Source organism: Neorhizobium sp. R1-B, assembly GCF_004368875.1.
Lineage (GTDB): Bacteria > Pseudomonadota > Alphaproteobacteria > Rhizobiales > Rhizobiaceae > Neorhizobium > Neorhizobium huautlense.
The window spans coordinates 1-45,203 of record NZ_SOEM01000030.1 but is presented as its reverse complement, the minus strand read 5'-3'; the positions used below and the strand labels follow the sequence as shown (position 1 = coordinate 45,203).

At 60.4% G+C, this 45,203-nt stretch carries 49 protein-coding genes and 1 other RNA gene; 20 read left to right on the top strand and 30 right to left on the bottom strand.

Annotated features, from left to right (window positions below; genetic code table 11):
* Positions 1 to 144 precede the first annotated feature (144 nt).
* From ftsH to ybgC, 9 genes are all read right to left on the bottom strand, one after another.
* Positions 145 to 2,079: an ATP-dependent zinc metalloprotease FtsH gene (gene ftsH / locus EDE05_RS24585; RefSeq protein WP_105374789.1), complete on the bottom strand. Its 1,935-nt coding sequence runs from the start codon at positions 2,077 to 2,079 to the stop codon at positions 145 to 147.
* A 104-nt stretch (positions 2,080 to 2,183) separates the two neighbouring features.
* On the bottom strand, positions 2,184 to 3,569 hold the full coding sequence (gene tilS / locus EDE05_RS24580) for a tRNA lysidine(34) synthetase TilS (RefSeq protein ID WP_165924118.1): 1,386 nt from the start codon (positions 3,567 to 3,569) through the stop codon (positions 2,184 to 2,186).
* Between the two features lie 11 nt (positions 3,570 to 3,580).
* Positions 3,581 to 4,618, bottom strand: coding sequence for a tol-pal system protein YbgF (ybgF, locus tag EDE05_RS24575; protein ID WP_105374787.1), 1,038 nt, complete (start codon positions 4,616 to 4,618; stop codon positions 3,581 to 3,583).
* A gap of 174 nt (positions 4,619 to 4,792) precedes the next feature.
* Positions 4,793 to 5,326, bottom strand: a complete 534-nt coding sequence (gene pal, locus EDE05_RS24570; protein ID WP_105374786.1) for a peptidoglycan-associated lipoprotein Pal — start codon at positions 5,324 to 5,326, stop codon at positions 4,793 to 4,795.
* Between the two features lie 175 nt (positions 5,327 to 5,501).
* Positions 5,502 to 6,809 (bottom strand): Tol-Pal system beta propeller repeat protein TolB, encoded by a 1,308-nt coding sequence (gene tolB / locus EDE05_RS24565; RefSeq protein WP_105374785.1) that lies wholly within the window; start codon positions 6,807 to 6,809, stop codon positions 5,502 to 5,504.
* A 14-nt stretch (positions 6,810 to 6,823) separates the two neighbouring features.
* The gene (locus EDE05_RS24560) at positions 6,824 to 7,993 is read right to left on the bottom strand and encodes a hypothetical protein (RefSeq protein WP_132409305.1); all 1,170 of its coding nucleotides are present in this window, start codon (positions 7,991 to 7,993) and stop codon (positions 6,824 to 6,826) included.
* Positions 7,994 to 8,003: 10 nt separating this feature from the next.
* Complete coding sequence (gene tolR, locus EDE05_RS24555) at positions 8,004 to 8,459, bottom strand: protein TolR (RefSeq protein ID WP_105374783.1); 456 nt, start codon at positions 8,457 to 8,459, stop codon at positions 8,004 to 8,006.
* A gap of 26 nt (positions 8,460 to 8,485) precedes the next feature.
* Positions 8,486 to 9,205: a protein TolQ gene (tolQ, locus tag EDE05_RS24550; RefSeq protein WP_105374782.1), complete on the bottom strand. Its 720-nt coding sequence runs from the start codon at positions 9,203 to 9,205 to the stop codon at positions 8,486 to 8,488.
* Between the two features lie 251 nt (positions 9,206 to 9,456).
* Positions 9,457 to 9,906 (bottom strand): tol-pal system-associated acyl-CoA thioesterase, encoded by a 450-nt coding sequence (ybgC, locus tag EDE05_RS24545; RefSeq protein ID WP_105374781.1) that lies wholly within the window; start codon positions 9,904 to 9,906, stop codon positions 9,457 to 9,459.
* 135 nt (positions 9,907 to 10,041) lie between these two features.
* On the opposite strand from ybgC, the gene EDE05_RS24540 reads away from it, so the two are divergent.
* The 3 genes from EDE05_RS24540 to EDE05_RS24530 all read left to right on the top strand — a co-directional run bounded on the left by EDE05_RS24540 (position 10,042) and on the right by EDE05_RS24530 (position 13,074).
* The gene (locus EDE05_RS24540) at positions 10,042 to 11,262 is read left to right on the top strand and encodes an NAD-dependent epimerase/dehydratase family protein (RefSeq protein ID WP_105374780.1); all 1,221 of its coding nucleotides are present in this window, start codon (positions 10,042 to 10,044) and stop codon (positions 11,260 to 11,262) included.
* A 76-nt stretch (positions 11,263 to 11,338) separates the two neighbouring features.
* Complete coding sequence (locus EDE05_RS24535) at positions 11,339 to 12,190, top strand: glycosyltransferase (RefSeq protein ID WP_245423021.1); 852 nt, start codon at positions 11,339 to 11,341, stop codon at positions 12,188 to 12,190.
* Positions 12,187 to 13,074, top strand: coding sequence for an NAD(P)-dependent oxidoreductase (locus EDE05_RS24530; protein WP_105374778.1), 888 nt, complete (start codon positions 12,187 to 12,189; stop codon positions 13,072 to 13,074). Before EDE05_RS24535 ends, EDE05_RS24530 begins: the two co-directional genes overlap by 4 nt.
* On the opposite strand, the gene EDE05_RS24525 is transcribed toward EDE05_RS24530, so the two are convergent.
* From EDE05_RS24525 to ruvC, 11 genes are all read right to left on the bottom strand, one after another.
* Positions 13,037 to 13,423: a hypothetical protein gene (locus EDE05_RS24525; protein WP_105374777.1), complete on the bottom strand. Its 387-nt coding sequence runs from the start codon at positions 13,421 to 13,423 to the stop codon at positions 13,037 to 13,039. The genes EDE05_RS24530 and EDE05_RS24525 overlap by 38 nt on opposite strands.
* The gene (locus EDE05_RS24520) at positions 13,416 to 13,637 is read right to left on the bottom strand and encodes a DUF2945 domain-containing protein (RefSeq protein ID WP_105374776.1); all 222 of its coding nucleotides are present in this window, start codon (positions 13,635 to 13,637) and stop codon (positions 13,416 to 13,418) included. Before EDE05_RS24520 ends, EDE05_RS24525 begins: the two co-directional genes overlap by 8 nt.
* 55 nt (positions 13,638 to 13,692) lie before the next feature.
* On the bottom strand, positions 13,693 to 14,151 hold the full coding sequence (locus tag EDE05_RS24515; protein ID WP_105374790.1) for an NUDIX hydrolase: 459 nt from the start codon (positions 14,149 to 14,151) through the stop codon (positions 13,693 to 13,695).
* Positions 14,152 to 14,209: 58 nt separating this feature from the next.
* Positions 14,210 to 15,106, bottom strand: a complete 897-nt coding sequence (locus EDE05_RS24510; RefSeq protein WP_105374775.1) for a metallophosphoesterase — start codon at positions 15,104 to 15,106, stop codon at positions 14,210 to 14,212.
* Positions 15,107 to 16,147 carry a Holliday junction branch migration DNA helicase RuvB gene (ruvB, locus tag EDE05_RS24505; RefSeq protein ID WP_105374774.1) on the bottom strand — a complete coding sequence of 347 codons (1,041 nt, stop codon included), beginning with the start codon at positions 16,145 to 16,147 and terminating at the stop codon, positions 15,107 to 15,109.
* Positions 16,144 to 16,542 (bottom strand): PIN domain-containing protein, encoded by a 399-nt coding sequence (locus EDE05_RS24500; RefSeq protein WP_105374773.1) that lies wholly within the window; start codon positions 16,540 to 16,542, stop codon positions 16,144 to 16,146. Before EDE05_RS24500 ends, ruvB begins: the two co-directional genes overlap by 4 nt.
* Positions 16,539 to 16,823: an AbrB/MazE/SpoVT family DNA-binding domain-containing protein gene (locus tag EDE05_RS24495; protein WP_105374772.1), complete on the bottom strand. Its 285-nt coding sequence runs from the start codon at positions 16,821 to 16,823 to the stop codon at positions 16,539 to 16,541. The genes EDE05_RS24500 and EDE05_RS24495 overlap by 4 nt, the downstream gene beginning before the upstream one ends.
* A gap of 62 nt (positions 16,824 to 16,885) precedes the next feature.
* Positions 16,886 to 17,503, bottom strand: a complete 618-nt coding sequence (gene ruvA, locus EDE05_RS24490) for a Holliday junction branch migration protein RuvA (protein WP_105374771.1) — start codon at positions 17,501 to 17,503, stop codon at positions 16,886 to 16,888.
* Positions 17,504 to 17,528: 25 nt separating this feature from the next.
* Entirely contained in the window at positions 17,529 to 17,945 is a 417-nt protein-coding gene (locus tag EDE05_RS24485; RefSeq protein WP_112798877.1) for a type II toxin-antitoxin system VapC family toxin, read from the bottom strand.
* 4 nt (positions 17,946 to 17,949) lie between these two features.
* On the bottom strand, positions 17,950 to 18,198 hold the full coding sequence (locus EDE05_RS24480) for an AbrB/MazE/SpoVT family DNA-binding domain-containing protein (protein ID WP_105374769.1): 249 nt from the start codon (positions 18,196 to 18,198) through the stop codon (positions 17,950 to 17,952).
* A 56-nt stretch (positions 18,199 to 18,254) separates the two neighbouring features.
* Positions 18,255 to 18,764 carry a crossover junction endodeoxyribonuclease RuvC gene (gene ruvC, locus EDE05_RS24475; protein ID WP_105374768.1) on the bottom strand — a complete coding sequence of 170 codons (510 nt, stop codon included), beginning with the start codon at positions 18,762 to 18,764 and terminating at the stop codon, positions 18,255 to 18,257.
* Positions 18,765 to 18,960: 196 nt separating this feature from the next.
* Here ruvC and EDE05_RS24470 point away from each other — a divergent pair, with 196 nt between their 5' ends.
* Both EDE05_RS24470 and EDE05_RS24465 read left to right on the top strand, forming a co-directional pair.
* The gene (locus EDE05_RS24470; protein WP_105374767.1) at positions 18,961 to 19,821 is read left to right on the top strand and encodes a methyl-accepting chemotaxis protein; all 861 of its coding nucleotides are present in this window, start codon (positions 18,961 to 18,963) and stop codon (positions 19,819 to 19,821) included.
* A 129-nt stretch (positions 19,822 to 19,950) separates the two neighbouring features.
* Positions 19,951 to 20,952, top strand: a complete 1,002-nt coding sequence (locus EDE05_RS24465; RefSeq protein ID WP_105374766.1) for an LLM class flavin-dependent oxidoreductase — start codon at positions 19,951 to 19,953, stop codon at positions 20,950 to 20,952.
* 44 nt (positions 20,953 to 20,996) lie between these two features.
* Here EDE05_RS24465 and EDE05_RS24460 read toward each other — a convergent pair whose 3' ends face one another.
* Positions 20,997 to 21,743 carry a YebC/PmpR family DNA-binding transcriptional regulator gene (locus EDE05_RS24460; protein ID WP_105374765.1) on the bottom strand — a complete coding sequence of 249 codons (747 nt, stop codon included), beginning with the start codon at positions 21,741 to 21,743 and terminating at the stop codon, positions 20,997 to 20,999.
* 168 nt (positions 21,744 to 21,911) lie between these two features.
* On the opposite strand from EDE05_RS24460, the gene EDE05_RS24455 reads away from it, so the two are divergent.
* Positions 21,912 to 22,424: a pyridoxamine 5'-phosphate oxidase family protein gene (locus EDE05_RS24455; protein WP_105374764.1), complete on the top strand. Its 513-nt coding sequence runs from the start codon at positions 21,912 to 21,914 to the stop codon at positions 22,422 to 22,424.
* 24 nt (positions 22,425 to 22,448) lie between these two features.
* Here the strand turns inward: EDE05_RS24455 and EDE05_RS24450 are convergent, their stop codons facing one another.
* Positions 22,449 to 23,297 carry an MBL fold metallo-hydrolase gene (locus EDE05_RS24450; protein WP_105374763.1) on the bottom strand — a complete coding sequence of 283 codons (849 nt, stop codon included), beginning with the start codon at positions 23,295 to 23,297 and terminating at the stop codon, positions 22,449 to 22,451.
* 201 nt (positions 23,298 to 23,498) lie between these two features.
* On the opposite strand from EDE05_RS24450, the gene EDE05_RS24445 reads away from it, so the two are divergent.
* The 3 genes from EDE05_RS24445 to EDE05_RS24435 all read left to right on the top strand — a co-directional run bounded on the left by EDE05_RS24445 (position 23,499) and on the right by EDE05_RS24435 (position 25,828).
* Positions 23,499 to 24,230, top strand: a complete 732-nt coding sequence (locus EDE05_RS24445; RefSeq protein ID WP_105374762.1) for a dienelactone hydrolase family protein — start codon at positions 23,499 to 23,501, stop codon at positions 24,228 to 24,230.
* Between the two features lie 49 nt (positions 24,231 to 24,279).
* A complete protein-coding gene (locus EDE05_RS24440; protein ID WP_105374761.1) occupies positions 24,280 to 24,663 on the top strand; it encodes a YciI family protein in 384 nt (127 codons plus the stop codon).
* A gap of 307 nt (positions 24,664 to 24,970) precedes the next feature.
* On the top strand, positions 24,971 to 25,828 hold the full coding sequence (locus tag EDE05_RS24435; RefSeq protein WP_105374760.1) for a transglutaminase-like domain-containing protein: 858 nt from the start codon (positions 24,971 to 24,973) through the stop codon (positions 25,826 to 25,828).
* A gap of 139 nt (positions 25,829 to 25,967) precedes the next feature.
* Here the strand turns inward: EDE05_RS24435 and EDE05_RS24430 are convergent, their stop codons facing one another.
* The 6 genes from EDE05_RS24430 to EDE05_RS24405 all read right to left on the bottom strand — a co-directional run bounded on the left by EDE05_RS24430 (position 25,968) and on the right by EDE05_RS24405 (position 29,868).
* Positions 25,968 to 26,792, bottom strand: coding sequence for a YmdB family metallophosphoesterase (locus tag EDE05_RS24430; protein WP_105374759.1), 825 nt, complete (start codon positions 26,790 to 26,792; stop codon positions 25,968 to 25,970).
* A gap of 26 nt (positions 26,793 to 26,818) precedes the next feature.
* Complete coding sequence (locus EDE05_RS24425; RefSeq protein ID WP_105374758.1) at positions 26,819 to 27,394, bottom strand: 5-formyltetrahydrofolate cyclo-ligase; 576 nt, start codon at positions 27,392 to 27,394, stop codon at positions 26,819 to 26,821.
* Positions 27,394 to 28,680 (bottom strand): hemolysin family protein, encoded by a 1,287-nt coding sequence (locus EDE05_RS24420; protein WP_105374757.1) that lies wholly within the window; start codon positions 28,678 to 28,680, stop codon positions 27,394 to 27,396. Before EDE05_RS24420 ends, EDE05_RS24425 begins: the two co-directional genes overlap by 1 nt.
* 293 nt (positions 28,681 to 28,973) lie before the next feature.
* A non-coding RNA gene (gene ssrS / locus EDE05_RS24415) (6S RNA) lies at positions 28,974 to 29,132 on the bottom strand.
* A gap of 62 nt (positions 29,133 to 29,194) precedes the next feature.
* Complete coding sequence (locus tag EDE05_RS24410) at positions 29,195 to 29,572, bottom strand: cell division protein ZapA (RefSeq protein WP_132409307.1); 378 nt, start codon at positions 29,570 to 29,572, stop codon at positions 29,195 to 29,197.
* Positions 29,573 to 29,595: 23 nt separating this feature from the next.
* Positions 29,596 to 29,868, bottom strand: coding sequence for a DUF4164 domain-containing protein (locus EDE05_RS24405; protein ID WP_112741533.1), 273 nt, complete (start codon positions 29,866 to 29,868; stop codon positions 29,596 to 29,598).
* Positions 29,869 to 30,189: 321 nt separating this feature from the next.
* On the opposite strand from EDE05_RS24405, the gene tkt reads away from it, so the two are divergent.
* From tkt to EDE05_RS24365, 8 genes are all read left to right on the top strand, one after another.
* Entirely contained in the window at positions 30,190 to 32,172 is a 1,983-nt protein-coding gene (tkt, locus tag EDE05_RS24400) for a transketolase (protein WP_105374754.1), read from the top strand.
* A 46-nt stretch (positions 32,173 to 32,218) separates the two neighbouring features.
* Complete coding sequence (gene gap / locus EDE05_RS24395) at positions 32,219 to 33,229, top strand: type I glyceraldehyde-3-phosphate dehydrogenase (protein WP_105374753.1); 1,011 nt, start codon at positions 32,219 to 32,221, stop codon at positions 33,227 to 33,229.
* A 289-nt stretch (positions 33,230 to 33,518) separates the two neighbouring features.
* Positions 33,519 to 35,006: a hypothetical protein gene (locus EDE05_RS24390; protein ID WP_132409311.1), complete on the top strand. Its 1,488-nt coding sequence runs from the start codon at positions 33,519 to 33,521 to the stop codon at positions 35,004 to 35,006.
* A gap of 774 nt (positions 35,007 to 35,780) precedes the next feature.
* Positions 35,781 to 37,604, top strand: a complete 1,824-nt coding sequence (locus EDE05_RS24385; RefSeq protein ID WP_105375038.1) for a potassium/proton antiporter — start codon at positions 35,781 to 35,783, stop codon at positions 37,602 to 37,604.
* Between the two features lie 120 nt (positions 37,605 to 37,724).
* Positions 37,725 to 38,927: a phosphoglycerate kinase gene (locus EDE05_RS24380; RefSeq protein WP_105375046.1), complete on the top strand. Its 1,203-nt coding sequence runs from the start codon at positions 37,725 to 37,727 to the stop codon at positions 38,925 to 38,927.
* 220 nt (positions 38,928 to 39,147) lie between these two features.
* The gene (locus EDE05_RS24375; protein WP_105375039.1) at positions 39,148 to 40,044 is read left to right on the top strand and encodes a fructose bisphosphate aldolase; all 897 of its coding nucleotides are present in this window, start codon (positions 39,148 to 39,150) and stop codon (positions 40,042 to 40,044) included.
* A gap of 204 nt (positions 40,045 to 40,248) precedes the next feature.
* Positions 40,249 to 40,695: a hypothetical protein gene (locus EDE05_RS24370; RefSeq protein WP_105375040.1), complete on the top strand. Its 447-nt coding sequence runs from the start codon at positions 40,249 to 40,251 to the stop codon at positions 40,693 to 40,695.
* A 102-nt stretch (positions 40,696 to 40,797) separates the two neighbouring features.
* On the top strand, positions 40,798 to 41,715 hold the full coding sequence (locus tag EDE05_RS24365) for a PhzF family phenazine biosynthesis protein (RefSeq protein WP_105375041.1): 918 nt from the start codon (positions 40,798 to 40,800) through the stop codon (positions 41,713 to 41,715).
* Here the strand turns inward: EDE05_RS24365 and EDE05_RS24360 are convergent, their stop codons facing one another.
* Positions 41,716 to 41,928, bottom strand: a complete 213-nt coding sequence (locus tag EDE05_RS24360; RefSeq protein WP_132409313.1) for a hypothetical protein — start codon at positions 41,926 to 41,928, stop codon at positions 41,716 to 41,718.
* A 145-nt stretch (positions 41,929 to 42,073) separates the two neighbouring features.
* Here EDE05_RS24360 and EDE05_RS24355 point away from each other — a divergent pair, with 145 nt between their 5' ends.
* The 3 genes from EDE05_RS24355 to EDE05_RS24345 all read left to right on the top strand — a co-directional run bounded on the left by EDE05_RS24355 (position 42,074) and on the right by EDE05_RS24345 (position 44,509).
* The gene (locus EDE05_RS24355; protein WP_105375043.1) at positions 42,074 to 43,354 is read left to right on the top strand and encodes an MFS transporter; all 1,281 of its coding nucleotides are present in this window, start codon (positions 42,074 to 42,076) and stop codon (positions 43,352 to 43,354) included.
* On the top strand, positions 43,351 to 43,542 hold the full coding sequence (locus EDE05_RS24350; protein ID WP_105375044.1) for a DUF1192 domain-containing protein: 192 nt from the start codon (positions 43,351 to 43,353) through the stop codon (positions 43,540 to 43,542). The genes EDE05_RS24355 and EDE05_RS24350 overlap by 4 nt, the downstream gene beginning before the upstream one ends.
* A 454-nt stretch (positions 43,543 to 43,996) precedes the next feature.
* Positions 43,997 to 44,509, top strand: coding sequence for a DUF1465 family protein (locus EDE05_RS24345; RefSeq protein WP_105375045.1), 513 nt, complete (start codon positions 43,997 to 43,999; stop codon positions 44,507 to 44,509).
* A 49-nt stretch (positions 44,510 to 44,558) separates the two neighbouring features.
* On the opposite strand, the gene EDE05_RS24340 is transcribed toward EDE05_RS24345, so the two are convergent.
* Positions 44,559 to 45,086 (bottom strand): AAA family ATPase, encoded by a 528-nt coding sequence (locus EDE05_RS24340; RefSeq protein ID WP_348631309.1) that lies wholly within the window; start codon positions 45,084 to 45,086, stop codon positions 44,559 to 44,561.
* Positions 45,087 to 45,203: the final 117 nt, after the last annotated feature.

Here is a 45,203-nt window from a genome sequence, read left to right as displayed (position 1 = left end):
CCCTTCCGCAGTTGCGCTTCACTTCGCTCGCCATGACCAGCTTACGGTGGGACTTCCACCCACAAGAATGCGCCCATGCTGGGCGCACAACAAAAGCCGCCGCGGAGCTACCCGCAGCGGCTTCTTCTATCCCTGTCCTTGCCTTCAATGGGGCTGAGGCTCAAGCCCGCTTTCCGGCTCCCCGCCCTTCGGCTCATCCTTCTTGGAGCCGGTAGCAGGAACTGCCGAGCCACGAGCAGGCGGCGCATCGTCGCCAAGATCACGCGACGGTTTGTGTCCCTTGAGCAGCGCCTTGATCTCCTCGCCGGACATGGTTTCGTATTCGAGAAGGCCTTCTGCCAGCGTTACGAACTCGTCGTGTTTCTCCGTCAGGATGCGCCGGGCCTCGGTATAGGCCTCGTCGATCAGGCGGCGAACTTCCGTATCGATCTTCTGGGCAGTCGATTCGGATACGTTTCTCGTCTGCGAGACGGAATGGCCGAGGAAGACTTCCTGCTGGTTTTCGCCATAGGCGACCTGGCCCAGCACATCGGAAAAGCCCCACTGCGTGACCATCGCACGGGCGAGCTTGGTGGCCTGCTCGATGTCGGAGGACGCGCCGGAAGTGATGTTCTCCTTGCCGAAGGTCAGCTCCTCGGCAACGCGGCCACCCATCATGATGACCAGGCGCGACACCATCCACTTGTAGCTCATCGAATAGCGGTCGCCTTCCGGAAGCTGCATGACCATGCCAAGCGCACGGCCGCGCGGAATGATCGTCGCCTTGTGCAGCGGATCCGCGACCGGCACGTTGAGTGCGGTTATCGCGTGGCCGGCCTCGTGATAGGCGGTGAGCTTCTTCTCCGCCTCGGTCATGGCCGAAGAGCGGCGCTCGGCGCCCATCATGATCTTGTCCTTGGCGTCTTCGAACTCGCTCATGGTGACGAGGCGCTTGTTGCGGCGCGCTGCCATCAGGGCTGCTTCGTTGACGAGGTTCATGAGGTCGGCGCCGGAGAAACCGGGCGTACCGCGGGCAAGAACCTTGAGGTCGACATTCGGCGCCAGCGGCACGTTGCGGGCATGCACCTTGAGAATGCGCTCGCGGCCGATGATGTCCGGGTTCGGCACGACGACCTGACGGTCGAAGCGGCCGGGACGCAGCAGTGCCGGGTCGAGAACGTCCGGACGGTTGGTCGCAGCGATCAGGATAATGCCTTCATTGGCTTCGAAGCCGTCCATTTCGACGAGCAACTGGTTGAGCGTCTGCTCGCGTTCGTCATTGCCCCCGCCGAGGCCGGCGCCGCGATGACGACCGACCGCGTCGATTTCGTCGATGAAGATGATGCAGGGCGCATTCTTCTTGGCCTGTTCGAACATGTCGCGGACACGGCTTGCACCGACGCCGACGAACATTTCGACGAAATCCGAACCGGAAATGGTGAAGAAGGGCACGTTCGCCTCGCCGGCAATGGCGCGGGCGAGCAGCGTTTTGCCGGTGCCGGGCGGGCCGACCAGCAGCACGCCGCGCGGGATTCGTCCGCCAAGCCGCTGGAACTTCTGCGGGTCGCGCAGGAATTCGACGATTTCCTCGAGATCCTGCTTGGCTTCGTCGACGCCTGCGACGTCCTCGAAAGTCACGCGGCCATGCGCCTCGGTCAGAAGCTTGGCCTTGGACTTGCCGAAGCCCATCGCCCCGCGCGAGCCGCCTTGCATCTGCCGCATGAAGAAGAGCCAGACGCCGAGGATCAGAAGCATCGGCAGAAGCGTGCCGATATAGCTCAGGAAACCGGAAGACCCGTCCGTTTCCGGGCGGGCCACGATGGTGACGTTCTTGGCCTGCAGCTTCTCCATCAGCGAATCATCGATGACGGGCGAATAGGTCTGAAACCCAGAGCCGCTTTCCGTGTAGGTGCCCATCACCCGGTTTCCGGTAACGACGACATCCCGCACCCGCCCCGAATCCACATCGCGCAGAAACTGCGAATAAGGAACCTCACGCGAGTTGGACTGTGTCGGTGCCGTCTGGAACATGCTGAACAATGCGACCAGCAAGAGGGCTATGATGACCCAGAGGGCGATATTGCGAATGTTTGGGTTCATTGAACTCCCCGGACTGTGACGACCAACTCTAAAGGCGGCCGCCTTGCTTGCCGCATAACATAGGGTTGCGGGAAGTCCTTGCCAAGGCGAACCGGAGCCGCCACCTAGCTTTTCCGCGCAGAATCCTTAATTGGCAGCGGGGGAAAAACGTCGCATCCGAGCAAAACCGCAATTTCGCTGCCGAGCCTAAGATCAAACTGCGGCAAAAAACGGTCGAACGGCGCCAGCACCGGCTCGACATCTATGCCGGCTGCAGATGTCTTTTCGGACAAACTGGCTGCGATCTCCCCGTTTCTTTCGTCGGGCGGAAATGACAGGGCCGCTTCGATATGCGGCATGGCCGAGGCGGCCCGCATGGCGATGGCAGGCGGTACATCGGGAAACAAGGTGGATGCCTCCTCCCGATCCGGCGCCGTCGGGCCGACAACGATCTCTTGAGGGCATCCGTTGTCGATCCGGTAGCGGCCGTCCCATATATCGGCCTCACTCGGCCGAATATGAAGCGGCAGCATGCCGCGGTTTTCGCGAACGAAATAAAGGCCGTCCCGACGAAGATCGAAGATCACCCGCCCGGCCGTCACGCGCCCCGACTGCCCGCTCTCGACAAAGGCCATGACCCGCTCCAAGCTGTCGGCGCCGAGTGCGTGTGTTCTGCCTCCTAAAACCGCGGCGAGCAGGGAGAGCGCGTGTCGGCGCAAAGCCGCTTCCGTCTTCAACCCTTCCGGTGAGAGCCGGGCCAGCACCCCATGCCGGATCGTCACATGATCGCGCAAGAACATGGCGGCGGCATCCGACAAGCTGGTTCGCCGCTCCACCGCCCGCAACCACTGGCCCGGATCAAACGATCCCTGCCCCGTCAGCTTTCCGCGCACCCTCACCCGCTCGTAATGGGAATCGAGATTGCTGGGATCTTCGATCCACCCCTGACCCTGCGACGCCAGCCATGCACGAATGTCGGCGCGGCGGGTCCTGAGGAAGGGACGAACGAGCCAGCGCCGTCGATCGAGAAGCACCGCTTCCGCCATGCCCGCGAGGCCCCGCCCGTCCTCTGCCTCGCTGCGGGCAGCCCGCATCGTCACCGTTTCGGCTTGGTCGTCAAGCGTGTGACCGGTAAGGATGGCAGTGGCGTCTACCTCGTCCGCGACCTCCAACAGGAGGCGGTAACGCGCCTCACGCGCGGCGGCGGAAACTCCGGTGGCGGGTTTGGCACCCTCCCAGCGCCGCGTCACATGGGGAATGCCAAGATCCACACAAAGGGCCAACACCGCCTTTGCCTCATCGGCCGACTCCGGTCGGAGGGCATGGTCCACAGTCGCGGCAAAAAGGGTAATGCCGGCATCTTCCCGAGCCGCTTTCGAAAGGCTGACGAGGAGGCCGGTCGAATCGCTGCCGCCGGAAACGGCGACGAGAAGACGGGCCGGTCTGACAAGATCGCGACAAAGGCGTTGGATCGCCTCGTCCGGCGACAGGATGAAGGCTGCGGCAGCCACGGAGGGCGCCGTCAGCTGCAGCGCAGCCGCTTCTGTTCGCTGCCGACCTTGGCGAGCACCGCCTTGGATGCGCTCGGATAGCGCTTCGGCACTTCGCGGAGCGTCGCACAGGCGGTTTCGGTGTTGTCGAGGGCTGCCAGCGACATGCCGAGCTTCAGCAGCATTTCAGGCGCCTTGGCCGACTTGCCGTAGTTCTGGTGGGCGTTCAGAAACGTCTTTGCCGCTTCGTTGTATTTTTCCTGCGAATACTGCGCCTCGCCGAGCCAGAAATTCGCGTCGGCAATGCGTCCACCCTTCGGATAAGCCTGGATGTAGGCCAAAAATTCCTTTTCCGCGAGCGTATAGTCGCCGGACAGCACGTGATTGTAGGCAATCTGATAGGCGTCGTTCTCGTTGCCCAGCGATGCGGTCTGCTGCGGATCGGTCCGGCCTGGGGTGGCAGTTTTGCCGGGCAGTGCGGGGCCGGTATCGACGCCCGGAAGCGCCGCCGAATTGCTGCGGTCGTTACGGGTGGCGGCGCGGGGATTACCGTTCTGGTCAAAATCGATGGAGCCGAGCGTCGTGGGCGGCGGCGCCGTCCGGCTGTCGCCCCCCTGCTGCTGGCCGATATCGCTGTCGGCAGGCGATCCGATGATGCGGGCAACGTCATCCGAGGATTGAGCCGGAGGAGCAGCTTGCGCAGGCGGAGCGCGGTTGGACGCCACGGCCGGTCCCCCGGCCGTGGTGTCAGCTTCGCTTCTCTTCTTTTTTTCCAGGTCCTGGAAACGGAACTCGTTGTCTTCCTGCGTCTTGCGCAGTTGCTCCTGCATCTGCAGCAGCTGAAAACTCATTTCCTCGATGCGGCCATTCAACTGCCGGATCTCTTCCTGGAGTTGCTGGACACGGACTGCCTCGTTGGCCTGTGCGAGAACAACCGGCGGATTATCGGCCCGCGGCTGTTCTACAGCAGACTGACTGCCGCCCTGAAAAAGTTTCGGCAGCGAGAAGGCTCCAGCCGGGCCGCCCGTTGCCATGAGCCCCAGCATCACTGCCAAGACAAGTTTCTTCATGAGTGTTCGTCCTGCTCTCTAGTGTGCACCGATTTGGCGCGAGGGGAGATTTTTCCAACTGCCGCCAAAAAGCAACCAAGTCACCAATGAAAAATCCCCGAAAACAGGGCTAAACTATGGAAAAAAGAAAAAGGCGGCTCGAAGACCGCCTTTTGTTGGGGCGAGTGGCCCGCATTACATGCCGGCGCCGCCGAGAACCGTCACTGCACGACGGTTCTGCGACCAGCAGGAAATGTCGTCGCACACGGCGACCGGGCGTTCCTTGCCGTAGGAGATCGTCTTCATGCGATTCGCCGGTACGCCGCGGGAAGCGAGATATTCCTTGGTGGCAGCAGCACGACGTGCGCCGAGGGCAAGGTTATATTCGCGCGTGCCGCGTTCGTCGGCATGGCCTTCGACGGTGATCGCGTAGTTCGGATAGCGCTGCAGCCACTGGGCCTGGCGGTCGAGCGTCTGCTGGGCGTCGGCGCGGATCGAGGTCGAGTCGGTATCGAAGAAGATGCGGTCGCCGACATTGACGGTGAAGTCCTGGCTCGAGCCGGGCGTCGCGGCACCAGCCCCGCCAAGGCCGAGTTCCCCGGCACTGTTCGGCAGGTTCTTCTTGTTGGCGCAGCCCGCGAGCGCAAGCGCGAGCGTCAGAGCGATGACGGCGGGGTTGCGAGCGAGGGTCTGCATGCGGCTCATCGCCGAAATTTCAATGCGGCTCATGGCCGGTCTCTCCTTGATCACTAATTATCAGAGTTGCCAGACTCTAACCGGGCTCGGTTAACCACGATCAAACACTTATGGTTAACGAATTATTCCGATGTCCCTTTATTGGCCCTTTCTCAACAGAATAAGGCCGGAAAGAGGCGGAAAGCCGCCTCTTTCCCGTTAACTGCCGCTATTCCAGAAGCGGCGACCAGGCGGGGTCGGATGCGTAGGACGGGGTCTTGACCTGTTGCTCGTTGTAACCGGTCAGGTCGATCGAATAGAGCTGCGGCCCACCGGCGCCGGCATTCTGACGGAAGAACATCAGCACGCGACCGTTCGGTGCCCATGTCGGACCCTCGTTGTGGAAGCCGCTCGTCAGGATACGCTCGCCCGAACCGTCCGGCTTCATCACGCCGATCGAGAACTTGCCGCCCGACTGCTTCGTAAAGGCGATCAGGTCCCCGCGCGGCGACCAAACCGGCGTCGAATAGGAACCGTCACCGAAGGAAATGCGGGTCTGGCCGGAACCGTCGGCATTCATGACATAGATCTGTGGCCTTCCGCCGCGGTCGCTCTCGAAGGCGATCCGCGCACCATCAGGCGCATAGGAAGGCGACGTGTCGATCGCCTGGGTGGAGGTCAGCCGCGTCGTGGTGCGGGAGCGCAGGTCCATCGTATAGATGTTGGAATTGCCTTCCTGCTGAAGGCTCATGATCACCTTCTGGCCATCCGGCGAGAAGCGCGGCGAGAAGGTCATGCCGGGGAAATTGCCCACGACCTCGCGCTGCCCGGTCTCCAGTTGCAGCAGATAGACGCGCGGCTGGTTGCCTTCGAAGGACATGTAGGTGATTTCCTGACGGCTCGGCGAGAAGCGCGGAGTCAGCACGATGTCCTTCGAATTGGTGAGCATGCGGACGTTGAAGCCGTCCTGGTCCATGATCGCAAGCTGGCGCTGGCGGGCATTCTTCGGCCCGCTTTCGGAAACGAAGACGACGCGGGTGTCGAAATAACCATTTTCGCCGGTGATCTGCTTGTAGATCGCGTCGGCGATGATGTGGGCCACCCGGCGCCAGTTTTCCGGCTGGGTGAAGAACTGCTGGCCGGTCATCTGCTGGCCAGAAAACGTGTCCCAGAGACGAAATTCCGCCCGAAGCCGCCCATCGCCTTCACGGGTGATGCGGCCGGTCACCAGCGCCTGCGCGTTGATGACTTTCCAGTCCTCGAAACGCGGCGCCCGGTTCGGGTCGGAGATCTTCTCGATAAAGGCGCTCTTGTTGATCGGCGCAAAAAGGCCGGAACGCTGAAGGTCCGCAGCAATGACGTGGGAGATCTGCGGCCCCAGCTCGTTGTTCGACAGGAAGTCCGTCACCGCGATCGGCAGCGGCTCGACATTGCCTTTGTTGATGTTGATTTCTACGCGAGCCTGTGCGGGCGCGGCAAACATCACGGCCATGCCGGCAAGCGCAAGCACGAGGCGGATGAAAGAACGTTTCATCATGTTACTAAAGCCTTTCAAAGCAATTCGCTCGGATCGAAGTTGACGACAACTTCACTCCAGGCGTCGTATTTGTCGGCAGGCAGGTTCTTGAACGGCGCGGACCTGCGAACCGCGCGGAGAGCGCTCGCCTCGAGCGTACGGCGGGCGTTGTCTGAGCCACCAGAGGCTTCCACTTCCGGCTCACCGACGATTTCACCAGTCTGATCGAGCCTCATCGTCACGCGGATCAGCACGCCGTCAGCACCCTCGATGCCGGCAATCACCGACCAGTTCTTCTGGATCTGGCCGCGCAGCGCGTCCATCTCGCTCTGGCTGAGCTTGGCACCGGTCGAGGGCTTGGTGCTGCCCGTTGACGCCGGCGACGACGAGCGCTTGGCCCCGCCCCCGGACGCTTCCTGCTTGTTGAGCAGCGAGGCAATCTCGTCGGCGTTGAAGTCGCTCGCTTTCGAAGACGAGGACTTGGCGGTCTCCTGCTTCTTGCCTTCCTTCTTGTCCGTCGGCTTCTCGGCAGCCTTGGCGGTTTCCGTCGGCTTTGCCGTTTCCGGTTTTTTCTCGGCGGGCTTTTCAGCCGGCTTCTCGACGGGCTTCGCCTCTTCCTTCGGCGGTTCCGGCTTCGGCTTGGCGGCCGGCAGCGGCACCGCATCCGGAAGCGGGATGTCTTCGGACTTCGCTTCGGCGGGCGCAGGCGTCGGCTCGGGTTTCGGCGGCGGAGTCGGCTCGGGCTTTGGAGGTGTCGGCGCGATCTCCGGCTTCGGCTGCGGCAGCGCGGCCATCTCGGTCGGCTTCGGCGCAGTCTCTTCCGGAACGATGTCCTTCACATCGTTCTGTTCGGGCGTCGGCGTCGGCATCGGCCGTTCGACGGGCTTCGGCGCCGCGGCAGCCTCCGTCGGCGTCGGCTTTTTGGCCGGCGTCGGTGGTGTCTTCAGATCGAGATCGTTCTCGCCGGCATTCTCGGCGTTTTCCACGACCTTCTGATTCTTGGTCTCCTTGGGAGAAGGTTTTTCAGACATGGGCGCCTTCTTGTCGCCCTGCTGCATCTGGGTAATGGATTCGACCGGTATGATATCGACCGGCAAGGCTTCGACATCGGCCACCTCGAAAGAAGCGGGCGCGCTCAGCGACACCAGTGCAGCACCGAGCACCAGCGTATGCAGGATCAGCGATGTGCCGAGACTACCTTTCATGGCGCCGCGATCACTTCTCCTGTTCCTGCAGAGTTACAAGACCGAGGTTCTTGTAACCTGCTGCAGAAATGCGGGCCATCACCTTCATGACGACGCCGTAGGCGGCTGTGGTATCGCCGCGCACATAGATGCGCTCGTTATAGCCGGTGGTGGCGATTGCCTGCAGCTTCGGCACGATCTCGTCGATGGCGATCGGCGTTTCCTGCAGATAGATTTCGCCCTGCGGATTGACCGATACGGTGATCGGCTGCGTATCCGCATTCATGGCCTTTGCCTGCGTTTCAGGCAGGTCGATCGGCACCCCGACCGTCATCATCGGCGCCGCCACCATGAAGATGATAAGCAGCACGAGCATGACGTCGACAAGCGGCGTCACGTTGATTTCGCTGATTGCTCCGCCGCGACGGCCGCCGCGCCTGCGACGCCCGCCACCCGATGCCTTTGCTCCTCCGGCCGACATACCCATGAGAGATTACTCCTTGGCCCGAACCGTTATTGCGCCGCCTGTCGCGGCTGCAGCTTCTCGTCGATCTGACGCGACAGTATGGCCGAGAATTCGTCGGCGAAACCTTCCATGCGGGCAGAAAGCTTGCCGGCATCGGCAGTGAATTTGTTGTAGGCGATGACCGCGGGGATAGCGGCGACGAGGCCGATCGCGGTGGCGAGCAGCGCTTCGGCGATACCGGGCGCCACGACCGCAAGATTGGTGGATTTCGAACCGGCGATCGCCTGGAACGAGGTCATGATGCCGACGACGGTACCGAAGAGTCCGATGAACGGACCGGCCGAGCCGATCGTTGCAAGCGAACCGAGGCGGGCTTCATAGGTTTCCGCCTCGCGAGCCATGGTGACGTCCATTGCCCGGTCGATACGCATCTGAAGGCCGATCGGCGAGCGCGCGCCGCGTTCGAAGCTCTTTTTCCACTCGCGCATGGCGGCGACGAAGATGGCGGCAAGCCCGTTGTTCGTCCGCTCCGATAGCGTGCGGTAGAGCTCCTCGAGCGACTGGCCGGACCAGAACACCTGCTCGAACTGGTCGAACTGGCGCTTGGCCTTGCCGAAGCTCACATACTTGTCGATGACGATCGCCCAGGTCCATACCGACGCGCCGATCAGACCGATCATGACCAGCTTGACGACCAGCCCGGCCTGCATGAACAGCGACCAGAGGCTGACGTCGCTCGCCGCTGCCGCCAAAACTTCGTGTTCCATCTACTATCCCCGAATCCAAACGCCCGGCTTTTAAGGACCGGGCGGGTTCAAAAGCGCGCTCTCGCGAGAATGTCGTTGATCGCCGGGTGCGCCCGCCTTAACCCCAAGATACCCTGAGTTTCCAGCTTGGCTTCTCGCTTTCAATTTTGGTCAAAGGAAGGCGTGCGTTGCACAAATTCCTCACAAGCCAGTAAGACATCATTATCGTTAAGAATGCGTTACAGGCGGGAGGTCTGCTATACTTTCACAGGCTAAACCGGATGCCCCAGAAACTTCTCCGCGATCGCTTCCGGCAAACGGCGCGGACGACCGTGCTTGTTGATGACGGCGATCACGACCTTGGCGGCAATCAGCAGCGTTTCGCCGCGTCTGATTTCCTGGTTGAGCACCATCTTGGCGCCGCCTGCCTTTTCCGTCACCGTCTGGATCGTCAGGATATCATCCATGCGGGCAGGCTGCTTGAAGTCGATCTCCATCCGGTGGACGACGAAGACGAGGCCCTCTTCATCGGCGGAAAGAAGCGCGCTCTGCTCGCAGCCGAGGCAGCGCAGATAGTCGGTGCGGCCGCGTTCCAGGAAGTGCAGATAACGGGCATGATAGACGAGGCCGGAAAAATCGGTGTCTTCGTAATAGACGCGCTGGAGAAGCCGATGGCCGCCTTCAATCAATTCGCCCGATAGCAAAAAATTGTGTTCCTGCATAAGCTTGCCTTGAAAAATTCCTGTTCACCCACTGGATGAACGTCAAGCACTGTTCCAGTTTCTGTGGACCGAACTAAGTCCTGTCATACTTCCTCCCTATCAGGAAATGTTCCAAAAACCAGCGGAGACTCCATCATGAAGATAGCAGTCCTGGGCGGCGACGGTTTTGTCGGCTGGCCGACATCGCTCCACCTGTCCGAGTGCGGCCACGAGGTCCATATCCTCGACAACCTCTCGCGCCGCTGGATCGATACCGAGCTCGGTGTCCAGTCGCTGACCCCGATGGACTCCATCCAGGAGCGCACCCGGATCTGGCATGCCGAGACCGGCCGGCGCATCCACTTCCATCTGATCGACCTTGCCAGGGACTACGAGCTCCTCAAGGGCTGGCTCGCTAAACATCGTCCGGATGCAATCGTCCATTTCGCCGAGCAACGTGCGGCGCCCTATTCCATGAAAAGCGACCGCCACAAGAACTACACGGTCAACAACAACGTCAACGCCACCCATAATCTTCTGAATGCGCTGGTCGAACTCGACCTCGATGCGCATCTGGTCCATCTCGGAACCATGGGCGTCTACGGCTATTCGACGGTCGGTGCGGCAATCCCGGAAGGCTATCTGCCGGTCGGCATCGAGACGGCGGACGGACGTGAAGTCTCCCAGGAAATCCTCTACCCCGCCAATCCCGGCTCGATCTACCACATGACCAAATGCCTGGATCAGTTGCTCTTCCAGTTCTACGCAAAGAACGACGGTCTCAGGATCACCGATTTGCACCAGGGCATCGTCTGGGGCACCCACACCGAACAGACCCGACGCCATACGCAATTGATCAATAGATTCGATTATGACGGGGATTACGGGACGGTCTTGAATCGTTTTCTCATCCAGGCGGCGATCGGTTATCCCCTCACCGTCCACGGCACCGGCGGTCAGACGCGCGCCTTCATCCACATTCAGGATTCGGTCCGCTGCATCGAGATTGCGCTGAAGAACCCGCCTGCCCGCGGCAGCCGCGTCGAGATCTTCAACCAGATGACGGAGACCCACCGGGTCCGCGACCTGGCCGAAATGATCGCGAAAATGACCGGTTCGAAGATCGCCTGGCTGCCGAACCCACGCAAGGAAGCGCCGGAAAACGAGTTGATCGTCAAGAACGAAAAGTTTCTGGGCCTCGGCCTCGAGCCCACCACGCTTGGCGAAGGACTATTGGGCGAGATCGTCGATGTTGCGAAGAAATACGCCTATCGTGTTGACAGGACTCGCGTTCCGGCCGTTTCCGCCTGGACCAGGGATATCGCGACCAAGGTCGAGCACGATCCCGAAGGCAAGCGGCTGAAATCGGTTTCGTAAAATTCGACCAGGGAGCGCCGATAGGTCTCCTCATCTATCACATCAGCTTTCGTCATTCCTCGGGCTTGTCCCGAGCATGACGAAGGAGAGGGATCGCAACGGGGCACTACCCTTCATGACCAACGCTTTCGTCACCCTCGTCACCAATGCCGACTATGCCATGGGCGCCACTGCGCTGGCCCGCTCCATCCGCCGCACCGGCACGGGCGCCGATATCGTCATCCTCCATACCGGCGGCGTCGAGCGCCCCTCTCTCTCCCCGCTCGAAGCTCTGGGCTGCCGCCTTGTCGAAACCGACCACCTGCCGCTCTCGGACGCCTTCAACGAACGCCACGGCAAAGACAGGCTGCACGGATCAGCCCCCTTCACCAAGGGGCGCAAGCCGGACTTCCACACGCCGCTCGACAATTTCTGCAAGCTCCGGCTCTGGCAGCTCGTCGAGTATGACAAGGTGGTCTTCATCGACGCCGACGCGCTGGTGCTGAAACCCATCGACAAACTGTTCGCCTACCCGGAATTTTCCGCCGCTCCGAATGTCTACGAAAGCCTCGCCGACTTTCACCGGCTGAATTCCGGCGTCTTCGTCGCAAAACCTTCGGCGGACACATTTGCCGAAATGCTGGCGGCACTCGACCAGCCGGACGCCTTCTGGCGGCGCACCGACCAGACCTTTTTGGAAACGTTCTTTCCCGACTGGCACGGCCTGCCGGTCTTCATGAACATGCTGCAATATGTGTGGTTTAACATGCCGGCCCTCTGGGATTGGCAGAGCATTGCCGTCCTCCACTACCAATATGAAAAGCCCTGGGAAAAGCACCATCCGAAAGCCGACCGGCTGGGCCCCCTGATCGACCTCTGGCATGCCTTTTACGAAGACCGCGACTTGCCAGATCTCGGCTCGCTGCCGAAACCGGGAGGGGCGGCATGAAGGTCTTGGTCTCGGGAGGAACAGGCCTGGTTGGTCGCCATGTCGTCGAGGGATTGCTTGGCGCCGGATATAAGGTGATCGTCGGTGGCCGCGTACCGCCCGATCCGGAAGCCTTTTCGAAACCGGTCGGCTTCGTGCCGCTTTTCCTTGAACCGGACCTCGACCAGACCGAAGCCTTCGATGACGCCTATTTTTTCGTTCACGCGGCGTTTGATCATGTCCCGGGAAAATACCGCGGCGGCGAAGGAGGCGATCCCGTCCAATTCCGCCGGCTGAACCTCGACGGCAGCGTCAAGCTCTTCGAAACGGCACGCCGGGCCGGTACGCGGCGCGCCGTCTTTCTCTCCAGCCGCGCCGTCTATGACGGCCTGCCCTCCGGCACGGAACTCACCGAAAACCTCCTGCTGCAGCCGGACAGTCTTTACGGTGAAATAAAGCTTGACGGCGAACGGGCGCTGTCGGCTCTTTCCCAACCGGGCTTTACGACCGCAAGCCTGAGGCTGACCGGCGTTTACGGCAATCGGCAACCGAACAAATGGGACCCGCTGATTGCGGACTATCTCGCTGGTCGACCCGTCCCGTCCCGCGCTGGAACGGAGGTTCACGGCCGCGATGTGGCCGCGGCGGTGCGCCTGATGCTGGAAACCGAAGCGGGCGTGATCGACGGGCAGGTCTTCAACGTTTCCGACATCCTCACCGATACTCGTGAAATCCTCGGCTGCCTGCCGCACCGTCCTCATCCACTCCCGCCGCCTGGCGATCGCGCGGCGGTCAACGTGATGTCCACTGCCAGGATCAATGCACTGGGCTGGGAGCCGGGCGGGCTGGCACTTCTGCGGGAGACCGTCAGGGATTTGGCGAATTCTCCTGGTGCCGCGGCCTGAAGCGCCGCATCTTCGCCTCCTCTTTGGCTTTATCCAGCGCCTTCTTGTGCTGCTCCGCCCATTTCGCTCCGGCGTCACCGCCCCAGAGCAGCCAGGCTATGTAGCCAGTCGAGGCGTTTTCCTCGTCGCCGAAATTGTCGGCTCGTTTTTCGGTCCGATGCCGGGAAAAATAGCTGACCATTTTGCGGATGGTCTGCTCCGAAACCGGTTTCCGGTTTTTCAGATCCTTGGCACGTGCGATACCGGCAGTCGTTCCGCCGCGCCGATACTGCGCCCGCAATTTCAGGCCCTTCTCGGCGGCAGCCGCGACCTCCACCGGGGGGATACGATCGGGACGTTCCTCAGCCATGGCTCTTCCCCAGCTCGGACTGGCTTTTCAGCACACGATCACCGCTTTTCCGCTCGATTAGAAAGACAGGCTCCTTTTTGTCCCCTTTTCTCTTGACCGTCTTGCCTTTGATCTTCCGCTCGACGTCCTCGGTAAACTTCTCGGTTACTTTGCCTTCGGCTTCACCGCGGCCCCATTTCCATTTCACTTCATGTCCGACGCTGATGTCTTGCATGGCCTTCTCCTTCTTGCGCAGAAGAACGGGCTGCCGTGCTCAGATGTTCCAGAGATTACGGCTTAAGATCGAGATCACTATCGCGCCAGACCAGATGGCGAGGGCTCTCCGGCAGTCGCTCTATCTCTTCCGCGACGAAATAGGGCAGGATGTCGAGTGCTCTCAACGCTGCCGTGGTCGCCGGCACCCACTTGAACTCCAACTCGTGCCCGTCAATGACCCGATGGACGATGTCGCGCGGATGGAATGGAAACGAGGGCGGTAGCTCCATCAGGTAATAAAGCCCTAATTCGTGGCAGTCCCTGATTTCGTAGTGAAAGAAATTCTCGACCGCCCAGAGAAGGCGTCCAACCGTGACAGTAACCCCGAGTTCCTCGATCATTTCCCGTTTGAGGGTCTCTTCCGAAGTCTCTCCGATTTCGGCGCGTCCGCCGGGTAAGGTCCAGAAGGTTTCATGGACAGCGCGATGCACCAGGACATGGCCATCGCGAAAGCAAAGTCCGGCAACGCGCATCTGGAAAACACGACGAGCATCCGTTTCGATGCGAATGAGGATCCTGTCCTTCACGCTATCACCCGAGCTCAATGACGACGATTTCCGGCGGGGCGCCGACGCGGATCGGCAGGCCGGAACAGCCAAGCCCACCGGAGATGATGATATTGCGGCGCCCCTCCTGCACATGGCCGTAAACATACCGATCGCCAAAACGCGACGGCACGACCGGCGCATAGCCGAACAACCGCACCTGGCCACCATGGGTGTGGCCGGAAAGGGTGAGAGCGACGCGTTCCGGCACCATCGGGAAGATATCCGGCTCGTGCGCCATGAGGATGATCGGCGCGTCGTCACTCACCTGGGCGAGCGTGCCGGCAAGATCATGTTTGCCCTGCCCCCAGCGGCCGATCTTTCGGTCCGGCAGAAGACCGATCTGATCCTCGAGGCCTGCCAGCCAGAAAGCTCTGCCGTCCTTTTCGAGCCGAACCGAACGATTGCTGTAAACGGGAATGCCCACCCCCTCCAAGGCTCGGCGGGCGAAGGGAATGCCGCCGCCATTCGCCTGGACTTCCGGATCTTCCCACCAGTCGTGGTTGCCAAGCACCGCATGCACGCCGAGCGGCGCCTGCAGGATCGATAGCGCCTTGGCCCAGAGGTCGGGGCTCACTCGGTCCAGCACGAGGCGCATGCCGGAGACATAGTCGCCGAGCAACAGGATCACGTCCGGCTGAAGCGCATTCGCCTGCCGGCAGATGGCGGCGATCCGCTCGGCAGTCATCCAGGGCTGGCACGCATGGAAATCCGCCAGGGCCACCACGCGCAGTTTCAGGCCGGGCGTCCATTCAGGCGGCGTTAGCGCATAATAGGTGGCCCGCAGGCGGACCAGCGGCTCCGCCACGGCATAACCACCAAACGCCACCATCGCCGCGAAGCTGGCGCCCAGCGTCTTGAAGAAGCCGCGGCGAGTAATCACTCAGTCATCCTCGAGATTCATCCTGAACTGCGCCGCTTCGAGATCCTTGGGCGGCTGAAGTCCCAGATGTTTCCACGCCGTTGCGGTCAAAACACGGCCGCGCGGGGTGCGCTGGATAAAACCCTGCTGGATCATATAGGGCTCGATGATATCCTCAATCGCGTCTCGGGGCTCGGAAAGCCCAGCCGCAATCGTCTCAATGCCGACAGGCCCGCCGCCGAAATTCACCGCGATCATGTTGAGGTAACGCTTGTCGAGCTGGTCGAGGCCCATATTGTCGACCAGAAGCCGCGTCAGCGCCTCGTCGGCAATCTCGCGGGTCACGGCTTCGGCCTTCGCCACTTCAGCAAAATCGCGCACCCGCCGCAACAGCCGGCCGGCGATGCGGGGCGTACCACGGGCACGGCGGGCGATTTCGCGCGCACCGTCATCGGTCATCGGCAGGTTCATCAGCCGCGCGCCGCGCCTGACGATCAGTTCCAGTTCCTCGACCGTGTAGAACGCCAGCCGTACCGGAATGCCGAAGCGGTCGCGGAGCGGTGTCGTCAGAAGACCGAGACGGGTGGTGGCTGCGACCAGCGTAAATTTCGACAGGTCGATCTTTACTGAGCGGGCGGCCGGTCCTTCGCCGATGATGAGGTCGAGCTGGAAATCCTCCATAGCGGGATAGAGGATTTCCTCGACCGCCGGATTGAGCCGGTGAATTTCGTCGATGAACAGCACGTCGCGCTCTTCGAGATTGGTCAGCAGTGCTGCAAGATCTCCCGCCTTGGCGATGACGGGGCCGGATGTGGAGCGGAAGTTCACACCAAGTTCTTTCGCCATGATCTGGGCGAGCGTTGTTTTGCCGAGGCCCGGCGGACCGACGAAGAGAACGTGGTCGAGCGCCTCGCCGCGATTCCTGGCCGCTTCGATGAAGACTTTGAGGTTGGCGCGCGCCTCCGCCTGGCCGGTAAACTCGTCCAGCGACTGCGGACGCAGTGTCGTATCCAGGTCTTCGCCCCGCTTTTCCGGCGTTATCAGGCGGGCAGGTTCGGTCATGCGAGAAGTTCCATTCCGGGTACGGCCTGAGCAGCCTTACGGTCAAAGGTGATGACTTTGCGGCAACCGACCCTGCCGGCGCTCCAAGCCACAAGATAGTCGGCGACGTCCCCAGCGGGAAATGTTGAACCGGCAAGAAGCAGTTCCAGTTCTTCCGTGTGCTCGATGACTATCTCCGAAGACGCGATGAGGAGGCGAAGCATATCGACGATCTGGGCTTTTGAATAATTCAGCCGTTGCCGCAGAAACCAGATGACTTCAGCCAGCACCACCGCGCTGACATAAGCAGGATCTTCCGCTGTGCGTTCCGTCATGAATTGACGTGCTTTTTCACCCTGCTCCGGATCATCGTGAACGAGAAATCGCAACAGGACATTCGTGTCAATTCCGATCATTTCTGACCTTCTTGCCACTCGCGACGGATGCGTTCGTCATCTTCGGCTACGGCTGCCATGATGGCCTCATCGATCTCCTCGATCGTGAAACCCTTGCCATTAGGGGGATTTCCCAAAATGCCGGCCAGATCCGCAAGCTTTTTGTTCTTCGGGATTGCTACGACCTCACCATTGCGGACAGTGACATAGAAGCGGGTACCGGGCGTGAGCTTCAACTGCTCGCGCACATCCTTCGGAATGGTCAATTGTCCCTTGGATGTCATGGTCGTAAGCGCGCCCATTTTTCTTACCTTTCTTGCCATTTCTTACCAAACTATATCAGTAAGAAATTGCTCATCCAACACTACCGTGCCAATTCCTTCAGCCCCAATCTAATGAGTTTGGCGCTGTCTGCCCCTTCGCCGCCGTTCTTGAGAGCCGCCGCCACCGCGTTCGCAGCCTGGTCGCGGGAATAACCGAGATTGGTCAGGGCCGAAACTGCGTCAGCCACGGGAGCAGAAGCCACGCCCTCGCCGATCTCCTGCTTGAGGCCGATATTGCCGGAAGCCTCGCCGGCAAAAGCCGGAGCCTTGTTCTTCAATTCGGTCACGATGCGCATTGCCACCTTCGGGCCGACCCCCGGAGCGCGCGAAACGGTTGTCCTGTCCTGCAGCGCGATCGCGTTGGCGAGTTCGGATGGCGTCAAAACGGAAAGTACGGCAAGCGCCACCTTGGCGCCGACACCCTGCACGCTCTGCAGCAGGTTGAACCATTCCCGCTCCAGCGCCGTCAGGAAACCGAAGAGCTTGAACTGGTCCTCGCGCACATAGGTCTCGATGAACAGCACCACCGCCTCGCCGACCGAACCCATCTTCGACAGCACCCGCGACGAACAGAAGACCTCGTAGCAGACGCCATGCACGTCGACGAGCACGTAGTCGTCGCCGATTTCGTCGATGGTGCCTTTAAGCTTGCCGATCATGGAAGAAGTCCGCCAACGATTAAGGTTACAAGGGATGAGTTTCGGGAGAGATGATGGAGATCAGTGGGAAATAGGTCCGGTATTTGGCAACATCCCGGCTGAGCAGCCGATAGCCTCTGACCACTGCGTGGGCACCGATATAGAAATCGGGAAGTGGCGAACGTTTGTCCCCGCCAGCGCGGCGATATTGCAGAAAGGCGTGGCCGGCTGCATACGCCGCTTCCCAAGGAAGATCCTCCCGCCGGAAGAGACTGGGCGCAAGCGCCGCTTCCAGTTCCTCGCTCGTCGCGTAGCCGGCGGCCATTTCCGCATAAATCAAAGGATTTATCAGCAAGAGCCCCTTGGCCCGGGCCGCCGCCAACTGTTCGGTCGACCATTCGGTAAAGGCAGTCCGGGTATGGAACACGTCGATGAGGATGTTCGTATCGACAAGAGTTGCCATGGGGTCAGTCTCTCAGCAGCCGATAGAATTCCTCGCCGCTCATATCGCCAAGAGACATGGAACCCTGATGCCGCCTCAGATGAGCAACAAGCTCGCGTATATCGCGCTCGACTTCCTCCCTTGACGGCTCGACGCGCCGAAGTACGGCCTCCCCCTCGCGAAGAACAAACTCCACCTCGCTGCCCGCCTCGATCCCCAGGTTGGAGCGGACATTCTTCGGGATCGTAACCTGGCCTTTTTCAGTGACGCGCATGGTAATACCTCTGCGGTATTACTTATCCGCGAAACAAGAACAAGTCAAGAACAAACTTACCCGGCAAGCGCGGCGCGCATGCGGTGGCCGCCGCGGTTGTGGGCATGGCAGATGGCGATCGCCAAGGCGTCGGCGGCGTCATTGCCCTTGAATTCGGCCTTGGGCATCAGGATCTTCAACATCATGTGGATCTGCTGCTTTTCGCCGTGGCCAACCCCGATGACGGACTTCTTGACGGCATTTGGCGCATATTCGGCGACCGGCAGGCCGGCCCGCGCCGGCACCAGCATCACGACACCCCTCGCCTGCCCCAGTTTCAGGGTCGCCACCGCATCCTTGTTGACAAAAGTCTGCTCGACCGCCGCCTCATCTGGCTTGTAGGCATGCACCACTTCGGCCAGCCCGTCATGCAGCTGGCAGAGGCGGGATGCGAGATCCATGTCTCCGTCAGACGTGACCGTGCCTGAAGCGACGAAGCGCAGGCTGTTTCCCAGCGTTTCGATAATGCCCCAACCGGTTCGGCGAAGTCCCGGATCGATGCCGATGATGCGAATCGTTTGTGTCATCCGGCTACACTACCGCCTTGCCGCAGAAGGCGCCATGTCGACCCCAGATGGTCCGGCGATGCCCTCCGTTGATGCCCTGTCGTCGTTAACCATATCGAAAAGCTTTTGGGCAGAACCGCTCCAAATTGGGCAACCGACTTTCTTTCACCGCGTTGCTTGGTCAGAAAGGGGGGCCGAAGCATAAGGAGCCGCCCGAATGATACGGGATCGAGATCGGAATGAACTGGAACTGCAGCAGATGCGCGTCGTCGTCAACGCGCTGGACGGCGGCCTGAGACGCTTTGCCGCCGGCGACCTGGGCACAACGCTGGATACTCTTTTTCCCGCTCAATGGGAGGGAATGCGCCGGGACTTCAATCGCGGTCTGAATACCTTGAACGGCACGATGGACTCGGTCGTCGGCAATGCCCGCCTTCTCCGTGAGGAATCCGATTCGCTGCGAAAAGGGGTTAAGCAGGCCGCCGAAACCGACGCGGAGCATACCCGCCAACTGTCCAGGACGCTCGCCGACGTCGGCAGCCTCACTCAGCGTCTTCGTGAACAGAAGATTCGCGCGCAACACGCAGCAGCGATCGCCCAGAACGCCCAAGTCGACATCCGCAGACCTAAGGAAGCGGTGGAAACCGCACTGAAGCTCATCGCGGAAATGGATGAAAATCAAGCCGGTCCTATGTCCGTCGAAAGCAGGGAAGCGCTGTCTTCGGCAACACAACAGATCGGCCGGGAACTGGACGCCCTTTGCCTCTACCTGGACGCCCTGACCGACCATCTCGGTACGCTGTCGGAGACGGCACAAGGCCAGGCTGATGCCGCCTCCTCCATCTACGATGACCTGAACGAGACCGCAAAATCGCGACGCAGCGTGGGCCTGAAGGCCGACATGGCGACGCTGACACTTGACCGAGTTGACCGGCAAATCGCCGAGATCGATCAGAAGGCCAGCCGTTTTGCCCGCGTCACGGTCATTGTCCAGCCGCCGCACGATCCCGATCCGCATGGTTCCGGCCCGCACGGTTCAGGTCCGCGGGGCCTTCATCTGAGGCTCGTCAAATCGTAATCCCGAGGGGCCGCTGACGCGGCCCTTTTTTCTTGCTTCCATTTTCGATCGGCGGGGTCGTATTCCCGCATCGGGCTGCCTAGATAAGTCGAGCCTATTGTCACTTATCCCGCCTCCCAGGACGTGCCGATGATTCCCTTTTCCATTCTAGATCTTTCACCGATTGGTGAAGGTTATTCCGTGCGTGACGCGCTTGAGCAGTCCCGCCGCCTGGCGATCAAAGCGGAGGAACAAGGCTACAAGCGGGTCTGGCTTGCCGAGCACCACGGCATGCCGGGCATTGCAAGTGCTGCCACCTCTCTGGTGATTTCGCATGTCGGCGCGGCGACGAAAACCATCCGTGTCGGTTCAGGCGGCATCATGCTGCCCAACCACTCGCCGCTCGTCATCGCCGAACAGTTCGGAACGCTGGAGGCCCTGCTGCCCGGCCGTGTCGACTTGGGTCTTGGTCGCGCCCCAGGTACCGATATGCGCACGGCAAGCGCCCTTCGCCGCAATCTCGACGCAGGCGCGGAAAACTTCCCGCACGACATCCTCGAACTGCAGCGGTTGCTCGGCGCGCCTGAAGATGACCAGGCGTTGCTTGCCGTTCCAGGCATGGATGCGCATGTGCCGATCTGGTTGCTGGGCTCCAGTCTTTACAGCGCGCATCTCGCCGCCGCTCTCGGCCTGCCCTATGCGTTCGCCTCGCATTTCGCGCCGGACATGCTCTTGGATGCAATTGCCATCTATCGTGAGCGCTTCCAGCCCTCGGCCCAACTCGACAAGCCCTATGTCATGGTCGGCGTCATGGGCGTCGCGGCGGAGACGGACGAGGAGGCCGAACGGCTCTTTACATCGTCACAACAGCAGTTCGTAAACCTGCGCAAGAATGTTCGCACCCGTTTCCCCAAGCCCGTCGACAGCATGGAGGGCATCTGGACGCCGATGGAGAAGATGAGCGTCGAGCATACGCTTCGTTATGCCGCAGTCGGTTCCGTGCCGACGATTACGGCGAAGCTGAAGGGTTTCCTCGAAGAGACGCAAGCCGACGAACTGATCATCTCCATGCCGATCCACGACGTCGAGGCCCGGCTCCGCTCGGTTGAACTGTTCGCGAGCCTGCCGATGATGGAAAAAGTCGGGGCCTGAACGAAAAAGGGCCGGTCAAAGCCGGCCCTGAATTCATCGGTGGATCAAGCAGACAGTTTGGCCATGACCTCGTCGGAAACCTCGAAATTCGAATAGACGCTCTGTACGTCGTCATCGTCTTCCAGGTTGTCGATCAGCTTCAGCAGCGACTGCGCCTTCTCCTCGTCCACCTCGATCGTGTTCTGCGGCCGCCAGATCACCTTGACCGTCTCGGCTTGGCCGAGTGTCGCTTCGAGTGCCTTCGACACTTCGCCGAGGCTTTCGAAAGCGCAGATGATCGTGTGGCCCTCCTCGTCAGAGGTTACGTCGTCGGCGCCTGCTTCGATCGCCGCTTCCATCACCTTGTCGGCGTCACCGACGCTCGCCTTGTAGGTGATCTCGCCCACATGGTCGAAGGAGAACGAAACCGAACCGGTTTCGCCAAGTGCACCGCCGGCCTTGGTAAAGATCGAGCGGACGTTGGAGGCGGTGCGATTGCGGTTGTCGGTCAGCGCCTCGACGATGACGGCCGTACCGCCCGGACCGTAACCCTCGTAGCGGACGGAATCGTAGTTTTCCGCGTCCGCACCGGATGCCTTCTTGATGGCGCGGTCGATATTGTCCTTCGGCATCGACTGCGCCTTGGCGTTCTGGATCGCCAGACGCAGCGCAGCATTCATCGCCGGGTCGGGCAGACCTGCCTTCGCCGCAACCGTGATTTCGCGGGCGAGCTTGGAGAACATCTTCGAGCGGATCGAGTCCTGCTTGCCCTTGCGGTGCATGATGTTTTTGAACTGTGAATGGCCAGCCATGGCACCCCTGACACTTTAGCTTGTTTGGAATGGCGCCTTATAATTTCGAAGCCTTGGCCGTTCAAGGCATTTTGCGGCGGATCAGAAGGCTTTTCGCGCTGCTGGATGCCGGAACAAAGCCAAAAGCTCGTCGTTTTGTCACCTTGGCAGACAACAAGGAGACACTCGATGGCCAGCCTTACCGAAGCCCGCGAAGCGCCGGAACGTCAGCTCTGGGACGAGATCAGCAATATCCATGCCGGCATGCTCGGCATCGAAGGTTCGCATATGCATTTCCAGCCGATGGCGCCGAATGTCGACCGCAAGACCAACACGATCTGGTTCTTCACCAAGACCGACACGCATCTGGCCCGAGCGGTCCGCGCAGGCTCCAAGGCGCATTTCTGCGTCGTCGGCAAGGATCACGACTACCACGCCTGCCTCATGGGCACCCTCGAAATCCGAAAGGACCCCGCCAAGATCGATGAATACTGGAGCGCCGTCACAGCGGCCTGGTACGAGAACGGCAAGGACGATCCGATGTTGACCATGCTCGCCCTGCGGGTCGAGGATGCGGAAATCTGGGCATCGACCGACAGTTCGCTGAAATTCGGCTGGGAGATCGCCAAGGCCAACCTCCAGGACGAGAAGATGCCCGAGGTCGGCGTCAAGCAGCACCTCGCCTTCCCGCAGTTCCACTGAGCTGCCGAATACGCCTGCAGGGGCTCAAAGCCCCTGCGGCACCATGATCGTCGGCTTCTTCGGCAGACTGCGCATCGAGACCTTGAGGGTTTTTTCTCTCGCATAGGCGATATCGAACCGACCGTCGAACATGGCGAGGAAATTGTCGAGCGGCGGCCCCCAGCGATGCATCGGCAGGATCAGCGACGAGCGCAGCCGCTGCACGACACGGCTCATGCTGTCCGCCCCCATGGTCAAGCCGCCATCGACCGGCACCATCAGGATATCCAGTCTGCCGATCTCGGTATATTGGGCCTCGGTCAGTTCGAAATGCAGATGGCCGAGATGACCGATGCAAAGACCGGCGATTTCGAAGATGAAGATCGAATTGGCGTTTTCCTCGACGCCGCCTCCCCAGGAGCGGATGTCGGAAACGACATTGCGGATATAGGCATCTCCCACCATCAGCCGATGCTCGGCCTTCTCACCCGGAACGTCGCTCCAGCCATGCAGGACATGCGGGATCTGCGGGTCCGGCTGGAGGGAATAATGAGTGGAATGGGCCTTGTTCATTGTTACCACGTCCGGCAGCCGCGTCGGCTGGTAGACGCCGCTGTAGTCCGTGGCGATGCCTATGCCTTCAGGCGTTTCGATGAAATAGGTGGAATGGCCGACGAAGGTGATCTCAACCTCCTCCCTTTCCGAAAGGGCAAGGTTCTTCTGTACTTGGGCGAGTTGCATGTTAGTGGGCTTGAAACTCGCAAACATGACGCCGGGAAGCTTTTGAGCTATCGCCTGGCACTGGCTGACGGGCAGTCCGCCGTCCTGCGCCGGCGCGGCGAAGGCCCAAAGGAAAAAACCGGCTAGGCCGAATGCGAGAGCCCGTAGCATCATGCCACTCCCAAGGACTGCGTTCCTGTTCATTCCCGCGCGAAAGATGCGGCAATGCTGAAGGCCGGTCCAGACCGAAGTATCCCGCAACGTCTCACAATTCTGTCATTGGTGCGGCACCTGGAATTGACTATTGACAAGCCGAACCACGCCGGATGTAGCTCGCCCGGCGCTTGAACCATCACGTCTTGAGTGGAGCCTCTGATGAAGCATGACATTGAGATCAGGACTGCCGATGGCGTTGCCAAGGCCACGGTCATCAGGGCCCACGGCAGCAGCCGGACGGACAAGGGCATCATCATCTACATGGACGCCTTCGGTCCGCGCCAGGCCCTTTACGATATGGGCCAGAGGATCGCCGATGCGGGCTACATCGTGCTCGTACCCGATCTCTATTATCGATCGGGCCCCTACGAACCGTTCGACGCAAAGACTGCGTTCAGCGAGGAGGGGTCCAAAACGAAGATCCGCTCCATGATGCAGGCGACCAGCCAGGAACTCACCGCCCGTGACGGCGCGGCCTTCATCGAGGCGCTCGAAGCAGAAGGCGTCACAGGCCCGATCGGCGTCGTCGGCTATTGCATGGGCGGCGCCCGCGCTCTGACCGCCGCGGCCCTATATCCCGACCGCATCAAGGCGGCAGCCAGCTTCCATGGCGGCAATCTTGCCAGCGACGCGGAAGACAGTCCGCACCGGCTGGCCGAGAAGATCAAGGCACGCGTCTATGTAGGCATGGCGGGTGTCGACAACAGCTTCCCGCCCGAACAGTCCGCCCGCCTTGCCGAGGCGCTACGCATCGGCGGCGTTGACTACGCGATCGAAAACTATGCGGGGATGGCGCATGGCTGGACCGTCCCCGACCACAATGTTTATGACAGAGCCGGCTCCGAACGGCATTTCAGGCGCCTGCTGACGCTGCTTGAGGAAGCGCTATAAATCTCAAACAGATTGCCGGACCGACGGGACACGAGGGAGGAAGAATTCCATGTATTATGCCATTCTCGCCTATCACGAAGAAGGCGTGGTCTCATCCTGGAGCAAGGAGGAGGACGACGCGCTGATGACGGAGCTGCTGCGGATCAACGATCGCCTCGTTCGCGAGAAGCATCTCGGACCCGCCGCAAGACTCGGCCCCACGCAGGGCGCCGTGACTTTAAGAGGGCCGGGCGACGGCCTGGTCATCGACGGTCCTTTCGCCGAAACCAAGGAGCAGTTGCTTGGCCTTTATGTCGTTGACTTCCCCACGCTGGACGACGCCGTCGCCGCCGCCCGCGAACTGCGACGCGCCAATCCGACAGCCGTATATGAAATACGCCCGATTATGCTCTATCTTCCAGGTGCGCCGCTGGAGACCGGGGACGAAAGTTAAGGGCGCTTTCCGAAGTCACGAAAGGAAAAGAGGCGGCGGCTCGGACCGCCCCTCACAGAAATATGGAATTCAAGCGGATGTCGATACCGAGTCCGCTTGCGGCGCGGCTGTCTCAGGTGGGGCATCTTCCGAATTATCTTCGTGACACATTCCGCTCACTGTCACGGGATATCCATCCTAGCGACGCCGCAGAACCCAATCGCGAAACAGTCGCTTTAGGCGGGATTTGCGACCAGCGCCTGATTGACAATTTTTGAAAATTTGCCCTCCTTGTCGTGTCTCAATCCTCAACTGGAAAGGGACGACAATGCGCAAAACCTTCTATGCTTCCCATAGCATCTATTCCGAACCCGGGCCCTATCGCGAAACGTTGATGCGCGGTGGTAGTGAACCGGATTTAATTGCCCGTTGGATTGGCTCATTCATGCAGCATCCTCGCGGGGCCGAATCCGAAGAACGAGGCTTCACACCTGAACAGGCCGCCGATCTGGAGCTTCGTTCCGTGGCAGAGATTCTGTCTGTTGCTGTAGAACGCGACGTCCTCGAAAGCGATTCCCGGCTCAAGGTTGGCGGTGTATGTCGGGATTTTGCTCTTCTGGCTGTCAGCAGATTTCGTGAGTGCGGCACTCCAGCTCGCCTCCGTGTCGGGTTCGCGGATTATCTGGTTCAAGACCATTGGGAGGATCATTGGCTTTGCGAGTGGCATGACGGCGAGCGTTGGAAAAGGCTTGATGTGGAGTTTGCAGCTATAGGAGGAGTTTCTTTCGATCCTCTGGATGTGCCACGCGAGCGGTTTCTGACGGCAAGCGAGGCATGGTTTCGGGTCAAAGACGAGCCGGAGATCGCCTCGCGATTTGGCGTGTCGAGCCTCGGCCTTGGCGGAGGATGGTTCGTCGTGGGAAGCCTGCTTCGAGAAATCGCAGCCCTGCGTAAACTGGAACTGAAACCGTGGGATTACTGGGGTCTATCAAAGGACCTCTCCCCCGTTTCAACCGAATTGTCGCATCAGGCAAGGACGATGCTAGATCATCTCGCTTCACGGCTCGAGACCGCCACTGTTGATGGGGAGGACGAGCCGGAAGCCATCGCGGATTGGCCTTTACCAGAGCAGGTTGTCAGCTTCCCACACGGCCAGCCTATGGCCGTCAGGTTGCGCAACTCCTAACTTCTCCGACAAAAACGGGGTGGCTGATCCTTTCGGAAAATCCTGTCGCGAAAGTCAAAGTTTCGCGACAGAGATTTTGAAAGCATTCCCACATTCAGGTCGGGGGCTGGGCCTTAGACCATCCCTCAATTACAGCCCTTTAATTCCAGAAAGACGGAACCGTCTCGGCCAGCCGCGGGCCGATCCGCAAGGGCGCGATCCTTTCGGCAAGACCGGTGGAATCGGAGATGTCGATGCCGAGGCCGCAGATCGTGGCCGGCCCGGTTGCCGCCTCGAACCGGCCTTTCGGCATCTTCGAGATGAAGCGGTTGAGCGGTTCCTCCTTGTCCATGCCAAGCGAGGAGTCGTAGTCCCCGCACATGCCGGCATCCGACATGTAGCCCGTGCCGCCGTTCAGGATCTGGCAGTCGGCCGTCGGGACATGCGTATGCGTACCCACGACAAGGCTGGCGCGGCCATCGACGAAATGGCCGAAACACTGTTTTTCGCTGGTCGCTTCCGCATGGAAATCGAAGACGATCGCGTCCGCCTGTTCCTTGAGGGGACAGGCGGCAAGAATAGCTTCGGCACTTTTGAACGGATCGTCGAGTTCCGGATGCATGAACACCCGACCCATGATGTTGGCGACGAGCACCCGAGCGCCGTTCCGGCCGTAATAAAGGCCGGAACCCCTGCCCGGCGTGCCGGCCGGATAGTTGGCGGGCCTGAGGAATTGGTCGTGACGGCCCGCAAAACCGACCGCGTCCTTCTGGTCCCAGACATGGTTGCCGGTCGTCACCACATCAGCGCCGGCATTGATCGTCTCGAGGAAGATATCTTCGGTGATGCCGAAGCCGCCGGCGGCATTCTCGCCGTTGACGATGACGAAGTCGAGCTTCAGGTCGGAGACGAGGCCGGGTAGCTTTTCCCAGACCGCCGTACGTCCGGTCTTGCCCACCATGTCACCGAGAAACAAAAGGCGCATTCTTGTCCAATCTCTGTCTGGCCTGCCTATCCGAAAGGCCGGTAGCCGCTCTCCGTCAGGATCGCGTGAAGTCTGATATCGTGAGTTTCAGCGGGAACAGATGCCACTTCCTGGCAGTCGAAGGCAACGCCGATCAGCGTCGGGTCCAGGCCTTTTTGCTGCAGCCGGTGAATGGCCCGATCGTAATAACCGCCGCCGTAGCCGATCCGGTGACCAACCACATCGAAGGCCGAGAGCGGCACCAGCATCATGTCGGGATCGAGTTCTTCCGCCTCCGGGCCCGGCCCGAAGGTTCCGAAAGTTCCAGCGACCAGCTCCGCGCCCTTGACGAGTTCGCGGAACACGATCGTCTGTTTGTCGAGGATGACCGGCACGCAAAGCCTGGCTCCCTTGTCCCTCAAAAGCGCCATGAGGGGCCGCAGGTCAACCTCGGATCGGATCGGCAGGAAACCCGATACGATGGCGCCAGGCTCCGGAGAGATGGCTGCCGCTCCGTGGGAGGCGATCGAAAGGCTTTTTTCGATGCGTTCCTCCGGCGGTACGGCATCCCGGGCCGCCAGCCGTTCGCTGCGCAGCAGCGCTTTCACTCGGCCGCTCGACATCACGCCTTTTCCAGCGCCCGGCTGACGAGCAGCTTGTCGATGCGACGGCCGTCGAGGTCTATCACCTCGAATGTCCAGCCATGGGTGGTGAAGCTCTCGCCCAGTTCCGGCAGGTGCTTCAGTTCATCGAGCACGAAACCGGCAACGGTCTCGTAACCGGGATCGTCTCCGATGGGCAGGCCCATCTGGTCGGCGAACTCGTCGACCGGCATCCAACCGGCAATAAGGAACGAGCCATCGTCGCGCGCAACGATCGCCGGCTCCTCCTTCTCGTCCTCCTGGAAGACACCCGTTATCGCCTCCAGGATGTCGCCGGAGGTGATGATACCTTCGAAATGGCCATACTCATCATAAACGAGCACCATATGCGCGGGCGCCCGCCGCAACGCCTGGATGACGTCCAGCGCTCCCGTGAGGTCGGAGACAACAGGAGCGTCCCGCATGATCGCCTTTACGTCGAACTGTTTGTCTCCAGCCATGAAGGCATAAAGGTCCTTGACGAAGAGGACGCCGAGAATCTCGTCGGAACTGCCGTTGCGCACGGGCAGACGTGAACGGGGGGTGGCGCGCAGCTGTGCGCGGATCTCGTTGAGGTCATCCTCGATATCGATCACCTCGACCTCGCGGCGCGGGGTCATGAGGCCGCGGGCGGTGCGGTCCGCAAGCCGCATCACGCCGGAGATCATGGCGGATTCCTCCGTCTCGATCACGCCGGCGCTCTGGGCTTCCGCAAGCACTGTGCGGATTTCCTCGTCGGTGACGCGGTCGCTGGATTCGCCCCTCTGGCCGAGCAGGCTCAGCAACAGGCGGCCGGATACATCGAGAAACCAGACGAGCGGCGCGCCGACTTTCGAAAGCAGCATCATGGCCGGCGCGACGCGTGCGGCAACGGTTTCCGGTGCACGTAAGGCGATCTGCTTCGGCACCAGTTCGCCGACGATCAGCGAGAGATAGGTGATGGCGACGACCACCGTGCCAACCCCGAGCCAGCCGGCAAGATTTTCGGTCAATCCTTGGCTTTGCAGCCAGATGGTGAAGCGCGCGCCAAGCGTGGCGCCGGAAAACGCACCCGACAGCACGCCGACAAGGGTAATGCCGATCTGGACCGTGGAGAGGAAGCGGCCAGGGTCTTCGGCGAGCTCGATCGCCTTCGCCGCTCCGCGATTGCCCGCCTCGGCCATCACCCTGAGGCGCACCGGGCGGGAGGAAACGACGGCGAGTTCCGACATTGCCAGGACACCGTTCAGAACGGTGAGTGCAATGACGATGAGGATTTCGGTTAACAAAGGGAGCTCATCAGCTAGGACACTATTCCTGCACGCAAAACAAAGAAGCCGTCTCGAGAACGGCCTCGCCAGAAGATGGCGCCGGAACGCCGCATCGGCAAAGTCTCGCGCACAGATCGGAAAACCGGAGCCCGGTTCTCGGAGCTATGCACCTTCGCTCGCACCGGGAAATCATAGGGTCCGGTTCGACCCTTTGCAATGGCTGGAACAAAATCAGCGGGATCGGCACCGCCGGAACGCTCAAACAGAGGCTCGGTATCGCGCCTGAAAAACCGAAAACAGCTTGGGAAAGAGTGCGATCCGCGGCAACCGATGGAGATTTACGATCCTGGGCGCCTACAAACGTAGGTGGGCACCGTGTGACCAAGCCCACGGGCCTGGTCAGGGACAGCTCCCTTTGGATCGAGTATGGCCCCAGGGATTGTGGTTCCTGTCGAGAGGCGCAGATCGCAGCCGCAATATAAGGCCTGACTTCACTCCGCGCCAGTGGCGTCCCGGAGCTTTTTATCGAATCTCAATTGACCGAGGCGGGCGCCCGTCCGTTCAGCTTGGCGGTAAGACTTTCCAGCCGCGTGGCGAGTTCGCCGAGCGCCGAGACGACGACCTGTTCGTTTTGGCGCTGATTTTCCAGAACGCCGTCGCTGTTCGTCTTGAGCGACGCGACCTCCGCTTCGAGGGCGGCGATGCGACGGTTCGTCTCGGACAATTCGTCCATGATCATGATTCCGGCCATGACCGTGATCCTGAGATCGCCGATTTCGCCGAACTGGCTCTTCAGATGCCCGACATAGCGGTCGAAACGCTCGGCGAGATCGGTCAGGTGGTCTTCCTGTCCTTCTTCGCAGGCCATGCGATAGGCCTTGCCGTCGATCGTTACCGTTACCTGGGCCATGGGCTTCCCTTTGTTCTCTGGCGTCAGCGATCCAGAACGGCGCGAATGGTTTCCATCGCCGTCACCAGGCGCCGGGAGACCTCGCGATTGACCTCTTCAAGGCGGTTGGCACGGAATTGCGACTGGTCGAGCTCCTGGGCAAGGCGCGCACGATCCGCATGGACACGGCGGACCTCGCCTTCGACGTCCTGGGCTTCCCGCTGGCGCTCGATGCGGGCATCGACGGCGCTCTCCAGGCCGCCGATGGCAGCCCTGAGTTCCGAAATCACCATTTCGATCGTTTTTTCCCCCGGCATGAAACGCCTTCCGTCGATACGCAAGGTGGACCGAATCGAAACAGTTCACCTCTCCAACAAGCTCCGCAGACTATTCACCGTCCGCGAGGCGGTCAATCAATCCAAGCGCCCCGAACATGTCCTAACTGTGGATCGCCGATGATGTCCCCGCTTTAAAGATGCCGTTGCACAATGCGGAGGCAGTATGCGGGAAACTTGCCCATTCCGCCTTGGTTCAAGCCCCGCTTTTGTTGACTTGCGCGTTGCACCTGCTAAGGATCACCCGCTCTCAGACGGTCCATACCGGGACCGTGATCGACACCCGTAAAAAGCGGATAAGCCATGATCTCTCGCGACAAACATAACCGGATGGCGAATGCGATCCGATTCCTTGCCATGGATGCTGTGGAGAAGGCCAATTCCGGCCATCCCGGCCTGCCGATGGGCGCTGCCGACATCGCGACCGTGCTCTTTACCCGCTACCTCAAATTCGATCCGAAGAACCCGCTGTGGCCGGATCGCGACCGTTTCGTCCTCTCCGCCGGCCATGGCTCCATGCTGCTCTACGCGCTCCTCTACCTGACGGGCTACGAGGACATGACGATCGAGGACATCAAGCAGTTCCGCCAGCTCGGTTCCAAAACAGCCGGCCATCCGGAATACGGCCATGCCTCCGGCATCGAAACCACCACCGGCCCGCTCGGCCAGGGCATCGCCAATGCCGTCGGCATGGCGATCGCCGAAAAGAAGCTCGAGCTGGAATTCGGCTCCGACCTGCAGAGCCACTTCACCTACGCGCTCTGCGGCGACGGCTGCTTGATGGAAGGCATCAGCCAGGAAGCGATTGCGCTCGCCGGCCACCTGAAGCTCAACAAGCTCGTTCTCTTCTGGGACAATAACAACATCACCATCGACGGCCCGGTCAGCCTGTCGGACTCCACCGACCAGATCATGCGCTTCAAGGCGGCCCACTGGAACACGATCGAGATCGACGGCCACGACACCGACCAGATCGCAGCCGCGATCGAAGCCGCGCAGAAGTCCGACCGCCCGACCTTCATCGCCGCCAAGACCATCATCGGCTTCGGCGCCCCGAACAAGGCCGGCACCCACAAGGTTCACGGCTCGCCGCTCGGCGCCGAAGAAATCGCCGCCACCCGCAAGGCGCTCAACTGGGAAGCGGAAGCCTTCGTCGTCCCGGCAGACGTGCTCGATGCCTGGCGTCTTGCGGGCCTGCGCTCCACCAAGACCCGCAAGGAATGGGAAGACCGTCTTGCCCAGACTCCGTCGGAAAAGAAGGCCGAGTTCGTGCGCCGCTTCGCCGGCGATCTGCCGGGCAGTTTCGACAGCGCCATCGACGCCTTCAAGAAGAAGATCGCCGAAAACAACCCGACGGTCGCGACCCGCAAGGCCTCCGAAGACGCGCTCGAAGTCATCAACGGCCTTGTTCCGGAAACGCTCGGCGGCTCCGCCGACCTGACGCCGTCGAACAACACCAAGACGAGCCAGATGAAGGCGATCACGCCCGCCGACTTCTCCGGCCGCTACATGCACTGGGGCATCCGCGAACATGCGACCGCCGCGGCGATGAACGGCATTGCGCTTCACGGCGGCCTCATCCCCTATTCCGGCGGCTTCCTGATCTTTTCCGATTATTGCCGCCCCTCCGTTCGCCTTGCGGCCCTGATGGGCATCCGCGTCGTGCATGTCTGGACGCATGACTCGATCGGCGTCGGCGAAGACGGCCCGACCCACCAGCCGGTCGAACATCTTGCAGCACTGCGCGCCATCCCGAACCTGCTCGTCTTCCGCCCGGCCGACGAGACCGAAACCGCCGAGTGCTGGCAGCTGGCGCTCAAGGAAAAGCATCGCCCGTCGGGCCTGGCGCTGACCCGCCAGAACCTGGCGCCGGCCCGCAAGACCTACGAAGAGAAGAACCTCTGCGCCAATGGCGCTTACGAGCTCGTTTCGTCGGCCGATGCCAGGGTGACGATCTTCGCGTCCGGTTCGGAAGTGGAAATCGCCCTCAAGGCGCAGGCCATCCTGGACGGCAAGGGCATCTCCACCCGTGTCGTTTCGGTTCCCTGCGTCGAGCTCTTCATGGACCAGTCGGAAGACTATCAGCAGGCGATCATCGGCAATTCGCCCGTCAAGATCGCGGTCGAAGCGGCGGTGCGCGAAGGTTGGGATCATTTCATCGGCCCGAAGGGCACCTTTATCGGCATGAAGTCCTTCGGCGCTTCCGGTCCGGCCAAGGACCTCTACAAGCACTTCGGCATCACCGCCGAAGCGGTCGTCGCTGCGGCCGAGAAAGAGCTCGCCTGAGCCAAACCATTCATTCGAAGACAAGCCAAAAGCGGGAGTATGTAAAATGACTGTCAAGGTTGCCATCAACGGGTTCGGCCGCATCGGCCGCAACGTTCTGCGCGCCATCGTGGAATCGGGCCGCACCGACATCGAAGTCGTGGCCATCAACGATCTCGGCCCGGTTGAGACCAACGCCCACCTGCTGCGTTACGATTCGATCCACAACAAGTTCCCGGCCGAGGTGAAGGTCGAAGGCGACACGATCATCGTCGGCGGCGGCAAGCCGATCAAGGTCACCGCCGTCAAGGATCCGGCCACCCTCCCCCACAAGGAACTCGGCGTCGACATCGCTCTCGAATGCACGGGCATCTTCACCGCCCGCGACAAGGCCGCCGCCCACCTGACGGCCGGCGCCAAGCGCGTCATCGTCTCGGCGCCTGCCGACGGCGCCGACCTGACCGTCGTCTACGGTGTCAACCACGACCAGCTGACCAAGGATCACCTGGTCATCTCCAACGCGTCCTGCACGACCAACTGCCTGGTTCCGGTCGTCAAGGTCCTCGACGACGCCGTCGGCATCGATCATGGCTTCATGACCACGATCCATTCCTATACAGGCGACCAGCCGACGCTCGACACGATGCACAAGGATCTCTACCGCGCCCGCGCAGCCGCGCTGTCGATGATCCCGACCTCGACGGGTGCCGCCAAGGCCGTCGGACTCGTCCTGCCGCATCTGAAGGGCAAGCTCGACGGCACCTCGATCCGCGTTCCGACCCCGAACGTCTCCGTCGTCGACTTCAAGTTCGTCGCCAAGAAGACGACCTCGGCCGCCGAAATCAACGAAGCGATCAAGGCCGCTTCGAACGGCAAGCTCAAGGGCATCCTCGGCTACACCGACGAACCGCTCGTCAGCCGCGACTTCAACCACGATAGCCATTCCTCGATCTTCGCGATCGACCAGACCAAGGTGCTCGAAGGCAATTTCGTCCGCATCCTCTCCTGGTACGACAACGAATGGGGCTTCTCCAACCGCATGTCGGATACGGCCGTGGCATTCGCCAAGCTGATCTAAGGATTAGAGTGGCCGCCTTCGGGCGGCACCGGCAGGATATCGCCCCCTCCCCGCAAGGGAGGGGGTTTTTGTTTGTGGGTGGCGGAGAGGGCGATGGCCGCGATAAAATGCGTCGGGAACTGTGCGCAGCAGACGTGAAGCACCCATAGCGCCACAAGCGGACGTTGCCGTTTTCGGCATCACCAATTTTAATATGGCCTGAAATACATTCGAGTGAACGCTGTGTTTGACCTTGCCGCAAGCACTGGCGAGGGTGACAATTTCAAACTGGTTGAAAACTGGGTATAATATGCAGACCTTTGACGAAATCGCGAAAGACTTCTCGGGCACGCTTTTACACGGTCATCATCGTGACCCAAACGCTACCGGAACCCTCACGGTTTCGGGTAAAGATACTTTGGTACGGATAACCTCGCATCAGCCTGCGCGGTCATACAGTAACAGTCAGGGCTTTTTTTCTTTTTCGACCACAGCAGAAAACGGAAGAAAGATCTTTTTGCATAACTGCATAAATATGGGATTTCAGAAATCACAAATACATTCCGAAAAAATCACGGAAACTATATTTCCTAACATTGTCTGCGTTGACGCCGAGGCTTTATCGAAACAGAATAAAGTAAATCCGATCGTATTCAGCATTGATAAATTTGGGGATTTCTTCCGCTACGACTTTATAGAATCTCATTCTCTTTATAAAGCTCCAAAAAATATCCTCAACAAGCTTATGCAGATCAGATCGGCTGCCGATAAGATCAATCAATACCAAGATTACGTGCGGACGCATGACTTTTTTAGTCCTGATATGGTCTACATATCTCACGGTCCCAAAAAGATAATCAGCTTTACCGTAGATGACGCTCGCTATGAGATAGTGAGTGCAGGATCGTCAGGATTCGGTGGCAATAGCTTGCATCTTCAGACTCGATTTTATGCGCGTATATATTGGAGCAAACTCGTAAATTTGGACGATGCGTTGGATGCTGCGTGGTCTTGGAAGCGATTCTTTTCCCAGATCGCTAGCGAGGAGTTAGAACCTTCTAAAGTTGGGGTACGAGCCAATGGCACCTCAAGGCGTACCGTATCAGCAAGCTTGTACCTCCCCAACTTGATCGGCGTTTCACATAGGCCAAACCCATGGAATTTTGGACCAGCAAACGTTCCTTTCCGTGAATGGAATGAGCGTAGCAAATTATCAGATTTGATGCAGTCTTGGCTGCTAGGCGAGCCTGACAGGCGCCGTTTCCGGGTTTTGCTCAATGGCGTCATTTCCACGATGCATACGCGATATAATCTGAGCGACATTGTTGATTTATGCGCAGCGGTTGAGAGTATTTCAAAGGGGGGAATAAGCGCCTATTCGGAAGAAGCAATCGAAAAAGTCACACTCGCTGCGTTTAAAGAAGCGGAACTACTCGGGCTAAACGTCTCTGTCGAACGTATTACGGGCCTTATTAAGCAATTGAACCAGAGGTCTCTGCCTACTCGATTGAAGGAGATATTCTCCACCATATCACCACTCATATCCAGCAACGAACAGCGTGTTCTTGTTCGAAACATTCTAGAATTACGGACAATCGCTGCCCATGGCCATGTCGTGACTGAAATGACCATTCCAAAACTCTCTCCGACAGTGATCGCTTTAGCTTCAGCGCTTATTGTCTTTGATCAGGTTGCTAGCGGCCTAAATGTCAATGACGAACGGCTGATAGCAAAAACTGATTTGAAAATGAGCATCGGCGCGATAATGCGACTTCACGCAGAGAGAAAGCTTGCTTAGCCGTGAAATCTAACGTGTGGCGTCAGATGGATAACTACCTATTCAGGGCTTCGACGCGTGTAGCGAAGGCTTCAAAGCCCCGCCCCGCACCTCTCCCTCAGATTTTTTCACCCTCCCATTTCCCCACCCCTCCAACCCATGCCTACAATCCTCCCGCTCCCACCACCGGAGTGTTTCGCGAGACGTTCGCGGGCAGGCGGGGCCGGCGCTTTCATCAAAACCGTAACGTGCGGGGACGGTGGAAGAGGTGAAAGCCATGGGCAAGGGGCAACCCGAACCCTATCAAGCCTCCCCCTGGCCGCCGGGCCAGGTTCGGTTGAGCCGTGCAAGTGGTGAGGTTTCCCGAAAGGAAATCGCGAACAAAGCCACGCAGCGAGGCGAGGTGATCACCTGTAGAGGCCGGAAGCCTCGACAAGACGCCGAAGGCCACGCGAATGCGGAGCCACATTACTAAACTCACCTGAGGTTCCGCATTCGTGTGGGCTCTCCGATCCTCCAGCGTCCCCAAAAGTAGCACCCGTTTTTGGGACAAGACGCCGGGCAGAAAAGTAAAAAGCCATCGGCACCAAGGCACGAATCCGTCTTTTTTCCGCCCTGCCCTTCTCTTGCCGGAATTGTTCCCGCCTAATCAATGTGTTCTATCGATTCGCCTGGCGTCGAGCCGGGATCTGTCTCATTCTTCAGAAGCCGCTTCGCGGCGGGGCACAGTTCCGGTTCCGGGGCTGCGGGCGGGGAACGTGTGACGGGCAAGGGGTAAAGGAAGGGACCGTATAGGTGGAGGCGTTCTACATCATCCTGCTGGTCGGCACGGTCCTGGTGCTGGTGGCCGCCCTTTCGAGTCTCCTCGCCTTCCGGTTCGGCGCGCCATTGCTGCTTGTCTTCCTGGCGATCGGGCTCGCCGCCGGTGTCGATGGGCTCGGCATCCAGTTCGAGAACTACTCCTTCACCTTCATGCTGGGATCGCTTGCTCTGGCGATCGTGCTCTTCGATTCCGGCTTCATGACGCCCGTTCATTCGTTCCGCATCGCCGCGGCGCCGGCCTTGACGCTCGCCTCGGCAGGCGTCGTGCTGACATCCGGGATCGTCTCGATCGGCGCGGTCCTGCTTCTCGGCTTCACATGGCTCGAAGGCCTGCTGCTCGGCGCGATCGTCGCCTCCACGGATGCGGCCGCCGTCTTTTTCCTGCTGCGCATCGGCGGCATCAACATCCGCGACAAGGTGCGTTCGACGCTGGAGGTGGAGTCCGGCACCAACGATCCGATGGCGATCTTCCTGACGGTGGCGCTGGCGGAACTCGTCGCGACCGGCCAGGGCTTTTCCGGGCTGAACGCGCATTTTCTGCTGCTGTTCATCGAAGAAATGGGCCTTGGTGTGCTCTTCGGCCTGCTCGGCGGCATGATGATCGTCTGGGTGCTGAACCGCTTCACCTCCGACCGCGGCCTGGCGCCGATCTTCGTGCTGACGCTGGCGCTGCTGGTCTTTTCCTTCACCGGCGCCATGGGCGGCAGCGGCTTCCTGGCGGTTTATGTCGCCGGCATCTATTCCGGCAACCGGAAGATGTTTGCCAAGGCGCAGATCGTCCGCTTCAACGAGGGGCTGACCTGGCTCGCGCAGATCATCATGTTCCTGGTGCTCGGCCTGCTCGCCACGCCATCGCAATTCCCGGTCATCCTGCTGCCGGCGGTCGGCCTTGCCTTTTTCCTGATCTTCGTCGCCCGGCCGATCGCGGTGTGGCTCAGCCTGCTTCCCTACGACTTCACCCAGCAGGAAACCGGCTTCGTCGCCTGGGTCGGCCTGCGCGGCGCAGTCTCCATTCTGCTCGCCATCATGCCGATCCTGAGCGGCGTCGAGAACGGCTCGATCTTCTTCAATACCACATTCATCATCGTGCTGGTGTCTCTCCTGGTTCAGGGCTGGACGATCAAGCCCGTCGCCCAGAAGCTCGGCCTCATCATTCCGCCGCGTATCGGCGCCGTCGACAAGATCGAGCTCGACCTGCCGGGTACCGCCCATCACGAACTGATCTCCTACCGCGTCATGAAGGACAGCCCGATCCTGGGCGGCGAGCGCATCCCGCGCTGGGCCATGCCCTCGCTCGTCATCCGCGACGGCCGCAGCATGCGTTACCAATATGCCGGCCGGTTGAAGGAGAACGACCAGGTCTATCTCTTCATCTCGCCGGCCTATTCGAAACTGCTCGACCGCATCTTTGCAAGCCAGGTGCCGGTCGACGAGGACGACGCGGAATTCTTCGGCGCCTTCGCGATCTCACCGACCCGTCCGGCCAGGGAGCTCGATGCGGCCTATGGCCCGGGCCTGCTCTCCGCCAATGAGCAGAACATGACCGTCGGCGACCTTATCACTTCGCGACTCGGCGGCCGGGCGGATTACGCCGACCGCATCCGTTTCGGTTCGATCATCCTGATCGTCCGCGATCTCGATGAACACGAGCATGTCAAAAGCATCGGAATTTCGCTGGAGCCGGTCGAGCCCGCCACAAACCTGCCGATCTTCATCAACATGCGCGAGATCGCCCACCGGATTCGCGATCTGCTGCGCAAATACCGCGGCAGACCGGTGCCGGAGAAAAAGGGCTAGACGCCCCATGGCGGCGACCGCCGGTTAACGGGGAATGCACGTCCGGCCGATCAACCGCTTGCGTCACCGGTCAACCATAGTATGGTCCGCTGCGACTTTCCCAAGCAGATGGATCAGCTCATGCCGGCCTTTAAAACTCTCGACGACCTTTCCGATATCGCAGGCAAGCGCGTGCTCGTGCGCGTCGACCTCAACGTGCCCGTCGCCGATGGCAAGGTGACCGATGCGACCCGGATCGAACGCGTCGCACCGACAATCCTGGAACTTTCCGGCAAGGGCGCCAAAGTCATCCTGCTCGCCCATTTCGGCCGTCCTAAGGGTGAGCCGGTCGCCGAGATGTCGCTGTCGCTGATCGTCTCGGCCGTCAATGCCGTGCTCGGCAAGAAGATCCTCTTTGCCGCCGATTGCATCGGCCCGGAGGCCGAACAGGCCGTCGCCAGGATGGCGAACGGCGACATTCTGCTTCTCGAAAACACCCGCTTCCACAAGGGCGAGGAAAAGAACGACCCCGGCTTCACCGAAGCGCTCGCCAAAAACGGCGACATCTTCGTCAACGACGCCTTCTCCGCCGCCCACCGCGCACATGCATCCACCGAAGGCCTGGCCCATCACCTCCCCGCCTATGCCGGCCGCACCATGCAGGAAGAGCTTGAGGCGCTGGAAAAGGGCCTCGGCAATCCGGCCCGTCCCGTGGTGGCGATCGTCGGCGGCGCAAAAGTCTCCACCAAGATCGATCTCCTCCAGAACCTGGTCACGAAAGTCGATGCGCTGGTCATCGGCGGCGGCATGGCCAACACCTTTGTCGCCGCCAAGGGCATCAGTGTCGGCAAGTCTCTCTGCGAACATGACCTTGCAGAAACCGCACGGGAAATCATGAAGGCGGCCGAAGCGGCCAATTGCGCGATCGTGCTTCCCGTCGACGGCGTCGTCGCCCGCGAGTTCAAGGCCGGTGCTGCCAACGAAGTGGTGGACATCGAAGCAATCCCGGCTGACGCCATGATGCTCGATGTCGGGCCGAAGTCGGTGACGGCTGTGAACGACTGGATTTCCAAAGCCGCGACGCTCGTCTGGAACGGACCGCTCGGCGCCTTCGAGATCGAACCCTTCGATAAGGCGACGGTCTCCGCCGCGCAGCATGCCGCCGCCGAAACCAGGGCCGGCAGGCTCACCTCGGTCGCCGGTGGCGGCGATACGGTAGCGGCCCTCAATCATGCCGGTGTGGCTGACGACTTCTCCTATGTCTCGACGGCCGGCGGCGCGTTCCTGGAATGGATGGAAGGCAAGGAACTGCCGGGGGTTTCCGTCCTTTCCAAGACGGCCTGATTGGAGCATTATGAAAGCAAGAGGCGCGCCGATATAGGGCGGCGCGCTTCGATGTTAACCCGTTTAAAGAAATTTAGATATTTTAAACGATTGAAAGCATTTCAATCGTTTCAGTACGTTAGGCGAGCATTTCCCTTTAAAAAAACTTCTGTTATCCGCAAATTCCAAGCTTTGGGAGATATGAGCGCGTTTCGCGCCAACTTTAGGGACAGGAGTTAGTATGGTGGACGCCAAGATGTTGAACAAGATGAGTTCTGCGCCTGGATTCATTGCGGCGCTGGACCAAAGCGGTGGTTCAACACCCGGAGCGTTGCGCCTTTATGGTGTGTCCGAATCCGACTACCAGGGTGACGAAGAGATGTTCCGCCTGATGCACGCCATGCGCGTCCGCATCATGAGCGCGCCGGCCTTTACGGGCGACAAGGTCATCGGTGCAATCCTTTTCGAACGGACCATGGACGGCGACGTCGATGGTCAGCCTGTCCCGTCCTATCTCTGGGAAAAGCGCGGCGTCGTACCCTTCCTGAAGGTCGACAAGGGCCTGAATGCCGAAGAAAACGGGGTTCAGACCATGAAGCCGATGCCCGATCTGGACGCTCTCTTGATCCGCGGCCGCGAAAAGGGAATTTTCGGAACCAAGATGCGCTCGGTGATCGCTCATGCCGACAAGGCCGGCATCGCGGCCGTCGTGCGGCAGCAGTTCGAGGTTGCGCGTCGGATCATCGGCCAAGGCCTTGTCCCGATCGTCGAGCCTGAAGTGTCGATCAAAAGCCCGACCAAGGAACAGGCCGAAGCCATTTTGCGCGACGAGATCGCCGAGCAGCTGGACAAGCTTCCCGCAGGCGAAACCGTCATGCTCAAGCTGACGATCCCGACGGTTGCCGACTTTTACGCTCCTCTGATCGCTCACAAGTCGGTCATCCGCGTCGTTGCCCTTTCCGGCGGCTACAGCACAGCGGAAGCCTGTGAAAAGCTCAGCCATAACCATGGCATGATCGCGAGTTTCTCGCGCGGACTGACGGAAAAGCTGCGCGTCACGATGAGCGACGCGGAGTTTAACGCCAGCCTCGCGGAAACGATCGATCAGATCTACGCCGCAAGCATCGACAAGTCCTGACGCCATCTGAACAATGGGTTGGGGAGCACGTCGCTGATCTCAGCCGGAAGAAAGATCTCGAAAAGGCAGCATAAACATGCGCTTTTTCAAGGGAGGAAAAGGCCGCTCCGGCAACGGAGCGGCCTTTTGTCTGCGCTCTGATCTGCAAAGCTTGATGAACCGAACCGCAGCCACCACGTTTTCTTGCGGTCAGGAGGTCAAGCCATGACGGAACTGGAAGTAAAGGTACGTGAGCTTTTCAACGACTACGGCCGTGTCAGTAATGAGGCTCTGGCGGATCCGACCTCGGTGGACGTCGGCAGGGTGGCTGCTTTCTTCGCCCCTTATTTCGTTGGTTCAGCCCCGCAGGGTGTGATGGGCGGAGCCAATGACGAGAGGTTCCGCGAGGTTATTCCGCAAGGGTTTGCGCACTACCGCGAGGTGGGCGGCAAGGAGATGCTGCTGACCGGTCTGCGCGTCACGCCGCTCAATGATCTGCATGCCCTGGCGGAGGTGGGCTGGGAATTCGTCTACGTCAACAGGGCGGGCGAGAACGGTCGCATCTGCTTCACCAACTTCTACTTCGTCACCGTCGCGGATGGTGATGCCAGGATTTTCGCCTACGTCACCGGCGACGAAGAGAAGGCAATGAAGGAGCATGGCCTCGCCTAGAGACCGCATTGCCTTTCGTGATGCAAGGATCAAAAAGATTGGCTGGTTCGGACCATCCGGAAGGATTTAGATCGGCGGATCCCTGCTGCAGATGAGGGCGCTATGCCGACCGCCGAATTTGTTACCGTCGATGTCTTCACCGAAGAACGCTTTGCGGGCAATCCGCTTGCCGTGGTTCCCGACGCGCGCGGGTTGACCGACCGGCAGATGCAGCAGATCGCCACCGAGTTCGGTTATGCCGAAAGCACCTTCGTGCTGCCGCCCGAAAATTCTCAAAACAGCGCCCGTGTCCGCATCTTCACACCGACGATGGAAATCCCGTTCGCAGGTCATCCCAATGTCGGCACCGCCTTCGTCCTCGGTCGCCAAAAAGACGTCTTTGGAAAACCCGTCACCGATACGCTTCGTTTCGAAGAGATCGCCGGGCTGGTCGAGGTCAACCTTCTCCGGGAGGCCGGTGCCGTGACCGGGGCCACGATCCGTGCCCCGCAACCACTGGAGCTCGCCGAAGAGATCGCTCCGGAACTGATCGCCGGCTGCGCCTCGATTGATGCCGCCAAGATCCGCACGTCGAACCACGCGCCGATTGTCGCTTCGGTCGGCCTGCCCTTCGCTATAGCCGAACTCGAAGATCTCGCGACGCTTGCCGCCGCCCGCCCGAACGTTTCGGTATTTCATGAAGCCGCCGCCAGACATCCCAGATCGACGGGCGATTTCTCGCTCTTCCTCTATGTCCGCAGCGTGGACGACCCGTGGCATATCCGCGCCCGCATGTTTGCGCCGCTCGACGACATCATGGAAGATCCGGCGACCGGCAGCGCCTCCGCCGCCCTTTCCGCCTTTCTTGTCACCCGCGCCCCCGGTTCCGAGGCAGAGACGCACATCACGATAGAACAAGGCGTTGAAATGGGCCGCCGCAGCCTGATCGAAATCGATGTGGTGAAGGCCGCCGGCACCGTGACCGACGTGCGCGTCACCGGCCGATGTGTATCCGTCATGCGCGGCTTGGTCGACTGCTGATCAGGTAAAGTCTCTCAGTAAAAGCGCCGCACTCCAGATCGCGAAGGCGAAGACCGCGAGCTTCCAGAAATCACCCCGGCGCCTCAGACCGGGCAATCCGAGCGGCTTGATGATCTGGATCAACATGGCAAGCATCAGCAGGATGGCGATCGCCTTTGTCATTCCCGCCTTCGTTTCCGCCGCCGCCATAGGCTGGACATTTTTGCGCTCCACCACAGATATCCATCAACAGATTCGGGGGCATCCGCAAATCCGCTTCCGCCTTCGTTAACGCCCGGTTCATCGGCGCGCAACCATGCTTGCACGCCCCCCGATTCCATTATCGATCGCATTCGCGAAAAGAGCAGACAGTACCACGATGAGACGAAATCTCCTCCCAGTCTTCGCCCTCCTTTTTGGTACGCTTTTCCTCTTTCTCGGCAACGGTCTCCAGGGCCTTTTGCTGCCCGTGCGGGGTTCGGCGGAGGGGTATTCAAACGAGGTGCTGGGCCTGCTCGGCACCACCTGGGCTTCCGGCTTCGTCATCGGCTGTTTCGTCGCCCCGAATGTCGTGCGCCGCATCGGCCATGTACGAGCCTTTTCAGGTTTCCTTTCGCTGATCTGCCTGAACGTGCTGCTGACCGGACTTCTCGTCGACCAGAACACCTGGTTGGTCCTGCGCGCCTTCACCGGTTTCTCGACCGCCGGCACCTCGATGATCATCGAAAGCTGGCTGAACGAACGCGCCACCACCGAAAGCCGCGGCACGATCTTTTCCTTCTACATCTCCATCACGCTCTTCGGCGTGGTGGGAGGACAACTGATGGTGCCGTTCGGCGACGTGTCGACGCCGGCGCTCTTCATGGTCTGCGGTATCCTCTACTGCGTTGCAGCCCTGCCGACGACGCTCTCCAAGGCCGCCTCCCCGCAGCCGCTGAAAAGGGCGCGGCTGGATCTTCCGGGCCTCTTCCGGACGTCGCCGATCGCCTGTGTCGGCATCCTCCTGATCGGCATCGCGAACGGCGCCTACGGCACGCTGGGGGCCGTCTTCGGCACCCGGGCAGGCCTGGACAACGGGGCGGTCGCCGCCATGGTCAGCATCACCATTTTTGCCGGTGCGATCATGCAGTTTCCCGCGGGCCGTCTGTCCGACAACATGGACCGCCGATATGTGCTGGCAGGTCTTTCGGCAGCGGCAGCGCTTGCCGGCTTGGCAATTGCCGTCATCCGTCCGACCGACGTTTACGGCATCGTCGTGCTGGTGGCGATCTATGGTGCAGCGGCCAACGCGCTTTATCCGATCGCCGTCGCCCATGCGAACGACTTCGCCGCGCCGGAGGATTTCGTGAAGGTCTCGGGTGGGCTGCTGCTGCTCTTCGGCATCGGCACGATCATCGGCCCGACGCTTGGCGGGCCGGTCATGAGCTGGGCCGGTCCACATGCCCTCTTTGCGGTGACGGCCGGAGCGCATATTCTGGTGACCGCCTATGCGATCGTCCGCAGCCGCCAGCGCGCCGCTGTGCCGAGCGGCGACCGCGAGGCCTATACGACCGCGCCCACCTCGACGGCGCCGCTTGCCACGCCGGAAAGCCTGTCGCTTGACCCACGTGCCCAGGCGGAGACCGGCGCTGACAGCACCCTCAAGAAGGAGGCACCATGAGCTTTCTCGATGACGATCGCCAGAAGAAGCCGACGGCGCATGAGATCGGCGCCGACCTTTCGATGCTCTCCGTCGACGAACTCGACTCACGCATCGGCCTCCTGAGACAGGAGATCACTCGCCTGGAGGCCGAGAAAGAAAGAAAGGCAGCCGGACGCCGTGCGGCAGATGGTCTCTTCCGGTCATAAAGCCAAATATATTGCAAAGATCGGAAGTATTTCTCGCCTGGCATTAACGGCATATTAATCATTAACAAAGAATATGGAGACAGTTCGGGCCTCCCGGACTCAGACAGTTTCACCGTTCGGCGAATGGTCTGATTTCTCCCTGTTTTACCTTGAGAGCCGCCTTTCCGCGGCTCTTCTTTTTCCTGCAGATCCTCCGTCGCCGCTCTGCATCGCGAGTGACTGCATAAAAAAGCCGTAGCCCTACTCTCCGAAATGCTGTATTCGCCGCCCGAAATACGTCCCATTTCAGGAACCGTGCCGGCGTTTACCACTTCCTGTGGGTATTAACCTTTCCTTAAGAAACGGCTTGCGGATTTCCATTATAAGTACCATCTTCAAGCAGACAGAACGGCAGGGGAACTTTTATCCGCCGTTGCCATTGCCTGAATGTGATTGCGTTAGCAGGATGAATTCGATGTCCGAACAGGGATTGAACACCGTCAGTTTCGCCGGCCGCGCCGCAACGTCGTCGCAGTTCAAGGCGCTCTACACGGAAGGCATGGCGCTTGTCGAGGAGACCGCAAGCTATCTCGACGGTACCGGCCGGGCCGCGTCCAAGGTTCTGCCGCGCATGGCATCCGTTCTCTACGCCGCGGAATCCATGCGGCTCACCACCCGCCTGATGCAGATGGCCTCCTGGCTGCTCCTGCAGCGCGCCGTCAACAATGGTGAAATGAGCCGCGACCAGGTGATGTCGGAAAAGAGCAAGGTGCGCCTGGACGGCTTCAACGTCGACCGCAACGCTCCCGGCTGGCTCGAACTGCCGGAAGGCTTCCGCGATCTGGTGGAACGTTCGCTGCGGCTGCAGAACCGCATCGCGCTTCTCGACCGCGAGATCTATCGCGCGTCCGACGCCGCAGTCCTCCCGGACAACGAAAACAGCGTCCGCGCCCAGCTCAATCTGCTGCGCACCGCTTTCGGCAACTGAACGAGTTTTGCAAGTACCACAGCCGGTGCGGTCGCCTGCGCCGGCTTTTTTATGCCTTGAGAAAACTTTCCGCATATCCCAGGATCTGCTCCCGGCTGTGCAGTCGGACTTTGGGGCCGGCAAAGCCTTCGTAGAGCTTCAGATGGCCGTCGAATGCGTTCCAGTTATTCTTTCTGGCCCGGTATTCCGAAACCCATTTGACCAGCTCTTCGAATGATTGCTGGCTTTCGCCACCCTGGATGCCGCGGTGCAGGATATTCGCCACGCATTCCTCTTCGCTCACATCGAGCCAGATTAGAGTCGTTGTCCTCGGCAAGGCTATATTGACGTACAAACCGTATACGCCCTCCATCAGCCAGGCTTCACCCGCCGCAATCATTCGGATATCCTCATGCACGGCCGCCCTGTCGCGGGCAATCCCGTAGCGGCCCGGCTCCCAATGAACGTCGTCCAGGTGAAACAGCGGCAGGCCAAGCGGCCTTGCCAGCCGCTGCGCCAGCCACGTCTTGCCGGATCCGCCATTGCCCATGATCACGATCCGACGGGACACAGTCGGAATATCGGATTGCTCTTTCACCGGGGTCTCCCGACCGTAACATCACAATCGGGATAGGGGGGAGCCTATTGGCTCCGCCCCTCCCACACCACCCGGCATGCGGGTCCGCACCGGGCGGTTGGAGCAGTTGAGGTCGTC

What these genes read in the sequence shown, in the direction of transcription:
- ftsH (WP_105374789.1), bottom strand. Translation starts at nt 2,079, where the DNA reads ATGAACCCAAACATTCGCAATATCGCCCTCTGGGTCATCATAGCCCTC.
- ybgF (WP_105374787.1), bottom strand. Translation starts at nt 4,618, where the DNA reads ATGAAGAAACTTGTCTTGGCAGTGATGCTGGGGCTCATGGCAACGGGC.
- pal (WP_105374786.1), bottom strand. Translation starts at nt 5,326, where the DNA reads ATGAGCCGCATTGAAATTTCGGCGATGAGCCGCATGCAGACCCTCGCT.
- tolB (WP_105374785.1), bottom strand. Translation starts at nt 6,809, where the DNA reads ATGATGAAACGTTCTTTCATCCGCCTCGTGCTTGCGCTTGCCGGCATG.
- EDE05_RS24560 (WP_132409305.1), bottom strand. Translation starts at nt 7,993, where the DNA reads ATGAAAGGTAGTCTCGGCACATCGCTGATCCTGCATACGCTGGTGCTC.
- tolR (WP_105374783.1), bottom strand. Translation starts at nt 8,459, where the DNA reads ATGGGTATGTCGGCCGGAGGAGCAAAGGCATCGGGTGGCGGGCGTCGC.
- tolQ (WP_105374782.1), bottom strand. Translation starts at nt 9,205, where the DNA reads ATGGAACACGAAGTTTTGGCGGCAGCGGCGAGCGACGTCAGCCTCTGG.
- ybgC (WP_105374781.1), bottom strand. Translation starts at nt 9,906, where the DNA reads ATGCAGGAACACAATTTTTTGCTATCGGGCGAATTGATTGAAGGCGGC.
- EDE05_RS24540 (WP_105374780.1), top strand. Translation starts at nt 10,042, where the DNA reads ATGAAGATAGCAGTCCTGGGCGGCGACGGTTTTGTCGGCTGGCCGACA.
- EDE05_RS24535 (WP_245423021.1), top strand. Translation starts at nt 11,339, where the DNA reads ATGACGAAGGAGAGGGATCGCAACGGGGCACTACCCTTCATGACCAAC.
- EDE05_RS24530 (WP_105374778.1), top strand. Translation starts at nt 12,187, where the DNA reads ATGAAGGTCTTGGTCTCGGGAGGAACAGGCCTGGTTGGTCGCCATGTC.
- EDE05_RS24525 (WP_105374777.1), bottom strand. Translation starts at nt 13,423, where the DNA reads ATGGCTGAGGAACGTCCCGATCGTATCCCCCCGGTGGAGGTCGCGGCT.
- EDE05_RS24520 (WP_105374776.1), bottom strand. Translation starts at nt 13,637, where the DNA reads ATGCAAGACATCAGCGTCGGACATGAAGTGAAATGGAAATGGGGCCGC.
- EDE05_RS24515 (WP_105374790.1), bottom strand. Translation starts at nt 14,151, where the DNA reads ATGCGCGTTGCCGGACTTTGCTTTCGCGATGGCCATGTCCTGGTGCAT.
- ruvB (WP_105374774.1), bottom strand. Translation starts at nt 16,147, where the DNA reads ATGACCGAACCTGCCCGCCTGATAACGCCGGAAAAGCGGGGCGAAGAC.
- EDE05_RS24500 (WP_105374773.1), bottom strand. Translation starts at nt 16,542, where the DNA reads ATGATCGGAATTGACACGAATGTCCTGTTGCGATTTCTCGTTCACGAT.
- EDE05_RS24495 (WP_105374772.1), bottom strand. Translation starts at nt 16,823, where the DNA reads ATGGGCGCGCTTACGACCATGACATCCAAGGGACAATTGACCATTCCG.
- ruvA (WP_105374771.1), bottom strand. Translation starts at nt 17,503, where the DNA reads ATGATCGGCAAGCTTAAAGGCACCATCGACGAAATCGGCGACGACTAC.
- EDE05_RS24485 (WP_112798877.1), bottom strand. Translation starts at nt 17,945, where the DNA reads ATGGCAACTCTTGTCGATACGAACATCCTCATCGACGTGTTCCATACC.
- EDE05_RS24480 (WP_105374769.1), bottom strand. Translation starts at nt 18,198, where the DNA reads ATGCGCGTCACTGAAAAAGGCCAGGTTACGATCCCGAAGAATGTCCGC.
- ruvC (WP_105374768.1), bottom strand. Translation starts at nt 18,764, where the DNA reads ATGACACAAACGATTCGCATCATCGGCATCGATCCGGGACTTCGCCGA.
- EDE05_RS24470 (WP_105374767.1), top strand. Translation starts at nt 18,961, where the DNA reads ATGATACGGGATCGAGATCGGAATGAACTGGAACTGCAGCAGATGCGC.
- EDE05_RS24465 (WP_105374766.1), top strand. Translation starts at nt 19,951, where the DNA reads ATGATTCCCTTTTCCATTCTAGATCTTTCACCGATTGGTGAAGGTTAT.
- EDE05_RS24460 (WP_105374765.1), bottom strand. Translation starts at nt 21,743, where the DNA reads ATGGCTGGCCATTCACAGTTCAAAAACATCATGCACCGCAAGGGCAAG.
- EDE05_RS24455 (WP_105374764.1), top strand. Translation starts at nt 21,912, where the DNA reads ATGGCCAGCCTTACCGAAGCCCGCGAAGCGCCGGAACGTCAGCTCTGG.
- EDE05_RS24450 (WP_105374763.1), bottom strand. Translation starts at nt 23,297, where the DNA reads ATGATGCTACGGGCTCTCGCATTCGGCCTAGCCGGTTTTTTCCTTTGG.
- EDE05_RS24445 (WP_105374762.1), top strand. Translation starts at nt 23,499, where the DNA reads ATGAAGCATGACATTGAGATCAGGACTGCCGATGGCGTTGCCAAGGCC.
- EDE05_RS24440 (WP_105374761.1), top strand. Translation starts at nt 24,280, where the DNA reads ATGTATTATGCCATTCTCGCCTATCACGAAGAAGGCGTGGTCTCATCC.
- EDE05_RS24435 (WP_105374760.1), top strand. Translation starts at nt 24,971, where the DNA reads ATGCGCAAAACCTTCTATGCTTCCCATAGCATCTATTCCGAACCCGGG.
- EDE05_RS24430 (WP_105374759.1), bottom strand. Translation starts at nt 26,792, where the DNA reads ATGCGCCTTTTGTTTCTCGGTGACATGGTGGGCAAGACCGGACGTACG.
- EDE05_RS24425 (WP_105374758.1), bottom strand. Translation starts at nt 27,394, where the DNA reads ATGTCGAGCGGCCGAGTGAAAGCGCTGCTGCGCAGCGAACGGCTGGCG.
- EDE05_RS24410 (WP_132409307.1), bottom strand. Translation starts at nt 29,572, where the DNA reads ATGGCCCAGGTAACGGTAACGATCGACGGCAAGGCCTATCGCATGGCC.
- EDE05_RS24405 (WP_112741533.1), bottom strand. Translation starts at nt 29,868, where the DNA reads ATGCCGGGGGAAAAAACGATCGAAATGGTGATTTCGGAACTCAGGGCT.
- tkt (WP_105374754.1), top strand. Translation starts at nt 30,190, where the DNA reads ATGATCTCTCGCGACAAACATAACCGGATGGCGAATGCGATCCGATTC.
- gap (WP_105374753.1), top strand. Translation starts at nt 32,219, where the DNA reads ATGACTGTCAAGGTTGCCATCAACGGGTTCGGCCGCATCGGCCGCAAC.
- EDE05_RS24390 (WP_132409311.1), top strand. Translation starts at nt 33,519, where the DNA reads ATGCAGACCTTTGACGAAATCGCGAAAGACTTCTCGGGCACGCTTTTA.
- EDE05_RS24380 (WP_105375046.1), top strand. Translation starts at nt 37,725, where the DNA reads ATGCCGGCCTTTAAAACTCTCGACGACCTTTCCGATATCGCAGGCAAG.
- EDE05_RS24375 (WP_105375039.1), top strand. Translation starts at nt 39,148, where the DNA reads ATGGTGGACGCCAAGATGTTGAACAAGATGAGTTCTGCGCCTGGATTC.
- EDE05_RS24370 (WP_105375040.1), top strand. Translation starts at nt 40,249, where the DNA reads ATGACGGAACTGGAAGTAAAGGTACGTGAGCTTTTCAACGACTACGGC.
- EDE05_RS24365 (WP_105375041.1), top strand. Translation starts at nt 40,798, where the DNA reads ATGCCGACCGCCGAATTTGTTACCGTCGATGTCTTCACCGAAGAACGC.
- EDE05_RS24355 (WP_105375043.1), top strand. Translation starts at nt 42,074, where the DNA reads ATGAGACGAAATCTCCTCCCAGTCTTCGCCCTCCTTTTTGGTACGCTT.
- EDE05_RS24350 (WP_105375044.1), top strand. Translation starts at nt 43,351, where the DNA reads ATGAGCTTTCTCGATGACGATCGCCAGAAGAAGCCGACGGCGCATGAG.
- EDE05_RS24345 (WP_105375045.1), top strand. Translation starts at nt 43,997, where the DNA reads ATGTCCGAACAGGGATTGAACACCGTCAGTTTCGCCGGCCGCGCCGCA.